Source organism: Bacillus thermozeamaize (assembly GCA_002159075.1).
Classification (GTDB): domain Bacteria; phylum Bacillota; class Bacilli; order ZCTH02-B2; family ZCTH02-B2; genus Bacillus_BB; species Bacillus_BB thermozeamaize.
The window spans coordinates 1-57,070 of record LZRT01000062.1; the positions used below are offsets into that span (position 1 = coordinate 1).

64 protein-coding genes and 2 other annotated features (1 of these 66 cut by a window edge) are annotated in these 57,070 nt (G+C 55.3%); of the genes, 63 read left to right on the plus strand and 1 reads right to left on the minus strand.

Annotation, left to right across the window (positions count from 1 at the left end; all coding sequences use genetic code 11):
- The first annotated feature begins 80 nt into the window (after nt 1-80).
- The 5 genes from BAA01_07960 (at nt 81) to BAA01_07980 (ending at nt 5,738) form a co-directional block, all read left to right on the plus strand.
- The gene (locus BAA01_07960) at nt 81-260 is read left to right on the plus strand and encodes a hypothetical protein (GenBank protein OUM88302.1); all 180 of its coding nucleotides are present in this window, start codon (nt 81-83) and stop codon (nt 258-260) included.
- Nucleotides 257-2,323, plus strand: a complete 2,067-nt coding sequence (locus BAA01_07965; GenBank protein OUM88399.1) for an ATP-dependent DNA helicase RecG — start codon at nt 257-259, stop codon at nt 2,321-2,323. The genes BAA01_07960 and BAA01_07965 overlap by 4 nt, the downstream gene beginning before the upstream one ends.
- Nucleotides 2,324-2,598: 275 nt before the next feature.
- Nucleotides 2,599-3,159: a 16S rRNA (guanine(966)-N(2))-methyltransferase RsmD gene (locus tag BAA01_07970; GenBank protein OUM88303.1), complete on the plus strand. Its 561-nt coding sequence runs from the start codon at nt 2,599-2,601 to the stop codon at nt 3,157-3,159.
- Nucleotides 3,160-3,223: 64 nt separating this feature from the next.
- Nucleotides 3,224-3,706 carry a pantetheine-phosphate adenylyltransferase gene (locus BAA01_07975; protein OUM88304.1) on the plus strand — a complete coding sequence of 161 codons (483 nt, stop codon included), beginning with the start codon at nt 3,224-3,226 and terminating at the stop codon, nt 3,704-3,706.
- A 46-nt stretch (nt 3,707-3,752) separates the two neighbouring features.
- Nucleotides 3,753-3,851: a binding site (cyclic di-GMP riboswitch class I), on the plus strand.
- Between the two features lie 75 nt (nt 3,852-3,926).
- Nucleotides 3,927-5,738: a hypothetical protein gene (locus tag BAA01_07980; protein ID OUM88305.1), complete on the plus strand. Its 1,812-nt coding sequence runs from the start codon at nt 3,927-3,929 to the stop codon at nt 5,736-5,738.
- Nucleotides 5,739-5,756: 18 nt separating this feature from the next.
- Here the strand turns inward: BAA01_07980 and BAA01_07985 are convergent, their stop codons facing one another.
- Entirely contained in the window at nt 5,757-6,953 is a 1,197-nt protein-coding gene (locus BAA01_07985; GenBank protein ID OUM88306.1) for a sporulation integral membrane protein YlbJ, read from the minus strand.
- 238 nt (nt 6,954-7,191) lie between these two features.
- Between BAA01_07985 and BAA01_07990 the strand changes: the two genes are divergently transcribed.
- The 58 genes from BAA01_07990 to BAA01_08275 all read left to right on the plus strand — a co-directional run.
- Nucleotides 7,192-7,980 carry an esterase gene (locus BAA01_07990; GenBank protein ID OUM88307.1) on the plus strand — a complete coding sequence of 263 codons (789 nt, stop codon included), beginning with the start codon at nt 7,192-7,194 and terminating at the stop codon, nt 7,978-7,980.
- Between the two features lie 62 nt (nt 7,981-8,042).
- Nucleotides 8,043-8,561: a hypothetical protein gene (locus tag BAA01_07995; protein OUM88308.1), complete on the plus strand. Its 519-nt coding sequence runs from the start codon at nt 8,043-8,045 to the stop codon at nt 8,559-8,561.
- Between the two features lie 30 nt (nt 8,562-8,591).
- Entirely contained in the window at nt 8,592-8,765 is a 174-nt protein-coding gene (locus BAA01_08000) for a 50S ribosomal protein L32 (GenBank protein OUM88309.1), read from the plus strand.
- Between the two features lie 122 nt (nt 8,766-8,887).
- Nucleotides 8,888-9,460 (plus strand): fatty acid biosynthesis transcriptional regulator, encoded by a 573-nt coding sequence (locus tag BAA01_08005; protein OUM88400.1) that lies wholly within the window; start codon nt 8,888-8,890, stop codon nt 9,458-9,460.
- Between the two features lie 18 nt (nt 9,461-9,478).
- A complete protein-coding gene (locus BAA01_08010) occupies nt 9,479-10,480 on the plus strand; it encodes a phosphate acyltransferase (GenBank protein OUM88310.1) in 1,002 nt (333 codons plus the stop codon).
- Nucleotides 10,473-11,465, plus strand: a complete 993-nt coding sequence (locus tag BAA01_08015; GenBank protein ID OUM88311.1) for a 3-oxoacyl-ACP synthase — start codon at nt 10,473-10,475, stop codon at nt 11,463-11,465. The genes BAA01_08010 and BAA01_08015 overlap by 8 nt, the downstream gene beginning before the upstream one ends.
- 13 nt (nt 11,466-11,478) lie before the next feature.
- Nucleotides 11,479-12,414, plus strand: a complete 936-nt coding sequence (locus BAA01_08020) for a malonyl CoA-acyl carrier protein transacylase (GenBank protein ID OUM88312.1) — start codon at nt 11,479-11,481, stop codon at nt 12,412-12,414.
- 18 nt (nt 12,415-12,432) lie between these two features.
- Nucleotides 12,433-13,173, plus strand: a complete 741-nt coding sequence (locus tag BAA01_08025; protein ID OUM88313.1) for a 3-oxoacyl-[acyl-carrier-protein] reductase — start codon at nt 12,433-12,435, stop codon at nt 13,171-13,173.
- Between the two features lie 91 nt (nt 13,174-13,264).
- The gene (locus BAA01_08030; GenBank protein OUM88314.1) at nt 13,265-13,504 is read left to right on the plus strand and encodes an acyl carrier protein; all 240 of its coding nucleotides are present in this window, start codon (nt 13,265-13,267) and stop codon (nt 13,502-13,504) included.
- 224 nt (nt 13,505-13,728) lie between these two features.
- On the plus strand, nt 13,729-14,973 hold the full coding sequence (locus tag BAA01_08035; protein OUM88315.1) for a beta-ketoacyl-[acyl-carrier-protein] synthase II: 1,245 nt from the start codon (nt 13,729-13,731) through the stop codon (nt 14,971-14,973).
- A gap of 10 nt (nt 14,974-14,983) precedes the next feature.
- Nucleotides 14,984-15,727, plus strand: coding sequence for a ribonuclease III (locus BAA01_08040; protein OUM88316.1), 744 nt, complete (start codon nt 14,984-14,986; stop codon nt 15,725-15,727).
- Between the two features lie 105 nt (nt 15,728-15,832).
- A complete protein-coding gene (locus BAA01_08045) occupies nt 15,833-19,447 on the plus strand; it encodes a chromosome segregation protein SMC (GenBank protein ID OUM88401.1) in 3,615 nt (1,204 codons plus the stop codon).
- A gap of 12 nt (nt 19,448-19,459) precedes the next feature.
- Nucleotides 19,460-20,404: a signal recognition particle-docking protein FtsY gene (locus BAA01_08050; protein ID OUM88317.1), complete on the plus strand. Its 945-nt coding sequence runs from the start codon at nt 19,460-19,462 to the stop codon at nt 20,402-20,404.
- 73 nt (nt 20,405-20,477) lie between these two features.
- Entirely contained in the window at nt 20,478-20,822 is a 345-nt protein-coding gene (locus BAA01_08055; protein OUM88318.1) for a hypothetical protein, read from the plus strand.
- A 17-nt stretch (nt 20,823-20,839) separates the two neighbouring features.
- A complete protein-coding gene (locus tag BAA01_08060) occupies nt 20,840-22,186 on the plus strand; it encodes a signal recognition particle protein (protein OUM88319.1) in 1,347 nt (448 codons plus the stop codon).
- Between the two features lie 22 nt (nt 22,187-22,208).
- A complete protein-coding gene (locus BAA01_08065) occupies nt 22,209-22,484 on the plus strand; it encodes a 30S ribosomal protein S16 (GenBank protein OUM88320.1) in 276 nt (91 codons plus the stop codon).
- 43 nt (nt 22,485-22,527) lie between these two features.
- Nucleotides 22,528-22,785 carry a hypothetical protein gene (locus tag BAA01_08070; GenBank protein ID OUM88402.1) on the plus strand — a complete coding sequence of 86 codons (258 nt, stop codon included), beginning with the start codon at nt 22,528-22,530 and terminating at the stop codon, nt 22,783-22,785.
- A gap of 45 nt (nt 22,786-22,830) precedes the next feature.
- Nucleotides 22,831-23,388 carry a hypothetical protein gene (locus BAA01_08075; protein ID OUM88321.1) on the plus strand — a complete coding sequence of 186 codons (558 nt, stop codon included), beginning with the start codon at nt 22,831-22,833 and terminating at the stop codon, nt 23,386-23,388.
- Entirely contained in the window at nt 23,385-24,158 is a 774-nt protein-coding gene (locus BAA01_08080) for a tRNA (guanosine(37)-N1)-methyltransferase TrmD (GenBank protein ID OUM88322.1), read from the plus strand. Before BAA01_08075 ends, BAA01_08080 begins: the two co-directional genes overlap by 4 nt.
- 103 nt (nt 24,159-24,261) lie before the next feature.
- Complete coding sequence (locus BAA01_08085; protein OUM88323.1) at nt 24,262-24,636, plus strand: 50S ribosomal protein L19; 375 nt, start codon at nt 24,262-24,264, stop codon at nt 24,634-24,636.
- A gap of 217 nt (nt 24,637-24,853) precedes the next feature.
- A complete protein-coding gene (locus tag BAA01_08090) occupies nt 24,854-25,414 on the plus strand; it encodes a signal peptidase I (GenBank protein OUM88403.1) in 561 nt (186 codons plus the stop codon).
- Between the two features lie 33 nt (nt 25,415-25,447).
- Nucleotides 25,448-26,320: a ribosome biogenesis GTPase YlqF gene (locus tag BAA01_08095; protein ID OUM88324.1), complete on the plus strand. Its 873-nt coding sequence runs from the start codon at nt 25,448-25,450 to the stop codon at nt 26,318-26,320.
- Between the two features lie 57 nt (nt 26,321-26,377).
- Nucleotides 26,378-26,992 (plus strand): ribonuclease HII, encoded by a 615-nt coding sequence (locus BAA01_08100; GenBank protein OUM88325.1) that lies wholly within the window; start codon nt 26,378-26,380, stop codon nt 26,990-26,992.
- Nucleotides 26,985-28,133: a hypothetical protein gene (locus tag BAA01_08105; protein ID OUM88326.1), complete on the plus strand. Its 1,149-nt coding sequence runs from the start codon at nt 26,985-26,987 to the stop codon at nt 28,131-28,133. Before BAA01_08100 ends, BAA01_08105 begins: the two co-directional genes overlap by 8 nt.
- Complete coding sequence (locus BAA01_08110; GenBank protein OUM88327.1) at nt 28,127-28,441, plus strand: hypothetical protein; 315 nt, start codon at nt 28,127-28,129, stop codon at nt 28,439-28,441. Before BAA01_08105 ends, BAA01_08110 begins: the two co-directional genes overlap by 7 nt.
- A complete protein-coding gene (locus tag BAA01_08115; GenBank protein ID OUM88328.1) occupies nt 28,386-28,766 on the plus strand; it encodes a hypothetical protein in 381 nt (126 codons plus the stop codon). The genes BAA01_08110 and BAA01_08115 overlap by 56 nt, the downstream gene beginning before the upstream one ends.
- A gap of 49 nt (nt 28,767-28,815) precedes the next feature.
- The gene (locus BAA01_08120; GenBank protein ID OUM88329.1) at nt 28,816-29,103 is read left to right on the plus strand and encodes a hypothetical protein; all 288 of its coding nucleotides are present in this window, start codon (nt 28,816-28,818) and stop codon (nt 29,101-29,103) included.
- Nucleotides 29,104-29,347: 244 nt separating this feature from the next.
- Nucleotides 29,348-30,511 carry a succinate--CoA ligase subunit beta gene (locus BAA01_08125; GenBank protein OUM88330.1) on the plus strand — a complete coding sequence of 388 codons (1,164 nt, stop codon included), beginning with the start codon at nt 29,348-29,350 and terminating at the stop codon, nt 30,509-30,511.
- Nucleotides 30,512-30,586: 75 nt separating this feature from the next.
- The gene (locus tag BAA01_08130; GenBank protein ID OUM88331.1) at nt 30,587-31,489 is read left to right on the plus strand and encodes a succinate--CoA ligase subunit alpha; all 903 of its coding nucleotides are present in this window, start codon (nt 30,587-30,589) and stop codon (nt 31,487-31,489) included.
- A gap of 132 nt (nt 31,490-31,621) precedes the next feature.
- Entirely contained in the window at nt 31,622-32,704 is a 1,083-nt protein-coding gene (locus BAA01_08135) for a DNA protecting protein DprA (protein ID OUM88404.1), read from the plus strand.
- A gap of 119 nt (nt 32,705-32,823) precedes the next feature.
- Nucleotides 32,824-34,914, plus strand: a complete 2,091-nt coding sequence (locus tag BAA01_08140; protein ID OUM88332.1) for a DNA topoisomerase I — start codon at nt 32,824-32,826, stop codon at nt 34,912-34,914.
- 108 nt (nt 34,915-35,022) lie between these two features.
- Nucleotides 35,023-35,946, plus strand: coding sequence for a tyrosine recombinase XerC (locus tag BAA01_08145; protein ID OUM88333.1), 924 nt, complete (start codon nt 35,023-35,025; stop codon nt 35,944-35,946).
- On the plus strand, nt 35,943-36,509 hold the full coding sequence (locus BAA01_08150; protein OUM88334.1) for an HslU--HslV peptidase proteolytic subunit: 567 nt from the start codon (nt 35,943-35,945) through the stop codon (nt 36,507-36,509). The genes BAA01_08145 and BAA01_08150 overlap by 4 nt, the downstream gene beginning before the upstream one ends.
- Entirely contained in the window at nt 36,506-37,891 is a 1,386-nt protein-coding gene (locus BAA01_08155) for an HslU--HslV peptidase ATPase subunit (GenBank protein ID OUM88335.1), read from the plus strand. The genes BAA01_08150 and BAA01_08155 overlap by 4 nt, the downstream gene beginning before the upstream one ends.
- A gap of 48 nt (nt 37,892-37,939) precedes the next feature.
- Entirely contained in the window at nt 37,940-38,722 is a 783-nt protein-coding gene (locus BAA01_08160; protein OUM88336.1) for a transcriptional repressor CodY, read from the plus strand.
- A gap of 179 nt (nt 38,723-38,901) precedes the next feature.
- Nucleotides 38,902-38,995 (plus strand) — a binding site (cyclic di-GMP riboswitch class I).
- A gap of 234 nt (nt 38,996-39,229) precedes the next feature.
- A complete protein-coding gene (locus tag BAA01_08165; protein ID OUM88337.1) occupies nt 39,230-39,616 on the plus strand; it encodes a flagellar basal-body rod protein FlgB in 387 nt (128 codons plus the stop codon).
- Between the two features lie 5 nt (nt 39,617-39,621).
- Nucleotides 39,622-40,074 (plus strand): flagellar basal body rod protein FlgC, encoded by a 453-nt coding sequence (locus BAA01_08170; GenBank protein ID OUM88338.1) that lies wholly within the window; start codon nt 39,622-39,624, stop codon nt 40,072-40,074.
- Between the two features lie 32 nt (nt 40,075-40,106).
- Nucleotides 40,107-40,394: a flagellar hook-basal body complex protein FliE gene (locus BAA01_08175; GenBank protein ID OUM88405.1), complete on the plus strand. Its 288-nt coding sequence runs from the start codon at nt 40,107-40,109 to the stop codon at nt 40,392-40,394.
- An 89-nt stretch (nt 40,395-40,483) separates the two neighbouring features.
- On the plus strand, nt 40,484-42,055 hold the full coding sequence (locus BAA01_08180) for a flagellar M-ring protein FliF (protein OUM88339.1): 1,572 nt from the start codon (nt 40,484-40,486) through the stop codon (nt 42,053-42,055).
- A gap of 44 nt (nt 42,056-42,099) precedes the next feature.
- The gene (locus BAA01_08185) at nt 42,100-43,107 is read left to right on the plus strand and encodes a flagellar motor switch protein FliG (GenBank protein OUM88340.1); all 1,008 of its coding nucleotides are present in this window, start codon (nt 42,100-42,102) and stop codon (nt 43,105-43,107) included.
- 1 nt (nt 43,108) lies between these two features.
- Nucleotides 43,109-43,930 carry a hypothetical protein gene (locus tag BAA01_08190; GenBank protein OUM88341.1) on the plus strand — a complete coding sequence of 274 codons (822 nt, stop codon included), beginning with the start codon at nt 43,109-43,111 and terminating at the stop codon, nt 43,928-43,930.
- On the plus strand, nt 43,902-45,260 hold the full coding sequence (locus BAA01_08195; GenBank protein ID OUM88342.1) for a flagellar protein export ATPase FliI: 1,359 nt from the start codon (nt 43,902-43,904) through the stop codon (nt 45,258-45,260). Before BAA01_08190 ends, BAA01_08195 begins: the two co-directional genes overlap by 29 nt.
- A 63-nt stretch (nt 45,261-45,323) precedes the next feature.
- The gene (locus BAA01_08200; GenBank protein ID OUM88343.1) at nt 45,324-45,770 is read left to right on the plus strand and encodes a hypothetical protein; all 447 of its coding nucleotides are present in this window, start codon (nt 45,324-45,326) and stop codon (nt 45,768-45,770) included.
- 12 nt (nt 45,771-45,782) lie between these two features.
- On the plus strand, nt 45,783-46,607 hold the full coding sequence (locus tag BAA01_08205; protein OUM88344.1) for a hypothetical protein: 825 nt from the start codon (nt 45,783-45,785) through the stop codon (nt 46,605-46,607).
- 26 nt (nt 46,608-46,633) lie between these two features.
- A complete protein-coding gene (locus tag BAA01_08210; protein ID OUM88345.1) occupies nt 46,634-48,082 on the plus strand; it encodes a hypothetical protein in 1,449 nt (482 codons plus the stop codon).
- 86 nt (nt 48,083-48,168) lie between these two features.
- The gene (locus tag BAA01_08215; GenBank protein ID OUM88346.1) at nt 48,169-48,486 is read left to right on the plus strand and encodes a hypothetical protein; all 318 of its coding nucleotides are present in this window, start codon (nt 48,169-48,171) and stop codon (nt 48,484-48,486) included.
- Between the two features lie 126 nt (nt 48,487-48,612).
- Nucleotides 48,613-49,698 carry a hypothetical protein gene (locus BAA01_08220; protein ID OUM88347.1) on the plus strand — a complete coding sequence of 362 codons (1,086 nt, stop codon included), beginning with the start codon at nt 48,613-48,615 and terminating at the stop codon, nt 49,696-49,698.
- Nucleotides 49,699-49,724: 26 nt separating this feature from the next.
- Nucleotides 49,725-49,949 carry a hypothetical protein gene (locus BAA01_08225; GenBank protein ID OUM88348.1) on the plus strand — a complete coding sequence of 75 codons (225 nt, stop codon included), beginning with the start codon at nt 49,725-49,727 and terminating at the stop codon, nt 49,947-49,949.
- Nucleotides 49,942-50,394 carry a hypothetical protein gene (locus BAA01_08230; protein ID OUM88349.1) on the plus strand — a complete coding sequence of 151 codons (453 nt, stop codon included), beginning with the start codon at nt 49,942-49,944 and terminating at the stop codon, nt 50,392-50,394. Before BAA01_08225 ends, BAA01_08230 begins: the two co-directional genes overlap by 8 nt.
- Before the next feature lie 17 nt (nt 50,395-50,411).
- Nucleotides 50,412-51,404: a flagellar motor switch protein FliM gene (locus tag BAA01_08235; protein ID OUM88350.1), complete on the plus strand. Its 993-nt coding sequence runs from the start codon at nt 50,412-50,414 to the stop codon at nt 51,402-51,404.
- Nucleotides 51,394-52,614 (plus strand): hypothetical protein, encoded by a 1,221-nt coding sequence (locus BAA01_08240; GenBank protein OUM88351.1) that lies wholly within the window; start codon nt 51,394-51,396, stop codon nt 52,612-52,614. The genes BAA01_08235 and BAA01_08240 overlap by 11 nt, the downstream gene beginning before the upstream one ends.
- A 33-nt stretch (nt 52,615-52,647) precedes the next feature.
- Entirely contained in the window at nt 52,648-53,019 is a 372-nt protein-coding gene (locus tag BAA01_08245) for a two-component system response regulator (GenBank protein ID OUM88352.1), read from the plus strand.
- A gap of 11 nt (nt 53,020-53,030) precedes the next feature.
- The gene (locus BAA01_08250; GenBank protein ID OUM88353.1) at nt 53,031-53,666 is read left to right on the plus strand and encodes a hypothetical protein; all 636 of its coding nucleotides are present in this window, start codon (nt 53,031-53,033) and stop codon (nt 53,664-53,666) included.
- A complete protein-coding gene (locus BAA01_08255; GenBank protein ID OUM88354.1) occupies nt 53,663-54,433 on the plus strand; it encodes a flagellar biosynthetic protein FliP in 771 nt (256 codons plus the stop codon). Before BAA01_08250 ends, BAA01_08255 begins: the two co-directional genes overlap by 4 nt.
- 15 nt (nt 54,434-54,448) lie before the next feature.
- On the plus strand, nt 54,449-54,718 hold the full coding sequence (locus BAA01_08260; GenBank protein ID OUM88355.1) for an EscS/YscS/HrcS family type III secretion system export apparatus protein: 270 nt from the start codon (nt 54,449-54,451) through the stop codon (nt 54,716-54,718).
- Between the two features lie 3 nt (nt 54,719-54,721).
- Nucleotides 54,722-55,498, plus strand: a complete 777-nt coding sequence (locus BAA01_08265) for a flagellar biosynthetic protein FliR (GenBank protein ID OUM88356.1) — start codon at nt 54,722-54,724, stop codon at nt 55,496-55,498.
- Between the two features lies 1 nt (nt 55,499).
- Nucleotides 55,500-56,555, plus strand: a complete 1,056-nt coding sequence (locus BAA01_08270) for a flagellar biosynthesis protein FlhB (protein OUM88357.1) — start codon at nt 55,500-55,502, stop codon at nt 56,553-56,555.
- Between the two features lie 69 nt (nt 56,556-56,624).
- On the plus strand, nt 56,625-57,070 hold the 5' end (the start) of the coding sequence (locus BAA01_08275; GenBank protein OUM88358.1) for a flagellar biosynthesis protein FlhA. Its footprint extends 1,588 nt past the window's final position; only the first 446 of its 2,034 coding nucleotides appear in the window; its start codon is at nt 56,625-56,627; its stop codon lies off the right edge, out of view.

The following is a 57,070-nucleotide window of genomic DNA, read 5'->3' on the forward strand; positions in this document are numbered from 1 at the left end:
AGAGGAAGGTCATGGTCAGTAAGGGCAAGCCACCCAAGTATACCTCTTTGAGGTGAATGTTGGGTTAGATTTTCAAATGAGTGATCTATTCCGTCTTCGGTAAGATTTTTATATGGGTTGACACGGAACATGCCCACCGCACCTCCGAAAAAGAGAGGATCTCGCAAAGGACGGCGGCATCCGTTGACCTGCCCGTTGACCTGCCTTATGATCAATCCAAGAAGAACAGATCGGGGGGAGAGGAGTGGAAGGCCAGATAGCGTCGCATCAAGAGTGGTCTCTCGACACTCCTGTAACCGTTTTGAAAGGATTGGGGTCCCATAAGGCGAAGGCCATGGAACGGCTGGGCATACGGACGCTGGGGGACTTGCTTTACCATTTTCCTTTCCGGCATAACTGGCGGGAGGTTCAGCCCATTCAGCATGCGCCGCATGGCGAGATCGTGACGTTGCGCGGCCAGATCACCGGGCGCCCGTTGAGCCGTTGGTACGGTCAAAAGAAATCGCGGCATGCCGTGACATGTATCGTGGATCATGTGCCGATTCAGTTGGTCTGGTTTAACCGCAATTATTTGTTGGACAAGCTGCGGCCCGGGGTATGGGTGCATGCGACGGGAAAATGGGACGGGCATCGCTTGCAGTTGACCATGGAGGAGTTGAGCTTTCCGGATGATGTCCGCCGCGAGCAGGAATTCCTTCCCTATCAGCCGGTGTATGCCACGGTCTCGCCCTTGACCAACAAGGGATTGCAAAAAATGATCTGGGATCTTCTGGAGCAAATGAAGGGGAAGATCGATGAGGTGTTGCCGCCGCAGATTCGGGAAAAATACAGGCTGGTTTCCCGCGAGGAGGCTATCCGGGCCATCCATTTTCCCGCAGACAAGGAGGCGCTGCGCCAGGCCCGCCGGCGCCTGGCGTATGAAGAGGCGCTGTTCTACCAATTGGGGTTGCAGCTGCGGCGGAAACAGATCGCCAACTCCTTTCAACGTCCGCCCCGCAAGATACCGCACCCGGAGGTGGAACGGTTCATTCAAAAGCTCCCCTTCACCTTGACGGCCGATCAGCGAAAAGCAGTGGATGAGATCCTGGCAGACCTTGAAAGACCACAGCCGATGAACCGACTCTTGTTGGGGGATGTCGGTTCCGGTAAAACGGTGGTAGCGGCCACCGCCATGCTGGCGATGGTCAAGGCCGGTTACCAGTGCGCGCTGATGGCTCCCACTGAGATCCTGGCTGAACAGCACAGCAAGACGTTGCAAGAGCTCTTTCGGGAGGAAAGGGTAAGTATCGGCGTGCTGACGGGCAGCACCCCTTCGCGGCAGCGGCAGGAGCTGTTGGCGCAACTGCGGATGGGCTTGCTGGACATTCTGGTGGGAACACACACACTGATCCAGGAAGAAATCCAGTTTCGCCAGCTGGGACTGGTGGTTACGGACGAACAACACCGCTTTGGCGTCAAGCAGCGGGAAAGCCTGCGCAACAAAGGGGTTTATCCGGACGCGCTGTTCATGACAGCAACGCCCATTCCTCGCACCCTGGCCATTACCATGTACGGGGATATGGATCTGTCGGTGATTCGGCAGTTGCCTGCTGGCCGCAGGCCGGTTCGAACCCAATGGATCCGGCCGAAACAGTTTCCCCAAGTGGTCGCTTGGATCCAGCAGCAAGTGGATCAGGGCTTTCAGGCCTATGTCATTTGTCCGCTCATTGAAGAATCAGAGAAAATCGATGTACAAAATGCGGTCGACCTGCACGCGCAACTATCGGGTCAGTTGAAAGCCCGCGTAGCTCTTTTGCATGGGAGGATGCCAGTCAAGGAGAAGGAACAGGTGATGGAGGCTTTCTACTGTGGCAAGGTGGATGTGCTGGTATCCACGTCCGTGGTCGAGGTGGGGGTCAACGTGCCGCGGGCAACCGTCATGGTGATATACGATGCGGAGCGGTTTGGACTGGCGCAGCTGCATCAGCTTCGGGGCAGGGTGGGACGGGGCTCTGCGCAAGCCTACTGTTTTCTCGTTGCGGATCCCAAATCGGCCATCGGCAAGGAAAGAATGAAAACGGTCGTCCAGATGCAGGACGGTTTCGCGATTGCGGAACAAGACTTGCGCCTGCGGGGACCAGGCGATGTGTTGGGTGTCCGCCAGAGCGGTGAGGTCGACTTTCGTCTGGTCGATTTGGTTCACGATCAGGTGATGATCGAATACGCAAGACGCGACGCACGTTGGATTGTCGAAGAAAGCCCTGGCTTGCTGCAGGAGAAGACGTCTCCCCTTTACCAGGAATTGGTGCGCCGGGGATATGGTGAAGCGAAGCCTTTTGATTAAATTTTTTCCTGGAGTGTATATTTTTTCTCGCGCCGGGGCATCATGATCCTAGCGACGCCAATCAGGCGTACGCGACAACCGCGGAGAAGGCTTACGTTTCCCCATAAGCTCTTCCTCCGGTTTCTCCTCTCCCATTTCGCCACCTGTATTTCCGTACAGGTGGCATTTTCTATATTTCTTTCGATCTGATTCTATCTTTTTCGACCTTTTTTTGCTAAAATAAAGAAAGATTTCCGGTGTCTGCCTGAACCGAAACTGCTGAGTAGGTGAATGGGATGCGTGTCATTGCAGGGGAATTCCGGGGGCGCAACTTGAAATCGGTTCCGGGACGACATGTCCGCCCCACCTCAGACAAGGTAAAAGGGGCCATGTTCAATATGATCGGTCCGTTTTTTGAAGGAGGGAGAGGACTCGATTTATTTGCGGGGACGGGGGCGCTCGGGATTGAGGCGTTGAGCCGCGGTCTTGAGCAGGTGGTTTTTGTTGATCACAGCCGTCAGTCGATTCGCGTGATTCAGACCAACCTTCGGATGCTGGGATTGGAAGGACAAGCCGAGGTGTATCAGATGGGGGCAGAAGAGGCGGTGTCCTTCTTGGCGGAGAGAAACCGGCGGTTTGATCTGGTGTTTCTGGATCCGCCTTATATGAGCACGAGGGAATCGCTGGCCCCCGCCTGGTTGACGCAACTGGCGCAAGGAAGGCTCTTGGCGCAGGCAGCCAAGGTGGTCTTGGAACATGATGCCAGGGTCAGCTTTCCGGATAGGCTGGGAGTGCTTGAGAAGGTCAAGGAGCGAAGGTACGGGAATACCACGCTCACGATCTTCGAACATACATAGGCGTGTTTGATGTACAAGCCGTTTTGCCGGGATCAGTTCATGTTCTACAAAGGGAGAGATGTGGATGAAAGTGGCGGTTTACCCGGGAAGTTTTGATCCGGTTACCTATGGTCACCTGGATATCATTCAACGTGGCGCCAAAGTGTTTGATCAAGTGGTTGTGGCCGTGCTGAACAATCAGAGCAAAACACCGCTCTTTTCCGTTGAAGAGCGTGTGGCCATGCTAAAGGAAGTGACACGGGACATTCCGAACCTGGTCGTGGACCATTTTGCCGGCTTGCTGGTGGATTTCGTCAAACAAAAGAATGCCCGGGTGATCATCAGAGGGTTGCGAGCCGTGTCAGATTTTGAATATGAGCTGCAGAACGCGTCGATGAACCGGGAATTGAACAACGAGATTGAAACTTTTTTCATGATGACCAACAACAAGTACTCTTTTTTGAGTTCCAGTATCGTCAAAGAAGCCGCCAAGTACGGTGCATCCGTGTCAGATTTTGTGCCGCCGGTGGTGGAGCAGGCATTGCGCGAAAAATTCCGCTCGGGTTGAAACGGCGGCCGGTTGAAGTCCATATGTCCAACGTGATAACGTTTGATGATTGTCAGGGCAAACCATGCGAAAGCATGGGACGCAAAGCTACGGGTCTAAAGGGCGCCAGTTCATGTTGCTGCCTCATGATCGCCGGGCTGCAGGCAACACTCCGCCCATGACTCGGCGGATTTTTTTTGCGTTACTTCCTGGGAAAAAAATGGAAAGGAGTTTGTGTACAGTGAAAAACGTGTTCAATACTTTGCAATCGTTTTTCCGTTCTCTTTTTTCATCCCTGTCTCGCGTGGCTTCATCAATCCGTCTTTTTTCCAATCTTAAGGTGCTGTTTAAATTGTATATTTCTTATGCGGTCATTCTTTTGATTCTCTTGATGGTCGGTGGCACTGGCCTGATTGCTTTTAAACAATTGACGGCGGCTACGAAAGAGATTTATGAAGAACGGCTGATGGCCGTTTCCGAGATGACCCAGCTTTCCGCACAGTTTGAGAGGCTGAATTCGTCCGTGGCCGGGGCCTTGATGGCCAGCAGAAATCTGACCGACGGGCAAGTGGATTCGCTCTTGAAGTTGAAAGAGGACATTCAAGGGAAGGTAGACACGCTCAACAAGCAATTTGAGCAGTTTGGCATTCAGGAAAAAGATCTGAAAACCTTTACGATCATCTGGAATGGGTACGTGCAGGAACTGGAGGAAATTATCGGCTTGCTGACCCAATCAGACCAATCGGTGGGCCGGACCACGGGATTGAGCCTGGCTGTCAGCAACTACAACCAGCAAATGACGACCAAAATCATGGGTTTGAACAAATTTCTGGATGAATGGGTGGACCATGAGAATCAGCTGGCGCAGGCCAGTTACGAGCGAGCCGTCCAGGTGGAGAAACGGGTGGCTTTCCTGCAATACACGTTGATTTTCCTGGCCGTTGCGGTAGCGGCATTGGTGGGGTGGCTGGTCGCCCAATCGATTGTCCGGCCTTTGAACGCAGTGGTGAAAGCGGCGGAAGCGATGGCCCAGGGTCAACTGAATCAACGTGTCGAACTCAATCAAAAGGACGAACTGGGAGAGCTTGCGGCATCTTTTAACCAGATGGCAAGCCAGATTCATGCCTTGCTGTCCAAGCTGGAGCAGACGGTTGTCCAATTGCGGGAGTATACGGACCAGTTGCAGGAAAGTTCGTCCGTCACCTTGCGGGCGACCGAGCAGATTGCAGCTAGTTCGACGGAAATTTCCAGATCATCTGATGAGCAGATGGCACAGGCCAAGACGATGACCCAGACGATTGACGAAATGGCCCGTGGTCTGGAACATATTGTCGAGAACGTCGAAGAGGTGCTCCGCTATTCCAGTGAAACGACCCATGAGGTGACCAAAGGCAGGGGCAGTGTGGAGCGGGCGGTTTCCGAGATGAGAGCGATTGGCGACAGCTCACGGGAAACGGTCCAGCTGATGGCCAACTTGGAAGCCTATTCGCGAAATATCTCGCAGATCACCGAAATGATTCAGAACGTGGCGAGTCAGACAAACCTCTTGTCCCTCAATGCAGCCATTGAGGCGGCCCGTGTCGGTGAAGCCGGCCGCGGATTTGCCGTGGTTGCGCAGGAGATCCGCAAACTCTCGGATGAAGCGAGCGCCGCTGCCAAGGAGATTGATCAGCAGTTGCAGCAAATTCAGAAAGAAATCAGCCGGGCGGCCGCGCAGATCGACAGCAATGAGAAACAGGTGCTGAAGGGGATGGACACCATTCAGGAAGTGGAACGCGTCTTCAACAATATTCAGGAGGCGATGCATCTGCTCTCGGGCCGCATCGAGGAGGTATCCGGGACGATTGAAGAAATGGCGGCCGGCAGTGAAGAGATCAGCAGCGGGATGAACCAGTTGACCGAAAACATCGAAACCCACTTGCGCTCGGTCAAGGAAACCTCCAGCAGTTTGGAAACGCAAACCGCCTCGATGCAGCAAGTCGGTGCCGTCAGCCATTCCCTGCAAGCCGTGGCCAAGGAACTGGACAAGCAGCTGCAATCCTTTCAGCTGTAAATGCGCACGGTCCTCGTTTCATGGCTTTGCGCGGCGAAACCAATGGATTAAAAAGCTGCAGCATCCCATCACGAGCAAGCTGATGAAAGCCAGCCAACCGAGTCCGATCAGGTACATCCACCATAGCCCCCAGCCGCTTTGCGGTGAGAGGTGCAAAAAGGCGGGAATGATCAACATCCGGGACAGTTGTTTTTCCAAGGGATCCCATAGCGCCAACGTCAGAAGAAAAGCGAGCATGCCATGGAGCACCCGGGCCAAGAGGTACGGCAGATACCGGATATCTGTTCTGCTCAGCAGGCTGGCCACCTGGGCGTGAATCGACAGGCCGCTCCAGGCGATGATCGCGTTGCATGCCGCAAGCTGGTAGCGGAGCGGGACATGAGATGGCATGACGCTGATGGCTTGCGCGCCCAGCGTGATTTCCAGCAAACCCGGAACAATGCCCTGCCCCAGGATGGCCGGCAAGCCGATGAGATGGAGCAAGGCAGCCATGAAAGAGGCAAGCCAGTCGGTCAGGTGTATGATGGTCAGCATCGAGATCATGACAGAAAAAAAGACGAGGAATCCGCCGATCATCAGACAGGTGTTCACCGATGAGACGACAGCGTCCGACAACAACTGTCCGAGCGTGCGCCCGTCTCCAATCCGGGCACGATGCATGGCACGCAATGCCCGCACAAGGATGAACCCCTTTCCCGATTGGATGGCTGGCGTCGTTGGCCCGTCCGGTTCATGGAAGCGCATGAGAAAGCCGACCAGGAAATTGGACAGATAGTGGACGGAAGCAAGAATAATACCTACCTTTGCGTCATGGAAAAAGCCGACGGCTACCGTACCGAACATGAAAAGCGGACCGGCAGTACTGGTAAATGAAACCAGACGCTCCCCTTCGGTACGGGAGATCAGCCCCTGTTCTCTCAACCGGGAGGTCAATTTGGCACCGATCGGGTTTCCCGATGTCAATCCGACGGCCATGACGAAGGAACCGCTGCCGGGAACGCGGAAAATGGGCCGCATAAAGGGTTCAAGCAACACGCCGAGAAAATGAACCACGCCAAAGCCGATCAGCAATTCGGCGATGATGAAAAAGGGCAACTGCGCCGGGAGCAGTACCTCCCACCAGATGGACAACCCCTTCAGCGACGCTTTGAACGCTTCCTCCGGGTATACGATCACGGATGCGACGAGAAACATGGCGCAGCCGCTGAACAGCATCGTGGTCGTATGGCTGCGATTGATTCGCTTCCTCAGGTTTGTTAGACTCATTTTGCCAGTTCACTCCGGAATTAGGATGGATCCTTCAGCATAAGGCAGGATCTGGGCGCTTGTGTTCATTTGGCGATGGTCCAAGCCATTGGATACCACATATCTACGTGCAGGAAGCGGTATTTATACCTGATGCGGGAAGTTTGGCCGGGTGCGTGACAGGGGTGCCGGCAGGGAGGGTGGTCAGATGGAACCAAAGGTCGGTCTGGCTCTCGGTTCAGGCGGTGCAAGAGGATTTGCGCATATCGGCGTCCTCAAGGTGTTGAAAGAGGAAGCCATTCCGATTCATTGCATCGCGGGCAGCAGCATGGGTTCACTGGTCGGCGCGATTTTTGCGGTCCACCAAAATCCGCACATGATGGAAAAAGTGGCGACCCACCTCAAGCCCAAGCATTGGGTGGATTTTACCGTGCCGAAGATGGGCCTGGTGGCAGGGGAAAAGGTCCGCGAGTTAATCCGGTTGCTCACGCATGGAAAGCGGCTTGAGGAGTTATCTCTACCTGTGGCCATCGTAGCCACCGATCTGGAAACGGGAAAGGAAGTGATCTTTACCGAAGGCCCGATAGACAAAGCGGTGCGAGCCAGCATAGCCATTCCTGGGATCTTCAACCCGGTGGTGGAGAACGGGCGTGTCTTGGTGGATGGCGGCGTCGTGACGCGCGTTCCGATTACGACGCTCAAGGCAATGGGCGCCGATCTGGTGATTGCGGTGGACGTGGTTGCCGAGGTACCGAAAATCGAGATTCAGTCCCTCTTTGATGTCATCTCGCAGACAATCGACGTGATGGAACGGCAGCTGTACAAAACCCAGGCGGAACACGCCGACGTGTTTATTCAGCCCAAAGTGGGACATATCAGTTCCACCGACTTCACAAAGGCGGCCGAATGCATTGCCGCTGGAGAGAAGGCGGCAAGAGACAAGCTCGCGGAGATTCGCCGGTTGCTCCAGTCGTGGCCTGCAAAGCCAAGGGAATGAGAATTGACAAACCATTGTTCGATGGTATAATGAACCTGTTGCAACATAAGGTGGGTGAAGTCATGCGCATTCCTTTAAACGACATTCTCCACGCGCCGGAACAAAAAATCTGGATTCAGACCACGCTGGATTACTCCTATCTGGTCGGTGAAGTGGAACAGCTGGTGGATCTGGCGCCAGTGGAAGTTGAGGTAGAGGTGGCTCAGCTCGGCGACGTTTTTTACTTGCAAGGCGAGGGAAACACCATCGCGCAGTTGAGTTGTTCCCGTTGCCTGGAACCTTATACGGCCAAAATGCGCTTCCAGCTGGAGGAGACGCTGGTGGAACGGCCGCTGACAGCCGAGGAGGAAGAGGCCGATCTCATTCAGATACGGGATCACGTCATAGAGCTGGCACCGATTGTCGAATCGGCGCTGATTCTTTCATTGCCGTACACCCCCCTCTGTCGTGACGAATGCCGAGGCATTTGCCCACAATGCGGAACTGACCGGAATGCACGTGCCTGTTCCTGTCAGGAAGAAACCATCGACCCTCGATGGAGCAAATTACAAGCATTGTTAAACAATGATTTGCGCAATTGAGAGAAACCATGGTGAAGAGGAGGTAGGAAGATGGCAGTACCTTTTCGAAGGACATCCAAGACGAGGAAGAACAAGCGTCGCACGCACTACAAGCTGGAGGTTCCCGGGATGACCCAGTGCCCGCAGTGCGGCGAATACAAGTTGTCGCATCATGTCTGCAAACATTGCGGCTATTACAAAGGACGGGAAATCATCACAAAATGAGAGAAAAAATTACCCCAAAGCTTATTGCGACGGGGTAATTCTTTTTATATACTACTTTTAGCACCTCGTGATAAATGTTATTAAAATTATAATATTTTTCTTTTGTCGATTTACTCTTGAAGGTGGTGTCCAGAATCTCCCGTCGTGCAAAAGAACAGCGCCAACGCCAAGTGTCTGAGATTATCAAGCAAAACCCTTTTGTGACCGACAAGCTGCTGGCCCGCATGCTGGGTGTCAGCGTCCAGACGATTCGTCTGGACCGGGCCGCGTTGAAGATCCCTGAGCTGCGCGAGCGGATGAAACAGCTGGCCCGCGGTGATGACAAAGTCAGAAGCATGGAGACGCAGGAGGTCATCGGCCAGATTGTGGACTTGCAATTGGACCGGGGCGGCATCTCCCTCCTGGACGTGGAGGAGCACCACGTGTTTAAAAAGACGAAAATCGCCCGCGGCCACCATATCTTTGCGCAAGCCAATTCGCTGGCGATTGCCGTGATTGATGCAGAGCTGGCGCTGACGGCAACGGCCAAATTGCGTTTTGTTCGTCCTGTAAGGAAAGGGGAGCGTTTGGTCGCAAAGGCGCAAGTGGTTCAATCGACAGGCTCACGCAGTAAGGTGAAGGTTGAGACCTATTCCGGAGAAGATCTGGTTTTTGAAGGAGAATTTTGGGTCTACAGAGGAACTCAGCCGTCATGATATGAAAGGGGAAAGAGGATGCGTCTGGCTATTGATGCAATGGGAGGGGATCACGCTCCAGGAGAGATTGTCCGCGGTGTGCTTTTGGCGTTGGAGGAAGGGTTGGACATTGAGGTGGTGCTGGTCGGTGATGAAGCACAGATCCGGCAGCATCTTCCCAAACCAGACCCACGCCTTCGCATCCGCCATACGGAATCGGTGATAACGGCTGAAGAAGAGCCGGTTCGGGCCATTCGCCGAAAAAAAGATTCCTCTCTCGTCGTGGCCTGTCAGATGGTCAAGGAAAAAGAGGTGGACGCCATGATCACCGCTGGCAATACGGGAGCTTTTATGGCAGCGGGGTTGTTGGTCGTCGGGAGAATTCCCGGTGTCGACAGGCCAGCCTTGGCGCCGATTTTGCCGACCGTTGACAATCGTGGCGTGTTGCTGCTGGATGGCGGTGCCAACATGGACGCTAAGCCGGAGCATCTGGTGCAATATGCGCTGATGGGAGATGTGTATGCCCGGGGAGCTTTGAATCAGGAGCAGGTCCGGATTGGCCTGCTCAACGTGGGGACGGAGGCGGCCAAAGGAAATGAACTGACCAAGATGGTATACGCCGAGTTGCAAAAGCTCCCACTTCATTTTGTCGGAAATGTGGAGGCACGGGATGTGCCATTTGGGGTTTGCGATGTCATTGTTTGCGACGGTTTTGCAGGCAACATCCTGCTGAAGACGATGGAAGGAACGGGGTTGTTGTTTGCCCGCATGTTGCGAGAGATGTTTGGGGCCGGTCTTCTGAGCAGGTTGAGTGCTTTAATGATTTCGCGCCAGCTGCAAGCGCTGCGGAAGAAGATGGATTATACCGAGTACGGCGGGGCGCCGCTTCTCGGAGTTGACGGGCTCCTTATCAAAAGCCACGGTTCGTCCGAGGCGCGTGCCATTCAGCAGACCATTCACCAGACGGCCAAGGCAGTGAAATATGGCGTCATCCAACGGATTACCGAAAACATTGGTAAAGGGGAGCAATTCAATGGCTGAATATGTCGGGATTCTCGGGACCGGTTCTTATGTTCCGGAACGAGTGCTGACCAATGCGGATTTGGAAAAGATGGTGGACACGAGCGATGAATGGATCGTCACGCGGACCGGGATCCGGGAACGACGGATCGCGGCTGCGGATCAGGCGGCCTCCGACCTGGCCCTGGAGGCGGCGAGAAAAGCGTTGCAAGCATCTGGAATCGGCGCCGAAGATCTGGATCTGATCATTGTCGCCACGATCACGCCGGATTCGTTTTTTCCCTCGACGGCCAACATTCTCCAGGACAGGCTGGGGGCCAGCAAGGCGGCCGCCTTTGATCTCGCTGCAGCCTGCTCCGGATTTCTCTACGGCGTGGTGACAGCGACACAGTTTATCCGTACCGGGGCATACCGGTATGCCTTGGTGGTTGGCGTTGACACCCTGTCAAAGATTACCAACTACGAAGATCGCAATACCTGTGTCTTGTTTGGTGACGGGGCGGGAGCAGTGGTCGTCGGCCCCGTGCCAGAAGGGTATGGCCTGTTGTCTTTTGAGCTGGGTTCCGAAGGGGCGGGAGGAGAATATCTCTGCTTGCCCGCAGGGGGTTCACGGATGCCTGCCAGTCTGGAGACCGTGGAAAAAAAGCTGCATACCATTCACATGAACGGTCCGGAAGTTTTCAAGTTTGCCGTACGGATCATGCAGACCGCTTCCCTCCGGGTGATTGAGAAGGCGGGCCTGCAGCCGTCCGAGATCGATTTTCTCATCCCGCACCAGGCCAATTACCGGATTATTGAGGCGGCGATGCGGCGTCTGGAGCTGGATGAAGGACATGTCGTGATCAATCTGGATCGTTATGGAAACATGTCCTCGGCGTCGATTCCGGTGGCGCTGGACGAGGCGCTGAAACAAAACCGGATCAAGGATGGAGATCGCTTGGTTCTGGTGGGTTTTGGCGGCGGGCTGACATGGGGCGCGGCGGTTGTCAAATGGTATGCGGGATGAGGAGGGATGTGCAATGGGAAAAATCGCTTGGGTCTTTCCCGGACAGGGCTCCCAATATGTGGGCATGGGGCAAGAGGTGACAGAGGCCTACCCGGAGGCGAGGGAAGTCTTTGAAAAGGCCGATGAGGTCTTGGGCTTTTCGTTGACGCAGTTGTGCATGCATGGGGAAGAAGCGGAGCTGCGCAAGACGGAAAATACGCAACCCGCCATTCTCACCACCAGCATCGCCCTTTTGCGCGTTCTGCGAAGGAAGGAAGTTCCTGTCGATTTTGTGGCGGGACACAGCCTCGGCGAGTTTTCTGCCCTTGTGGCGGCGGGCGCGCTCCAGTTTGAGGATGCTGTCCGGCTGGTACGGATAAGAGGGAAGCTGATGGAAGAGGCGGTGCCCGCAGGCAAGGGAGCGATGGCTGCTGTTCTCGGCATGGATCAACCCGTGTTGGCGGAGATTTGTGAACAGGTTTCCGCGGCTGGCCAGCCCGTCGATTTGGCCAACCTGAATTGTCCGGGCCAGATTGTGATCTCCGGCACCCGTCAAGGCGTGGAGGATGCTTGCAGGCGGGCGCGGGAAGCGGGGGCCAGACGGACGATGATGCTGGAGGTCAGCGGCCCGTTCCATTCGCGTCTGATGCAACCGGCAGCGGACAAGTTCAGGAAGGTGCTGGACGAAGTGAACCTTTCCGAGGCACAGGTGCCGGTGGTGGCCAACGTGACCGCGCTGCCCGTGCAGGATCCGGGCGAGATCAGGGAATTGTTGTACCGCCAGGTTGCCTCGCCGGTGCGTTGGGAAGAAAGTATCCGCTGGCTCTTGTCGCAGGGGGTGGAAACCTTCGTCGAGATCGGGCCGGGAAGCGTACTCAGCGGATTAATCCGAAAAGTGGATCGCAAGGTACAGACCTTTCAGGTGGAAAAGCCTTCCGACCTGGAAAAGGTCTGGGATCATTTCGCGTGAGAAGCGGAGGTAGGAAGGATGCTGTCTGGAAAAGTGGCACTGGTCACCGGTGCATCGCGCGGGATTGGCAGGGCCATCGCCCTGGAATTGGCCCGGTCTGGAGCTGATGTGGCGGTCAACTTTGCCGGCAGCCGCCAGGCGGCCGAAGAAGTGGCCGCGCAAATCCAGGAGATGGGCCGGAAAAGCATGGCCATACAGGCGAATGTATCTGAACCGGCCAGCGTCGAAGCGATGTTCCGGGAAGTGGAAGAGCAATTGGGCCCGGTGCAGATCCTTGTAAACAACGCAGGCATCACCCGTGACAATTTGTTGTTGCGGATGAAAGAAGCGGAATGGGACGAGGTGCTCTCCACCAACCTCAAGGGCGTTTTTTTGTGCACCAAGCAGGCGTTGCGGCCCATGCTGAAAGGGCGGTGGGGGCGAATCATCAACATCACGTCCGTTTCAGGTGTGATGGGGAATGCGGGACAAGCCAACTATGCCGCCGCCAAGGCGGGCGTGATCGGGCTGACGAAAACCACTGCCCGGGAAGTGGCAAGCCGGGGGATTACGGTCAATGCGATCGCTCCTGGGTTTATCGAAACAGATATGACGGCCGCCCTCGGAGAGGAAGTGAGCAGGCAACTTCTCGGGCAGATTCCCCTGGGCCGTTTTGGACAGGCGGAAGAAGTGGCCCGTGTCGCGCGCTTTTTGGCGTCTGATGACAGCTCCTATATCACGGGACAGGTGATTCACGTCGACGGAGGCATGGTGATGTAGGGCTGCCGGATAATGGATGTGGGTGGTTAGAATTGGCTTCTGGTTTTTCTGAAACAGTTCTCGTATAATACCTGAGAGGGAGGTGAAAAAAATGGAAGAAAAGGAGATTTTTGAACGCGTCAAGAAAATTATCGTCGACAGGCTGGGTGTGGATGAGTCGGAAGTGACGCCGGAAGCATCCTTCAAGGATGATCTGGGTGCCGATTCATTGGATGTCGTGGAACTGGTGATGGAACTGGAAGACGAATTTGAACTGGAAATTTCCGATGAGGAAGCAGAAAAGATCAACACCGTTGGTGAAGTGGTGGAATACATCAAAGCTCATCAGTGAACTCTTCGCTCACCCGTCTTTCACTGAGCATACATCTACGAAGGAGGTCCCGGCATACGGGGCTTTCTTCACTCGTGTTCCACACCCAACCGATTGGTCATGATTCCATTGACCAGCCGATATGTTGCCATCACCTGCCCTTCATTCGTGTGATCGATTTGTCTGGGCCAATTTGCTGGCCGTTGCGATAGACAGCCACCCTGGGATGATAAAGAGGTGAAAATATGGAAGGCAGACGGGTTGTGATTACCGGCCTGGGATTGATCACTCCCTTGGGAAATACCGTAGAGCAATTCTGGTCCAATCTCCTGGCCGGAAAATCAGGTATTGACCGGATTCAGGCGTTTGATGTCAGTGACTACCCGACGCAAATCGCGGCCGAGGTGCGCGATTTCGATCCGTTGGAAGTATTGGACCGGAAAGAGGCCAGGCACATGGACCGTTTTACGCAATTTGCCGTTGTTGCGGCGCAAAAGGCCGTCGAGGATGCCGGGTTAAAGATTGAGGAAGAGGATCCGGATGAAGTGGGCGTTTACATCGGTTCCGGAATCGGCGGAATCGCCACCTTTGAGGAACAGCATCGCGTGTTGTTGGAACGGGGACCGAGACGCGTGAGTCCGCATTTTATCCCGATGATGATCGCAAACATGGCTTCCGGTCAGGTTTCGATCCGCTTTGGCGTGCGTGGGCCGAACAGTGCGCCGGTCACTGCCTGTGCCAGCAGTTCGCATGCGATCGGTGACGCGATGCGGCTGATTCAGCGCGGTGAGGCGGAAGTGATGATTGCGGGCGGTTCGGAGGCGACCATCACTCCGCTGGCGCTGGCTTCCTTTTGTTCCGCAAGAGCGATGAGCACCCGCAATGACGACCCGGCACGGGCCAGCCGCCCGTTTGACAAGGAACGGGACGGGTTTGTCATGGGGGAGGGCGCCGGCATTCTCATTCTGGAATCGCTGGAACACGCACAGCGCAGGGGGGCCAGAATCTACGCGGAATTGGTCGGTTACGGGATGTCCGGAGACGCCTATCACGTCACCGCCCCGCATCCGGAAGCGGAAGGCGCGAGCCTGTCGATGAAGCGGGCATTGAAAGATGCCGGGATGCGTCCGGAAGAGATCGACTACATCAACGCGCACGGCACGTCGACACCGATGAACGATAAAACGGAAACCCTGGCCATCAAGAAAGTGTTTGGTGAACATGCCTATCAGTTGGCCATCAGTTCCACCAAGTCGATGACCGGCCATTTGCTCGGGGCAGCGGGAGCTGTTGAGGCGATTTCCTGTGCCCTGGCGTTGCGCGAGCAGGTGATCCCGCCGACAATCAATTACGAAGTGCCGGATCCGGAATGTGATTTGGATTATGTGCCCAATCAGGCGCGGCCGGCCGAGATTCAGACGGCCATGTCCAACTCCTTCGGATTTGGCGGCCATAACGCCACGATTATCCTCAAGCGGTGGTCGGAGTAGGAATGAGGCGGTGGTGATTCTGAAGTCGCTTGAGCCATTAGAAAATAGCTTGGGAATCCAATTCCGTGACCAGAACTTGCTCCGTCAGGCTTTGACGCACTCCTCCTATGTCAATGAGATGCGTTCCCGCGGGAAGGAGATTCCAGATAACGAGCGGCTGGAATTTCTTGGCGATGCCGTTTTGGAACTGTCTGTTTCGGAATTCCTTTACCGCAACTTCACTCAGATGAGCGAGGGTGAAATGACCAAACTGCGCGCGGCGATCGTCTGTGAATCCACACTGGTCTCATTGGCCGAATCGCTTCGCTTTGGCGATTATATTCTTCTGGGAAAAGGGGAGGAGATGACGGGAGGCCGGGCGCGCCCCTCCGTATTAGCAGATGCGTTTGAAGCCTTTATCGGCGCCCTCTATCTGGATCAGGGATATGAAGCTGTGGTCTCTGTACTGGCGCGCCTCATCTTTCCGCGCGTTTTGAACGGGGAATTTTTCCAGCTCAACGACTTTAAAAGCCGGCTGCAGGAAGAGATCCAGCGGCGAAATCTCGGTACACTTAGATATACAATCGTCGAAGAACGCGGGCCGGCTCATCACCGTGAATTTGTTTCGGAAGTGTTCCTGGGCCACAGGTTGATGGGCGTCGGGCAGGGACGCTCCAAAAAAGAAGCGGAACAACATGCGGCGGCCCAGGCGTTGGAAAAGCTTGCCAAAGAAAACCGCATCATTGCGACTGAAACGGGGGATGGAACAACCTAGTTGTTTCCTCCTCATTTTTTGTATAATCTTCTTGCATTGCTGCAAGTGCGTCGGGGGAAGACGCATGCGGCAGAAAATGGCCTGCCTGAGACGGGGAGGTTGTCAGTGAACCTGAAACGGATCGAAATTTACGGATTTAAATCGTTCGCCCAAGCCACCGAACTGGAAATTTCGCCGGGGATCACAGCGGTCGTGGGACCAAACGGCAGCGGCAAAAGCAACATCGCCGATGCCATTCGCTGGGTGTTGGGGGAACAGAGCACAAAAGCGTTGCGCGGCTCGAAAATGGAGGATGTGATTTTTGCGGGAAGCCAGACGCGCAAGCCGCTGAATTACAGCGAAGTTTCCCTGACCCTTGATAATCAGGATCAGACATTGCCGCTGGATTTTGCAGAGGTGACCATTACACGGCGATTGTACCGAACCGGCGAGAGTCAGTACTTTATCAATCGCGAGCCATGCCGGTTGAAAGACATTCACGATTTGTTGATGGATACCGGTCTGGGCAAAGAGGCCTACTCGATTATCGGTCAAGGACGGATTGACGAGATCCTGAGCAACAAACCAGAGGACAGAAGAGGGATCTTCGAAGAGACGGCTGGTATCGTTCGCTATCGGGTACGGCGGCGGGAAGCGGAAAAGCATCTGGCCGAAACAGAGCAAAACCTGCAACGGATTCGCGACGTGCTGCACGAGCTGGATCGCCAGCTGGTTCCCCTGAAGCAGCAAGCGGAGGTTGCCAAACAATACAAACAATACCGCGAGCAGCTGGAAAAGCTCGAGGTTTCCCTGTACCTGTCGCAAATTCAGCAGGCTCACGACGAATGGCAGGCTGCCCAGCAGGCCATGCAGGCGTTGCGACAAAAAATGGAAGAAAAGCGTCGGCAAGCGGAAGAGGAAGAGACCAACCTGGCCTTTTGGCGAAAGCGGCTGGAGCAGGTGGAACGTGGCATTGAACAACTGCACCATGATCAGTTGCACGCGAGCGGAGAACTGGAAAAGCTGGAGGGACTGCGGGAGGTATTGCGGGAAAGGCAGCGTCAGCTGACTGCCCAAAAACAGCAAACGCTCCAGGATCGGGAGAAAGTGGAGCAGCAACTGCTTCTGCTCAGCCAGCGCCTCGCCCAACACCGCCACATGTGTCAGCAGAAAGAGGAAGAATTATCAGCCGCCTTGCGCAAGCTGCGTGATCTGGAAGAGCGGCTCCGGGGCGCCAATCAGGAATGGGCCGACCGGAAAGAACAGGTGGAACGGTTGAAAAATGAGTATTTTGATCAATCCAATCACTTGTCGACCTTGCGGAACGAGGAACGCCATCTGAAAAACACCCTGGAAGCTTCCGCGCAGCGGAGAGGGCGGCTGAAGCGTGAACTGGACGAGCTCAAGGTTCATCTGCAGCAACTGGAGTCGGAAAGACAGAGGCTGTTGGAAGAAGAGCAGGCATTGCAGGCCGAGTTAACACAAAATCAGCTCACATTTGCGCGGAACCGGGAACAAGAGGAACGCTTGCAAGAGGCGGCGGATGAGAGCAGGAGACTCCTGGAACAGTTGCAGTACAGGGAATCGCAGTTGCGCTCCAGGCATGAGGTGCTGCACGAAATGCAGCAGGAATTTGCCGGGTACGGACAGGGCGTGAAGGCGATTTTACAGGCACGGGACAAAGGCGTGATCACCGGCGTACACGGTGCCGTCGCCGAACTGATTCGTGTCCCGCAGGAGCTGGAAGCCGCGATTGAAGCGGCTCTGGGAGGCGCATTGCAACACCTGATCGTGGAGAACGAGGCCACCGGGCGGCGTTGCATCGCCTTTCTCAAGGAGAGGCGGGCAGGACGGGCCACATTCCTGCCGCTGGATGTCGTCGGCAAGCACCGGCCTGACAGCGGCAGGGAACTTCACCTTTCCAAGGAGATGCCCGGATTGATAGGGGTGGCCGCCCATCTGGTTCAAACGGAAAGCCGGTATCAGCCGTTGTTGCGCTCCCTTCTGGGGCAGGTATTGGTTGCCCGTGATTTGGAATCGGCCAACAAAATTGCCCGTGAGACAGGATACCGGGTCCGGGTCGTCACATTGGAAGGCGACCTGGTGCATACAGGGGGTTCGATGACGGGCGGAAGCAATCCTGCCCGGAAGACCTCATTGCTCGGCCGGCAGCGTGAACTGGAAGAACTGCGGGGAAAACTGGCAGACCTGGCCGGGCAGCAGCGGCAGATCAAGCAACAGCTGGAACGGCTCCTTGTGGAACAAAACGATCTGAAGCAAGAACGCCTTGCGCTGGAAGAAGCGCAGACGGATCTGGTTCGCCGGCTTCAGCGGTTGGAACTGGCACGGGAGCGCAATGAAGGGGAAAAGAAGCGGTGCCAGGAACGGCTTGACCTCCTGCAGGAGGAAATGCAACTTCTTGCCCAGGAAGAACGGCAGACCCTTCAGCGGTTAAAGGAGCTGGAGCAACAGATTTCGGCCTGCAGCGAACAGTCATCCGGCATCCGTCAACAGATCGAAACGTTGCAAGGCGTGGAGCAACAGTGGTTATCCGAGATGGAAAACATGAACCTGGATGTGACCAACTTGCGCGCCGAAGTGGCCAGACTGGAACAACAGCGCCAGCACCTGGAAGAACAGCTTCGTGAATGGACCGCCCAAGAAGCGGCGCACAAACAGGAGCTGGACAATTTGGCCCTGCGCATCCAACAGCTGGAGCAAGCGATGAGCGAAACCGAACTGGAAGCGAACCAGGCTGGACAAGCCAGGGAAGAATGGTCCGAGCGGATCCGTTCTATCCAGAATGAATTGGCGCAGTTCCGGGAGGAAAAGAGGCGTCATGACCAATCTCTCCGGGAAGCGGAGAACCGGTCAAAGCTGGAGAAAGCGCAATTGCAGCAGGTAGAGGAGGAATACCATCAGCTGGAGGTCAAGACGAACCGCCTGGAGGTTCGCCTGGATCATTTGCTGACTTCGCTCTCACGGGATTACGGGATCGGGTACGAATGGGCAAAGGCGCATTTTTCGTTGCCTGAGGATACAGCAGCTGTGGAAAAAGAGGTGGCCCGGCTGAAAAACGAGATCCAGCGTCTTGGAGAGGTCAACCTGGGAGCCATTGACGAGTATGAGCGGATTTTTGAGCGGCATGCCTTTTTGACCCGACAGCAGGAGGATCTTCTCACCGCCAAGAAGACGCTTCATGAGGCGATTCAGGAGATGGACGCGAAAATCGCCTCCCGTTTCCAATCTACGTTTCAGACGATCCGGACGCACTTTCAGGAGCTGTTTGTCGAGATGTTTGGCGGCGGGAAAGCGGATCTTCTCTTGACCGAACCTGACGATCTGTTGAATACCGGTGTGGACATTCTCGTCCAACCTCCGGGCAAGCGGATGCAAAACCTGAATTTGCTGTCGGGAGGAGAGCGCGCCCTGACGGCCATTGTGCTGCTGTTTGCCATGTTGCGGACCAGGCCGGTCCCGTTTTGTATCCTGGACGAGGTGGATGCGGCGTTGGACGAATCCAATGTTTCCCGGTTTGCGCAGCAGCTGCGGCACTTCTCCCGCGAATCGCAATTTCTGGTGATTACCCATCGGCAAGGCACCATGGAAGAGGCGGACGTGTTATATGGCGTGGCGATGCAAGAAGCAGGGGTGTCGGAGGTCTTTTCGTTGTCGTTGTCAGAAGCGGCGGCAGCTCAAGTGGCGGCCGGGCAAGATCGGGAAATGCAAAGAGGCAGTTGAGGAGGGGTGGACTTGAGCTTTTTTAAGAAGATTGCGGACAAATTCAAGGAAGGTTTGACCAAATCCCGCGAGACAGTCATGGGAAAAATGGGTCAGTTGTTTCTCCGCGGAAAGATTGACGAAACGTTTTATGAAGAACTGGAGGAGATCCTGATCGCTTCTGACATTGGCGTACCCACCACGATGCAGCTGATGGATGAACTCCGGGAGGAGGTCAAACGGCGCAAGATCAAGCAGGCGGAGGAGCTGGCGCCGCTGTTGTCCGAAAAATTGCTGGAGCTGATGAAAGACGAGGATGGCGAGACAGAACTTCGCTTAAACCCGGATGGGCTGAGCGTGATTCTGTTTGTCGGGGTCAACGGCGTCGGCAAGACGACCACGATCGGCAAGCTGGCATACCAGTTGAAAAATCAGGGTAAAAAGGTGCTGCTCGCTGCCGGGGACACCTTCCGCGCCGGCGCGATCGAACAACTGCAAACCTGGGGACAGAGGCTGGGCGTGGATGTCATCCACCACCAGGCTGGCGCCGATCCGGCGGCCGTGGTGTATGATGCCCTTTCGGCCGCGCGTTCGCGCAAGGCGGATGTCCTGCTCTGTGATACGGCCGGGCGCCTGCACAATAACATCAATTTGATGCAGGAGTTGAGCAAGATCCACCGCGTGATCCGCAGGGAGATGCCGGAAGCGCCCCATGAAGTGTTGCTGGTACTGGATGCCACAACGGGTCAGAATGCGTTGAACCAGGCCAAGCTATTCCGCCAGGCCGTTGACGTCTCCGGGATCATCCTGACCAAGTTGGATGGCACCGCAAAAGGTGGGATTGTCGTGGCAATCCGGCGGGAGCTGGACATCCCCGTGAAATTTGTCGGCTTAGGGGAGAAGCCGGAAGACCTGCAAGCCTTCGACGCGGAAGCGTTCGTCCGGGCCATGTTTCCGGCTGCCGAGCGACAAGGCTGACAAGATAAAAACCTTGACACCCGACCGCTGATGGATTACACTGTTTCAGGAAGATGTGGGAAGAGGCCAAAACATGGAACGTTTTCCAGTGGAAAAATGGGATGAGTGGAACCGCCTCTACGATTTGTATGGCAGCCTTTTAACCGAGAAGCAGCGGAACGTGTTTGAAATGTACTACCAGGAAGATTTGTCATTGGGCGAAATCGCCGAGTTGACCGGGATCAGCCGCCAGGGTGTCCATGAGCACTTGCGGCGGGCGGAAGAAGGGCTTTTGGAGTTTGAACGGCAACTGTCCCTCATGCGGCGGCAGACCGAACGCAGGCGGCTGTTGCAGGAGGCGATGGAGCATTGCAACAAAGCGGACTGGGATGCGTTGCAGGCTGTGCTCCGTCAGTTGTGGGAGATGGAAGACGCGTAAAAGGAGGCTAGCACTTCGTGGCATTCGAGGGTTTGGCCGAACGATTGCAGGCGGCGTTTAAAAAATTGCGAGGCAAAGGTGTCGTCACGGAGACCGATGTCAATGAAGCGATGCGTGAAGTGCGTCTTGCGCTGTTGGAAGCGGACGTCAATTTCAAGGTTGTCAAGGATTTTGTCGCCAAGGTGAAAGAGCGGGCCCTGGGCCAGGAAGTGCTGAAAAGCCTCACACCTGGTCAACAGGTGATTAAGGTGGTGCATGATGAACTCACGGCGTTGATGGGCAGCAGCGTCTCCAAAATCCATATGGCGGAGCGGGGCCCCACCGTGATCATGATGGTCGGTCTGCAGGGCGCCGGGAAGACCACGACGGCAGGGAAACTGGCCCGGTACTTGACAAAGCAGAACCGGCGCCCGCTTTTGGTGGCGGCCGACGTCTACCGCCCCGCGGCGATTCGCCAGCTCCAGGTACTGGGCGAGCAGCTGGACCTGCCTGTTTTCACGCTTGGGCAGCAGGCCGATCCGGTGAATATTGCCAAAGCGGCTCTGGCACACGCCAAAGAAACGGGGCGGGACACCGTTATTATCGACACGGCAGGACGGCTGCATGTGGATGATTCCCTGATGGAGGAACTGACAGCGATGAAGGGGGCGGTCGAGCCCCAGGAAATCCTGCTGGTTGTCGATGCGATGACGGGTCAGGATGCGGTAAACGTAGCGGAAGTTTTCCATCAGAAACTCTCGCTGACCGGTGTGATCCTGACCAAGCTGGATGGGGATACCCGCGGGGGAGCTGCACTGTCCGTAAAAGCCGTCACCGGTTGCCCGATTAAGTTTGTCGGGATGGGGGAGCGCCTGGATGCACTGGAGCCGTTTCACCCTGACCGGATGGCCTCGCGCATTTTGGGCATGGGTGACGTGCTGACCCTGATCGAAAAAGCCCAACAAGCGGTAGATGCGGAAAAAGCGGCTGAACTGGAAAAAAAGCTGCGCAAGGCGGAGTTCACTTTTGATGACTTTCTGGAGCAACTGCAACAAATTAAGTCGATGGGGCCGCTGGATGAGCTGCTGCACATGCTGCCGGGATTTGACCGCATGAAAGGTGCGCAAAACCTGACGGTTGATGAAAAGCAGCTCAAGCGGGTCGAGGCGATCATCCAGTCCATGACGGTGGAGGAGCGGCGCAACCCCCAGATCCTCAACGCCAGCCGTCGTCGCCGCATCGCGGCCGGTTCGGGAAACAGTGTGCAGGATGTCAACCGGTTGATCAAGCAGTTTGAGGATATGAAAAAAATGATGAAGCAGATGAGCAATCTGACCCGTAAAAAAGGGAAAAAGAAACGCATGTTCAAGGGATTTCCATTTTGACTTTGGCAAGGAGGTGAACAGCATGGCAGTACGCATCCGTCTGAAGCGGATGGGCGCGAAAAAGCGGCCTTTTTACCGTGTCGTCGTTGCCGATTCCCGGTCTCCGCGTGACGGCCGTTTTATCGAGGAAATCGGCTACTACGATCCGCTTCGGCAACCGGCCGAGATCAAGATTGACGAGGAAAAGGCGCTGCAATGGCTGCAAAGAGGCGCCCAACCATCCGATACAGCGCGCAGTCTGTTGAGCAAAGCCGGCGTTTTGCAAAAGTTTCATGAAGCCAAGTACAAAAAGGCGTAATCCTCTCCCATGAGGAGGAATTGTCGTGACGGAGACGGTCGGGATGGGCCAAACGATCGAATTGGTCAAAACCCTTGTGAAAGCGCTGGTGGAACACCCGGAAGAGGTGCATGTGACGGAACAGGTGCAGGAGCGGGAGGTCCGCTTCCGGCTGACGGTCCACCCTGAGGATATCCGGCATGTGATTGGGCGGCGAGGCAGGACGATTCAGGCGATTCGCACTGTCGTGGCCGCTGCGATGGCCTCCCCAGGAATGCGGATTCATCTGGAAGTTCACCAGCGTGAAGGTGTGGAAGAGTGAGCGCATCCCGCCTGACAAAAGGCGGCAGATAGGGGGCGCATGTGGATGACGGATCAACCACAAACTGGACAAGCCGCCACGCTCGTGCGCGTTGCCCAAGTGGTCAATACCCACGGCGTACGGGGCGAGGTGCGGGTGCGGTTGTTGACCGATTTTCCGGAGGTTCGGTTTGCGCCTGGCAAGCAGCTGTATCTCGAAATGAAAGGCGCCCAGCGAACCGCTTTCCGGCCTTTGACGGTTGAACGATCGCGTCCGCACAAAAAAGGATGGCTTCTGAAGTTCGCCGATTATGACTCGATTAACGAGGTGGAAGGGTGGAAAGGCGCGATTCTTAAGGCGCCTGAGGGTGACGAGCTGCCGCTTGCGGAAGGGGAGTACCTGTTCCGCGATATCATTGGGTGTCAGGTTTTTACCCTCGATGACCGCCACCTCGGCGAGGTTCGGGAAATTCTCCGGCCAGGAGCCAATGATGTCTGGGTGATCCGCTCAGGAAAGAAGGAAATACTCATCCCCTACATCGAAGACGTGGTCAAGCAGATCGATGTTTCAAACCGGCGGATTGTGATCGATCCGTTGCCTGGGCTGCTGGAGGATGAGGAATGAGAGTGGATGTGCTGACCCTGTTTCCCGAAATGTTTCAAGGGTTTCTTCACAGCAGTATCCTGGGTAAAGCCATCCAGCGCGGCCTGGTGGAGATCAACCTGGTCAATTTCCGGCAGTTTGCCACGGACAAGCACGGCACGGTGGATGACACGCCGTATGGCGGAGGGCAGGGGATGGTCCTGAAGGTGGAACCGATCTACTTGGCGCTCCGCGAAATTCTGGGATTTGAGCCGGACAGGCAGTCCTTGATGGAGCTGGCCCCTTCCACCCGCGTGATTCTCCTCTGCCCCCAGGGCAAAACCTATACGCAGAAGATGGCCGAGGAGCTCTCATCCTCTTCTCATCTCGTGCTGATCTGCGGCCACTATGAAGGGTTTGACGAACGCATCCGTCAGCACCTCATCACCGACGAAATCTCCCTGGGGGATTTTCTCCTCACTGGCGGGGAGATTCCGGCGATGGCACTCATCGACAGCGTGGTCCGTCTCCGTCCCGGCGTGTTGGGGAATCCGGAGTCTCTCCAGGAAGAGTCGTTTGTTTCGGGACTGCTGGAATACCCACAATACACAAGACCGGCCGAATTTCACGGCTGGTCGGTTCCCGAGGTGCTCTTGTCGGGAAATCATCGCCAGATTGACCGCTGGCGGCTGAAAGAGGCGTTGCGTCGCACTTGGGAGCGGCGGCCGGACTTGCTTGCTCAACGCGACCTGTCGCCGCTGGAACGCGAGCTGCTGGCAGAGATACGCCACGAATCGCAAACCCGGACGTAAGGTTATCCGGAGTAGCTTTTCGCTTTCTTGTGTTTTACAGGTGATTTGTGGTAAGATACACGTTGTTGTCTGAATACGCGTTCCGCTGTCATAGGGATATGATATGAACGTTGTGCGGGAAGGAGGGTGTCCAGTGGATGTCATCCGGGAAGTGACACAGAACCAATTGCGAACGGATCTCCCGGAATTTCGCCCAGGTGATACCTTGCGTGTACACGTCAAGGTGATTGAGGGACAACGGGAACGGATTCAGGTGTTTGAAGGGGTTGTCATCAAGAAACGGGGCAGCGGCATCAGTGAATCTTTTACTGTCCGGAAGGTTTCTTATGGCGTGGGTGTGGAACGCACCTTCCCCCTTCACTCGCCCAAGATTGACAAGATTGAAGTGGTACGTCGCGGCAAGGTTCGCCGTGCCAAGCTGTACTACTTGCGTCAACTGCGCGGCAAGGCGGCCCGCATCAAGGAGAAACGCAAGTAAATTTCCAGCAATGGTCAAGGAAGAGGGCTTGCAAAGCAAGTCCTCTTTTGCTCTTTGACGCATGGAAAGACCGGGCGCCGGAGATTTGCCGTTTCTTGCATTTTTTTGATATGATCGGAAGGGATTCTATTCAGGAGGAAAATGAATGGACGAGCGGTACGTGGGCGATCAGACGACCGAACAGCAGAACGATGAGACGCGCGAGCGTCAGGCCACATTGGTTGAAGGGCGTGGCGGTCTGTGGCGGGAATCCAAGGAGTGGCTGCGTGCCTTCATCCTTGCCATTGTGCTGTTTATTTTGATTCGCACCTTTTTGTTTGCGCCGTTTATTGTGGATGGAGAGTCGATGGCGCCCACTCTTCACAGCGGTGAGCGGCTGATCGTAACCAAAGCGGTTTACCTGTGGGGCGAGCCAAAGCGGGGAGATATCGTGGTTTTTCATGCCACGCAGACGCGTGATTACATCAAGCGGGTCATCGGCCTGCCGGGAGATACGGTGGAAGTCCGCGATGACCGGCTGTATATCAACGGAAAGGAAGTGGCCGAGCCTTACCTCGAAGAGTACCGGCGCAAAACGCATCAGGCTGGACTGGTTTTGACGGAAGACTTTGGACCGCAGCAGGTGCCTGAAGGGTCATATTTTGTCATGGGAGACAACCGGAGGAACAGTCAGGACAGCCGGATGATCGGGGCGATTCCCAAGGAACAAATCGTCGGCCGGGCTGATGTGGTGTTTTGGCCGCTACCTTCGTTTCGGATCCTCAAAGGCGGGGAATAACAACCTGTCACGCGTGAAACGGGGTGTTTTTCGATGGTGCACTGGTATCCCGGGCACATGGCAAAGGCGACACGCCAGATACGGGAACGCCTGAAACAGGTGGAGGTTGTGCTGGAACTGCTCGACGCACGCCTGCCGTTGTCCAGCCGGAATCCGCAGATCGACCAGCTGGTGCAGGGAAAACCGCGCCTGGTTCTCTTCAACAAAGCTGACCTGGCGGATCCACAGGCGACGGAGCAATGGATTGCCTGGTTTGCCGCTTTAGAGCAACCTGTGTTGCCTGTGAATTCCTTGACAGGGCAGGGAGTGGAACAGATTATCCCGAAGTGTGAGCAGCTGTTGAGAGAAAAGCGCCTGGCCCTGGAAAAAAAGGGGGTCAAGCCGCCACCCATTCGGGCCATGATTCTCGGCATACCCAATGTGGGAAAGTCCACCCTGATCAACCGGTTGCTTTCACGCAAGGCGGCCCAGACAGGAAATCGCCCCGGTGTGACACAGCAACAGCAATGGTATACCATCCGGGGAAAATTTCAATTGCTGGATACCCCTGGGGTATTATGGCCGAAGCTGGGAGATGAGGGAGTGGGGTATCGCTTGGCGGCCAGCGGTGCCGTCAAGGATGAGATCCTGGATATCGTGGAGGTGGCCCTCTTCGCTCTCCGTCTTTTGCGGGAGCGTTACCTGGCCCTGTTGCTGCAACGGTACAACCTGCCTTCACTCCAGGGTGAACCGTGGGAATGGCTGGCGGCGATCGGCAAAAGGAGAGGATGCTTGATTGCGGGGGGTGAAGTTGATCTGGAAAAGGCTGCGAACCTGTTTTTGCAGGAGCTTCGTACGGGTAAAATCGGCCGGATTTCGTTGGAGTGGCCACCGCTTCCGGAATCTTCAAAACAAGATGTCGAGTGAACCAGCATATGGAGCAAGCAGTCTGTTGAGCATCTGTTGAGCAAGGGGAGAGCCGATGTGTTGAGTTACGAGAAACGGTTGTGGGAAGAGGGGCTGACCTATGTTGCCGGTGTCGATGAGGCGGGCAGAGGATCGCTTTACGGTGATGTCGTGGCAGCCTGTGTGATTTTTCCTCCACATAGCGTCGTGAAGGGCGTAAACGATTCAAAGAAACTGTCTCCGAAGCAGCGGGAAGAGTTGTACGAAGTGATCCTCCGAAAGGCGGTGGCGGTCGGCATCGGGCGGGCGGATGCTGCCCAGATCGATCGCTGGAATATCCGGCAGGCGACGCGCATGGCCATGCGGCAGGCGGTGGAACAGCTTTCCATCCGGCCGGAGTACATACTTGTCGATGCAGAACAGATTGAGTGCCCGATTCCGCAACTGGCGATTGTCCGCGGTGATCAGCAAAGCCAGACGATCGCAGCAGCGTCGATTGTGGCCAAGGTCACCCGCGATCGCCTCTGCCAGCAGTGGGAAGCGCGGGATCCGGGATACGGCATTGCGCAACATAAAGGGTATGCCACTGCCTATCATCGGGAACGGATTCTTCAGCTTGGTCCCAGTCCTCACCATCGTCGCAGTTTTCTTGGCAAGTTGTTGCAAGTGTTGGGGGAAGAAAGACATGCTTGATGGCTTGTTGTCACTGCTTTCGGCAACATACCGTCAGATGCTGAACACGGAGCGTTCCGACGGGAAAAGTGCAGAGGGCCTGCTCCGCCTTTTTCCCGGCCAAGTGATACGCGGTCTGGTGCTTGAGACAGACAACGGACGGGCGCTTGTCCAGCTGGGCGACCATCGACTCTGGGCCCATCTGAAAACCCCCTTGACCGTGGGAAAAGCGGTTTGGCTGGTTGTGGAGCAACTTGCGCCCGCTCTCCACCTCAGGCTGCTGGCGGAGGTTGATCCGTCCGTGGACGAATGGAGGAGCATGTTGTCCGCGCTGAAGTTGCCGGACGCCCCGGCCATGCGGGCAGCGGTGCAGTATCTCGCTGAGCACCGCCTGCCCTTTGATGCCGGCCTGTTGAACCGTCTCCACCAGTGGCAACAGGGCCGTTTTTTAAACCCTCAGGGATTGTGGGCCGCCATTCACTTGAGGATGCGAGGCCTTCCTCTGGAATTTCCCCTGTTTTCGGCAGTATATCGGGCCCTGTCTGTCCCTCAGTCCCAACAGGCGAAGCTGTTTTTTCAATCATTCCATTTCTCTGAAGCATTCTCTGAAGCGCCATCCGCCTTTCCGGACCGTCTGACGGACCTTTCCCCCTTTCGCCTCGATCACTGGCGCGAGAAGATTTACCAATTTCTGCAGCAGTCTGCCAAGTCATCTTTTCGTCACGCCAACCCGGAAGGCCAGAGTGTCCATTCCTCCTGGCTGGGTCACCTGATCTTGCAGTGGCCTGTTTCCCATGGCGATGCATGGTGCTTTCTTTCCCACCCGCTTCCACCCTGGGTGCCGATGAAAGGCTGGCTGCAGCTTGCCTATCAGGATGAAGGAGCCCACGCATGGCCATCTACGGGCCATCTTCAGATCCAATTGGACATGCCTCATCTCAAACAGTTAAACGTACAACTGTTCTGGCGCGAAAACGTGCTGTCGATGACCGTTTCCTCACAGCATCCCATTCCTGAATCGGAACGCCGGGTTGAAGAGGAACGACTGCTTGAAAGGCTGAGCGCGATGGGATTCCGGGTTCGCGGCATCCATTGGCAAGTGACAGACAGGCCGCGGTCTGGACCGCCATGGTTGCCAGGCGGGGTTGATGTACGGTGCTGAAGCCGAGCAAAAAAGTGGTTGCCTTGCGCTACCAGCAAGGAAAAGACAAAGCTCCCCGGATGACGGCAAAGGGGCAAGGCTGGTTAGCGGAAAAAATTCTGGAACGGGTGGGTGAGAAGACGGCCATCTGGGAGGATCCGGCGTTGGTGGAGGTATTGTATCAGCTTGATCTGGAACAGGAGATTCCGGAACATTTGTACCAGGCGGTGGCAGAAATTCTTTCCTTTGTTTATCGCTTGGACCAGAAGCGGGGTGAAAAGCGTGACCCGAAAAACCTCGGGGCGACAGCAAACGGGGAAGGACGGTGAGGAACTGGCACGGCGTTACTTGCTGGAACAAGGTTACGCTATACGGGATGTCAATTGGCGGGGACGCAGGGGAGAGCTGGATGTGGTCGCGGAACGGGACGGGATGCTGATCATTGTCGAAGTGCGTACCCGGCGGACGCATGGTTTCGGTACCGCCCGGGAGGCGGTGGATCGCCGGAAACTGTTGCAGGTTAGGCGTGTCGCTGAGGAGTATGTGGCCCGGCAGCGATTGTTTTCCATGCCCTTGCGTCTCGACGTGATTGCGATCGAGTGGCAAGGAAAAAAGCCGTTTCTTCAGCACTTGCAAGGCGTCGATTTCGCCTGATTTTGAAGGATATTTTTCGCCGGGGGTGCACATCCTATCAGGAGATCTGATGGAAAAAGACAGCAAGGTGCTGGAGGGTTTCACGATGGACGAGAAAGATGTGCAAGCAAAAAAGAGGATTAAAACGAAAGACGATGGATCTGCGGGAATTCCGGAGGATCCCTTGAAAAATTGGACAGTCGATACCGACCCGGCGGTGATGTCGGATGACCGTTGGGTGGACGAGCATAATGACCTGGGGCATACCTCTGTCGAGAATAAAGAGATGGAAGAAGGGATTCTCCCTGGGGCGCGCTTTATGCACCCCATGCATGATGTCAGCTATCGCAAGGATTGATGCGCCGCCTGTTTGCTGACAAGACGCAAGACGCTGGGCCACGTGATGGACGGGGCCCGGGGCCCGTGTTTGTCCGTTCCTCGTTCGGGACAAAACGGGCTTTTGTATTTCCTGTCTTCTGACAGAGACAGGTGAATGGATTTCGAGTCCCAATTGATCTAAAATATAAGATGTTGGTTTCCAGTAGATTCCTCGCCGGTTTGCTTGAAAAATGCCGGAAACGCTTTTAAAGAGGAGGATGTCGATGAATATTCACGAGTATCAGGCAAAGGAAATTCTCAGGTCTTATGGTGTAGCCGTGCCGGAAGGCATCGTCGCCTTTACGGTGGAGGAAGCGGTTGAGGCAGCCAAAAAACTGGGGACAGACGTCTGTGTCGTCAAAGCCCAGATCCATGCCGGGGGACGGGGAAAAGCGGGCGGCGTAAAGGTGGCCAAAAGCCTGGATGAAGTTCGCCAATACGCCTCAGAGCTCCTTGGAAAGGTTCTGGTGACCCACCAAACCGGTCCGGAAGGAAAGGAAGTCAAGCGTCTGTTAATCGAACAGGGATGCGACATTCGGAAAGAGTACTATCTGGGACTGGTACTTAACCGGGAGACCGGACGTGTCGTGATGATGGCGTCGGAGGAAGGCGGAACCGAAATTGAAGAGGTGGCTGCCCGGACACCGGAAAAGATCTTCCGTGAAGAGATCGATCCGGCGGTTGGTCTGATGCCGTATCAGGCGAGGAAATTGGCCTTTGCCATACACATTCCGGATGCGCTCGTCAACAAGGCAGTGCAGTTCATGCTGGGATTGTACCGGGTATTTGTCGAAAAGGACTGTTCTATCGCTGAGATCAACCCCTTGGTTGTGACCGGCGACGGACAAGTGATGGCCCTGGACGCCAAGTTGAATTTTGACGCCAACGCGTTGTACCGTCATCCTGAATTGCTGGAGCTCAGAGACCTGGATGAAGAGGATCCGCGTGAAATCGAGGCGTCCAAGCACGGATTGAGTTACATTGCATTGGATGGCAACATCGGTTGTATGGTCAATGGCGCCGGTCTGGCGATGGCGACGATGGACATCATTAAGTATTACGGCGGTGAACCGGCAAATTTCCTGGATGTCGGCGGCGGCGCGTCCAAGGAAAAAGTGACCGAAGCATTTAAGATTATCTTACAGGATGAGAAGGTCAAAGGCATCTTTGTCAACATTTTCGGCGGGATCATGCGTTGTGACGTGATCGCCGAAGGAGTTGTGGCGGCAGCCCAGGAACTGGGACTGAACAGGCCGCTGGTCGTGCGGCTGGAGGGAACCAACGTGGAGCTCGGCAAAAAGATCCTCGAGCAATCGGGCCTGAACATCATTCCCGCCGATTCAATGGCCGACGGGGCGCAAAAAATTGTTTCCCTGGTCAAGGAATAAGCCGTGCGCAAGTGAAGGGACGTTCTGGGTTTCAATTCAAGAAAAGTTTGATCAAAAAGGCAGGTGTTTGGGACGATGAGCATTCTCGTCAATCGCGAAACACGGGTCATCACACAAGGGATTACCGGTGCGACCGGTCTGTTTCACACCAAGCAGGCGATTGAATACGGTACCAAGATCGTGGGCGGTGTCACTCCCGGCAAAGGAGGCACGACGGTAGAAGGGGTTCCCGTGTTTAACACGGTGCATGAGGCGGTATCCAAAACGGGAGCCAACGCTTCCGTGATTTATGTTCCTCCCGCTTTTGCCGCCGATGCGATCATGGAGGCTGTCGACGCTGGCGTGGAACTGGTGGTTTGCATTACCGAAGGGATTCCTGTCTTGGACATGGTGAAGGTCAAACGGTTTATGGAAGGGAAAAAGACGCGCCTCATCGGGCCGAACTGCCCTGGCGTCATCACCCCTGGGGAATGTAAAATCGGGATAATGCCCGGATACATCCATCTGCCAGGGAAAGTGGGTGTCGTATCGCGCAGCGGGACGCTCACTTACGAGGCGGTTCATCAGCTGACCACGCGCGGGATTGGGCAATCGACCGCTGTCGGCATTGGCGGCGATCCGGTGAATGGCACCAGCTTCATTGACGTCCTGAAGCTGTTTAATGAAGATCCGGATACGGAAGCCGTGATCATGATCGGCGAAATTGGCGGGACAGCGGAAGAACGGGCCGCAGAATGGATCAAGGCGAACATGAAAAAGCCGGTCGTCGGGTTTATCGGCGGCCAGACGGCGCCTCCAGGAAAGCGGATGGGCCATGCCGGAGCGATTATCTCCGGTGGCCAAGGTACGGCAAAAGAAAAAATCGCCAAACTGGAAGAAGCAGGGGTCCGGGTAGCTCCCACGCCTGCCGAGATGGGTTCGACATTGGTGGCCGTGCTGGAGGAGCGGAATCTCCTGGATCGCGTCAAGGTGAGGTAAAGTCAAGGAATGGCATGCCTTTCGGGCATGCCGTTTTTTTGTCGAAATCAACTGAAGAGATTGAAGAGATTGGTAAATCGTGCAGGATTTTTGCGGCGGGCGTCGAATCATGGCAAGAAAGGGGTGATTCTGATGCAACTTGAGGAACGGGATTGGCTGATCGCGCTGGATGCGGTAAAGGGAGTGGGCTGGCAGACGATTCACCGTCTCGTTCAGGCCACGGCTTCGTTAAAAGAGTTGAGCGAATGGCCGGTTGAGCAATTCCAGTCCATCGGCATCCGCCGGCGAACAGCGGAGGCGCTGCAGCGGGCCATGGCCGGATCGTGGGTCCTGCTGCAGAAAAAGCGGCGGGCGTCGTGGCCTTACCGCGTGCTCACCATTTTTGATGCGCATTATCCCGAGATCCTGCGACAGATCCACCAACCTCCCTGGGTCTTGTATGCGCTCGGCAAGCTTGATTTGTTGCAGGGTCCTGCCATCAGCATGGTAGGAACACGGACCCCTACCTCCTATGGGCGGATGGTCGCTTACAAATTGGCCAGGGAGCTTGCGGAACACGGCTGGGTCGTCGTCAGTGGATTGGCCCGCGGGATTGACAGTGAGGCGCACAAGGGCGCACTGCAGTCCCAGGGAGGCACGATCGCAGTGCTTGGTTGCGGCATTGACCAGATATACCCGCCGGAAAACAAGTGGCTTTATGAGGAAATTGCCCAAAAGGGGTTGGTCCTCTCTGAATATCCGCCGGGCACGCCGGTTCATGCCGGATTGTTTCCGCAGCGCAACCGGTTGATCAGCGGATTGTCTCTTGGTACCGTTGTAGTCGAGGCTGCCAGTCGCAGCGGCGCCCTGATCACTGCCGACTTCGCGCTGGAGCAGTCACGGGAGGTATTCGCCGTGCCAGGTCCCATTTACAACGTGCAAAGCAGCGGCACCAACCAGCTGATCAAGGAAGGGGCAAAAATGGTCACGGGCGTCCATGACATCCTGGAAGAGTATGCTTTTGCGGGCAAACCTTCCAGTGCTTCTCATGCTGTCCGTCTGACCGCCGAAGAGAACCGGCTTCTGTCGCACATCGGGTATGCAGGGGTCCACATCGACGAACTGAAAAAGATCACCGGGCAGGAATGGGCAACACTTTATCCGATGCTGATGCAGTTGCAAATGAAAAAGGTGATCCGGCAATTGCCGGGATCTTACTACATCCGCTGCGACTAGTCGGCCCTCTCACATTGCTTCCAGACAAAGCATAGTTTGACAAAGAAAGGTTTATGATTTAATAATAGAAAAAGTTTTGTTTTCATTTCACGGGTAGGTTTGGACAGGAGGAGCATTGCATGTCGCAGCTTGAAGCGTTAGTGATTGTGGAATCACCTGCGAAAGCGAGGACGATCAGCAAATACCTTGGAAAAAAATACATGGTCAAGGCTTCCATGGGCCATGTCCGTGATCTCCCCAAAAGCCAGATGGGGGTAGACGTGGAACATGGATTCCAACCGAAATACATCACGATCCGCGGGAAGGGCGATGTCCTGAAAGAACTCAGGGACAGCACGAAAAAAGTGAAACGGGTCTTTCTGGCTGCCGACCCGGACCGGGAAGGAGAGGCGATTGCCTGGCACCTTGCTCACATTTTAAACCTTCCGGAAGAAGAGCCCTGCCGGGTCGTCTTTCACGAAATCACAAAAGAGGCCGTCAAGGAGGCCTTTAAACAACCCCGGCCCATCGACATGAATCTGGTCAATGCCCAGCAGACCAGGCGCATTCTGGACCGGCTTGTCGGATATAACATCAGTCCCCTGTTGTGGAAAAAGGTTCGCAAGGGCTTGAGTGCAGGGCGTGTCCAGTCCGTTGCGGTCAAGTTGATCATCGATCGGGAACGGGAAATCCGTCAATTTGTCCCGCAGGAGTACTGGACGGTGACGGCCCATCTGATAAAAGACGGGCAACCCTTTACGGCAAAATTCTACGGGCGTGGCGGAACAAAGGAAGAACTGCGGCGGGAAGAAGAGGTGCAGGCCTTACTGAAAGAAATCGAGGGCCAGCCGCTGGTGGTCCAATCCGTCAAGGAGTCGGAACGCCGCCGCAATCCGGCGCCGCCTTTTACCACCAGCTCGCTGCAACAGGAAGCGGCTCGGAAACTGAATTTCCGGGCATCCCGGACGATGTCGGTGGCGCAGCAATTGTACGAAGGGATTGAACTCGGAAAAGAAGGTTCGGTAGGTTTGATTACCTATATGCGCACCGATTCGACGCGGGTTTCCGAGACGGCCCGCCAGGAGGCCAGCCTCTTTATCCGGGAACAGTACGGTGAATCGTTTCTTCCGGAGCGTCCGCGTCAATTCGCGCAAAAGGAAGGGGCGCAGGATGCCCACGAGGCGATTCGTCCCACATCCGTTTTCCGTACCCCTGATGCCGTCAAGGCGTATCTTACCCGCGATCAGTACCGCCTCTATAAACTGATCTGGGAACGCTTCGTCGCCAGTCAAATGGCCTCCGCTATCCTGGATACCGTCTCTGCGGAACTGGTGGCTGGCCAGGCGGTGTTTCGGGCCAGCGGTTCGAAACTGAAATTTCCTGGCTTTATGAAAGTTTACATTGAGGGAACGGATGACCAGGTTGAAGAAGAAGGCTTTCTCCCGCCGCTCGCTGAAGGGGATCGGCCCATGCTGGAAAAGATTTCACCGGAACAGCACTTTACACAACCGCCTCCCCGCTACACGGAAGCGCGTCTTGTAAAGACGATGGAGGAGCTCGGCATCGGCCGGCCAAGCACCTATGCCCCGACGCTGGAGACAATCCAAAAACGCGGTTACGTCAGCCTGGAGGACAAGCGGTTTGTCCCGACGGAGCTGGGTGAGCTCGTCATCCAGCTGATGGAGGAATTTTTCCCCGACATTTTGAACGTGGAATTTACGGCGCAAATGGAAGAGAACCTGGACCTGGTAGAGGAAGGGCGGATCCAATGGGTTAAACTCCTGGATGATTTTTACAAGGAATTCCAGCAAAAACTGAAACGGGCCCATGAGGAGATGCAGCGTGTCGAGATCCAGGACGAGGTGGCCGATGAAACCTGCGAAAAGTGCGGCCGTCCGATGCTCTTCAAGTACGGGCGTTTTGGCAAGTTTCTCGCCTGTTCCGGTTTTCCGGAATGCCGCAACACCAAGCCCATTGTAAAATCCACTGGCATCCAATGTCCGAAGTGCGGCGGCCAAATCGTGGAACGCAAAACCAAACGGCGTCGTACCTTTTACGGATGCGATCGCTATCCGGAATGTGATTACGTGTCATGGGATAAGCCGGTGGAAAAGGCCTGTCCGCAGTGCCAGTCGCTCATGGTGGAGAAAAAGGGCAAAAAACAGGAGAAATCCGTTGTATGTACCGTATGTGGCTACCATGAGGCGGAACCGGCCACGTCGCAAGGCTAGACTGAACGGGCGTTCAGAATTTTTCACGTGAAATACACAATTTATCTTGCCAGGCTCTTTTCAATTGTGCTATTATGTTATATGTTTGTTTTGAATGGAGTGAAAAAGATGTCTACTCTTGTAGAAGAATGTCGAGATTTCATCGACATGCTCCATGCAAAACACCATTTCTCTACTCATACTCTCCGCCAGTACCAGCAGGATGTCCGGCAGTTTGCCGAATTTCTGGAAGAGCGTTCCCGCACCAGTTTTGCGGAGGTGGATGTGTATACGGTGAGGGCCTACCTGAGTCATCTGTATGACAAAGGGTATGCCCGCCGCACCATCGCCCGCAAGCTGGCCACCCTGCGCAGTCTTTTCAAGCATTTGATCCAACGGGGACGGCTGACAGATAACCCGCTGATGCTGGTGGCTACACCAAAAACGGAGGCACGTCTGCCTCGATTTCTATACCCGCGGGAGGTGGAACAACTCCTGGCAGTCATTGACACCGGGACACCACTCGGCTTACGGGATCGTGCGATTGTCGAAACGCTTTATGCATCTGGGATGCGTGTCAGTGAGTTGGTGGGCCTGGATTTGGAAGATGTGGATTTGGCGACTGGCCAGGCCCGGGTGTGGGGGAAAGGAAGAAAAGAGCGAATCGTCTTGCTGGGAAGTTATGCAATTATGGCGATTGGGAAATACTTGAAATCAGGAAGGCCTCAGCTTGCGGCCAAATGTAAGGATGGGCTCGATCAGGGGGCGCTGTTTCTGAATCACCGGGGAACCCGTCTGAGTGACCGCAGCATTCGCCGTCTCCTGGACAAGTATGCAAGGCAGCTCGCCAATCTGATCAACCTGTCCCCACACGTGCTTCGGCATACGTTTGCCACACATCTGCTAAACGGCGGCGCCGACATCCGGGTGGTGCAGGAACTGTTGGGACATGCGCACATCTCTACTACCCAGATCTACACACATACGACCCGGGAGGCGTTGCGCCAGGTTTATGTGGATGCACACCCGCGAGCGAAAGGGGCAAAACCATGAGGGGGATGTTTCACGCCACCACGATCTTTGCCGTACATCACCAAGGACAGGCGGCGATGGCCGGCGACGGGCAGGTCACTTTTGGTGAGGCCACGATCATGAAACATCAGGCGAAAAAGGTGCGCCGCCTGTATCATGGCCAGGTATTGGCCGGTTTTGCCGGCTCCGTGGCCGATGCACTGACCTTGTTTGAACGCTTTGAGGAAAACCTCGAAGAGTTTGGCGGGAACCTGCTGCGCGCGGCGGTGGAACTGGCCAAGGAGTGGCGGACGGATAAACTGATGCGCCACTTGGAAGCCCTCCTCCTGGTCATGAATCAGGATCGCCTCCTCCTTGTTTCAGGCAGTGGAGAGGTGATTGAACCGGATGACGGGATGATGGCCATCGGATCCGGTGGCAATTACGCCTTGGCTGCCGGCAGGGCGCTGAAGCGACATGCTCCTCACCTGAGCGCCGAGGAGATGGCCAGAACGGCGTTGTCCATTGCTGCCGACATTTGCGTCTACACGAATCACCAGATTGTCGTGGAGACGTTGGCGGGAGAGGGAGGCGGGAATGGATGAACCAGACGCTGACGCCCAAGCAGATTGTCGCCGAGCTGGACAAATACATCGTCGGTCAGCAACAAGCCAAAAAGGCCGTCGCGGTTGCCCTTCGCAATCGCTATCGGCGGAGCCTGCTGCCGCCGGAAATGCGGGATGAGATTGTGCCGAAAAACATCTTGATGATCGGCCCGACTGGTGTCGGAAAGACAGAAATTGCCCGCCGTTTGGCCAAGCTGGTGGGGGCGCCGTTCATCAAGGTGGAGGCGACAAAGTACACCGAGGTAGGGTATGTGGGTCGCGATGTGGAATCGATGATCCGCGATTTGACCGAAATCGCCGTTCGCATGGTCAAGCAGGAGAAAATTGAACAGGTCCAGGATCGGGCCGAACAGATGGCCAATGAACGGATTATTTCCATCCTTGTTCCTGGCCAGCGCAAAACGAGGCCGTTTAAAAACCCCTTGGAACTGCTCTTTAACCCTGATGATGGCAAAGAGCCGGAGGATGCTTTCCATGACCAGCAACTGGAGCAACAACGCCGGGAGATTCGAGAACGGCTGAACAGCGGACAGCTGGAAGATGAGCTCATCGAAATCGAGGTTGAAGACAATATTCCAAACATGTTTGAGATCATTTCCAATACCGGCGTTGAACAGATGGGCATTAACATGCAGGAGTTGTTTGGCAGTTTCCTGCCGAAAAAGACAAAAAAGCGCCGCCTTCCCATCCGGGAAGCCCGGAAGATCCTGACTCAGCAGGAAGCGATGAAACTGATCGACATGGAAGAGGTGATCCGGGAGTCGATCCAGCGAGTGGAACAATCCGGCATCGTGTTCATCGATGAGATCGACAAGATCGCCAGCAAGGAGCATGGCCCGGATGTCTCCCGTGAGGGGGTACAGCGGGACATCTTGCCGATCATCGAAGGTTCTACCGTGATGACAAAATACGGTCCGGTGAAGACCGATTATATTCTGTTCATCGCTGCGGGAGCTTTTCACATCGCGAAACCGTCAGACTTGATTCCTGAGCTGCAGGGCCGGCTGCCGATTCGCGTCGAACTGGATAACCTGACCGAAGAGGACTTTGTCCGGATCCTCAAGGAACCGAAAAACGCCTTGTTGAGACAGTACAGTGCGTTGCTGGAAACGGAAGGTATCCAGGTTCACTTTACGGAAGAAGCGATCCGCGAAATCGCCAGATTGGCCACCAGAGTCAACCAGCAGACAGACAACATTGGCGCCCGCAGACTGCACACGCTGCTGGAGAAATTGCTGGAGGATCTTTCGTTTGAGGCGCCGGACATCAATCTGGAAAAAGTGGAAATCACCCCTGAGTATGTCAGGGAAAAATTGGGACCGATTGTGGAAGATGAGGATTTAAGTCAATATATTTTATAAATGTTAAAATAGAAAAAAAGAAGCCTTGAGAAGGAGGATGTTGTAACGATGAATCTGCTAGCCAAAACACGTCGAATCAACCGTCTTTTGCAAAGAACGGCAGGACATGCTGTCAATTTCAATGAGATGGCTGAAGTGTTGAGCGATGTCATTGAAGCGAATACCTTTGTCGTCAGCCGGAAAGGAAAAATGCTGGGCGTCTCGATTTACACGCCGATCGAAAATGATCGCCTGAACAAGATGATCGAGGACCGCCGTTTTCCCCAGGAGTACAACAACCTGCTGTTGAAGGAAGATGAGACGAAGGCGAACATCACGCTGGACAGCCCGCTCACCGTTTTTCCGGTAGAAATGCGCGGCATTTTGGACAAGGCCTACACGACCCTCGTTCCGGTGGTTGCCGGCGGGGAGCGTCTCGGCACGTTGCTTTTGGCGCGACTGAACAAGGAATTTGTGGATGATGACCTGATTCTGGGCGAATACGGCGCGACGGTTGTCGGCATGGAGATCTTGCGTGAGCGTTCGGAGGCGGTCGAACAGGAGGCCCGCAGCAAGGCGGTCGTCCAAATGGCCATCGGTTCCCTTTCCTACAGCGAAATGGAAGCAGTTGAACATATTTTCGAAGAGCTCAACGGCAAGGAAGGGCTCTTGGTCGCCAGCAAGATTGCGGATCGGGTGGGGATTACCCGTTCTGTCATCGTCAATGCGCTGCGGAAGCTGGAAAGTGCCGGGGTGATTGAATCCCGTTCGCTCGGTATGAAGGGAACCTACATCAAGGTGTTGAATGAAAAGCTGCTGACCGAACTGGAAAAACTGAAGGCAGAATCCTGATGGCAGGGCGCGTGTCATATTGAAACGTTTCGCCAATCCTTCCTCTTCGGTGATCTGTGGCCGCAAGAGGAGGGATTTTTTGTTTTTCTATGTTTATTTATGTATCTTATTGTCGTCCTATGAAATTTGTGGTATGGTAAAACTGACCAATTAATAGATAAATATTTCCAATGTGATTTCCCAGGACAGGGCAAACCCAGCGAAAGCTGGCGGCGCAAAGCAATGGGTCTAAAGCGCGGCGAGATGCCGCGCCATGACTGCCATGCTGCACTTGGGGTGCCTTGTCGTTTTGCGACAAGGCTTATTTATTTCGCTTCTGAGATCTAAGTATGTGCACGAAAATCGTTTTATGAGGCGGTATCTTCATTCAGTGAAATTTTAGCGAAAAGAGGTGAAAGGTGCAGGAAAAGGATTTCTTATGTCGAATAAGACAAATATTGAATAAAATTGCAGCAAATGGTATACGACTGACATCCAATCCATCGTATGAGGCAAGGAAGTGAGAAAATGACCATTCTCCCTCCTGAGTTGAACCTTGCGCTGGATGCCGCCGCACTCCGGCAGCGGGTGTTGGCCGACAATGTGGCCAATGCGGAGACACCTTATTTTCGCCGTTCAGATGTGCGTTTTGCGCAGGTTTTGAAAGATGCGTATGACCGGCACGCGTTCATCGGGAAGAAAACGGATCCCCGCCATCTGCAGATCGGCAAAAGTCCCGTGCCGGAGATTCAGGTGGTTCAGGAAGGGCGCCTGACCAACTCCAATGCCCAGAGCAATGTGGATCTGGATTACGAGATGGCGTCCATGGCGCAGAATGCCCTCTGGTATCAGGCGCTGGTTCAACAGACCTCACATGTCCTGGCGCAATACCGACGTGTCCTTGAAGGGAGATAAGCGTGATGCAGATGTTTGACGGACTGGCAATCAGCGCATCCGGTTTGACGGCCCAGCGTTTCCGCATGGATGTGGTGGCTTCCAACATCGCCAATGCCCAGACGACGCGGAGCCAATACGTGGACGGCCAGTGGCTGCCGTACCGGCGGAAGATGGTTCAGTTTGCCCCGTTGGGGGGCGGATTTGCCAGCCATTTGCAGAAAGCGATGGGCAGGATCGGGCCTGGCCAGGGCGTGGTGGTCAGGCGCATCGTGGAGGACCCGACACCCTTTCAGCAAGTATACATGCCGGAGCACCCGGATGCCAACGCTGAAGGATATGTCCTTTTGCCAAATGTGGACATATTGAAGGAACAAGTGGACATGCTGACCGCCACCCGGATGTATGAGGCCAATGTGACCGCTTTTCAGGCAAGCAAGACCATGCTGGCCAAAGCGCTTGAAATTGGAAGGGGTTGATCCGCTTGCTCAGTTCTGTGATGAATCAGCTGATGGCACCGGGCATTGACGGAGGTCAGGGTGTCCATTCCCCGCAGCAAACCGTCTCGCGCGAAATCACGGACAGCTTTAAGACGTTTTTGGCAGAAGCGCTACAAAAGGTAAACCAACAACAGATCCGCGCCGAACAGATGACACAGCAGCTGGTCAGCGGGCAGGCCGAGAACCTGCACGATGTGATGATTGCCGCCGAAGAGGCCGCCATCAGCCTGCAGATGGCTGTTCAAATCCGCAACAAAGTGGTGGAAGCGTATCAGGAGATCATGCGGATGCAAATCTAACCGGCCGTCTCACGTGGCCAGAGGATGGCTGGCAGGCTATCCTGCCATGAAATTTTGCAATGAAAGCGGAAGAGTGAGCACGAGGTGACATGGTGAACGAAACCCTGAAGCAGTATTGGTCACGTCTTACTGAGTGGTGGGGAACATTTTCCAGGAGGCAGAAAATTTTTTATCTCGCAGCTGTTCTTGCGGCAATCATTCTGCTGGTTTCCCTTGTCGTCTGGTTGACGCGGCCGGAATATGAAGTCGTCTTTTACGATTTGGAACCGAAGGACGCCCAGACGGTGACCCAGCAACTGACGGAAATGGGAATACCTTACCGCCTGTCGCAAGACGGAACGATGGTTTCGGTGCCCAAGTCGGAGGCGGCGAATGTCAAAGTACAGCTGGCGGATAAAATTCAGAGCGGTTCCATCGGTTATGAAGTGTTCATGCAAAACCTGGGTTTGGGCATGACGCAGGAACAGTTCAAAGTGCTGGAAAAGGGCGTCATCGAAGGGGAACTGGAGCGGTTGATCAAGCAACTGGACGGCGTCAAGGATGCCGATGTGATGATCACGATGCCGCAGCGGAGCGTTTGGCTGACCGATGAGCAAAACCCGGCCACCGCTTCGGTCGTCCTGGAGCTGGAACCGGGCACCCGCCTGGAACCCCAACAGATTAACAGCCTGTACCAGCTCATTTCGAAAAGCGTGCCCAATCTGCCCGTTGAAAACATTTCGCTCGTCGATCAAAACGGCATGCTGCTTTCGACCACCCAAACGGGACAATCTGATACCATTTTGGGTTCGGCCTACGAGCAGCAAGAAAAAATCAGGGTCAATTTCCAACAGCGCCTGCAGCAGGAGATTCAACGGACGCTGGGGGCCATTTTCGGTCCTGATCGGGTGATCGTCCAGGTTTTCGCCAACCTGAACTTTGATCAGGAGAAGCGGCAGGAAAACCTGGTGGAGCCGGTCGTCGACGACCGGGGGTTGCCCATCAGTGAGGAGAACATTCAGGAACAATCGACCGGTGGCGGTCTGGGAGCCGGTGGAGTGGTCGGCACAGGCAGCGGCGAGGTGCCCCGGTACGTCAGTGAGGGTGAGGCCGAGGGCGGCAACTACGAACGCCTGGAAGAACGCATCAATTATGAGGTGAACCGGATCAGAAAGGAAGTAGTCGCCAGTCCCTACCGGGTGGAAGATCTCTCGGTGGCGGTCTGGTTTGAACCCCGGGATCCGAACGATTTGGCGGCTGCTGAGCAGGACCGGGAGCGCATCCAAAACATGCTCACAGGCATCGTCAGCGCTTCCTTGAGCGGCAGCGGGCAAAACTGGACGCCTGCCGACATCCAGAACAAGATCGCGGTCGATTACCGGATATTTGAAGGACATGCCCAAACGGAGGAACCGTGGTACAATTCCTGGCAACTCTGGGCTTCTGTTGCTGGAGGCATCCTGTTGCTGGGCGGGCTTCTCTTCTGGTGGTTCCGCCGTCGCCGGAAGGCGGAAGAGCTCGGGGAGACGGCAAAATTGACAACTGTTTATCCTCCCGAGGAGTTGCCCGTGTTGCTTGAAGAATCAGATGAAAGCAAGATGAGAAAGAAATTGCAAGAGGCCATGCGCAAAGAACCGAAAGAATTTGTCCAGCTCTTGCGCACCTGGATGCAGGAAGATTGAAGGTATGACCGGAGGGGTGAACCCATGGGTAAGGAGGGGTTGATGTGGCAACCCGCAAGCTGACAGGGAAGCAAAAAGCGGCCGTCCTGTTGATTTCCATGGGGCCGGAGTTTTCCGCCGAAGTGTTCAAGCATCTCAATGAGGAAGAAATTGAGGAGCTGACACTGGAGATTGCGGCGTTTCGAAAGGTGACACCGGAGATGACCTCCAGTGTGTTGAAGGAGTTTCAGGAAATTTGGGTGGCGCATGAATACATATCGCAAGGCGGGATTCAATATGCCAAGGATGTCTTGGAGAAAGCGCTGGGGGAACAGCGGGCAAGGGAAATCATCAACCGCCTGACGGCCAGCCTCCAGGTTCGCCCCTTTGAATTTGCCCGCAAGGCGGATCCGATGCAGATTTTCAACTTCATCCAGAATGAACATCCGCAGACCATCGCGCTTGTCCTTTCCTATCTTGAACCGGAACAGGCGGCGATGATCCTGAGTTCCCTGCCGAGCGAGCAACAAGTGGATGTGGCACGCCGGATCGCGAAGATGGAAAGCACCTCACCTGATGTGATTCATTCGGTCGAGCGTGTCCTGGAACAGCGGCTGTCGACGATGGCCAACCTGGATTATGAAGAGGTAGGGGGCATTCAAAGTGTCGTCTCCATCCTCAATGGGGTCGACCGCTCGACGGAAAAGGCCATTCTGGAAGGACTGGAGCTCACTGAGCCGGAGCTGGCAGAGGAGATCAAAAAACGGATGTTTGTCTTTGAGGACATCGTCACGCTGGATGATCGTTCCATCCAGCGGGTGATCCGGGATGTGGACAACACCGATCTGCAACTGGCCCTGAAAGTGGCCAGCGACGAGGTGAAGGAGGCCATTTTCCGGAACATGTCCTCGCGGATGCGGGAGATGATCCAGGAAGAGATGTCCTATATGGGTCCTGTGCGCATCCGTGATGTGGAAGAAGCGCAGATGCGTATCGTCTCGGTGGTTCGCCGTCTGGAGGAGATGGGCGAGATCATCATTTCTCGCGGCGGAGGAGATGAGATCGTTGTCTAACTTGCAAAAAACCGGACGGATTATTCGTCTCGCTGGTCAGGCCCCATTGTCTGGCCCCGTGACGATTGGCCCCAGGCATCTCACCCACGGTGATGGAAAAGCGGAACCTGCCGGCAAGACGCCCATGGAGTTGACCGAGCCGGTACGGCGGCTGGCCGATTCCATCTTGGCAGAAGCCCGCCAAAAGGCGCGGCGCCTGGAAGAAGAAAGCCGCCAACAACTGGCGCGGTGGCGGGAACAGGAGGAGGCAGTACTGGCACGCCTGCGGGAGGAAGCCAGAGAGCAAGGATACCAGACAGGCTGGGAACAGGGGCTGGCAGAAGGGTACCGGGCAGGAGCTGCCCGGGCGGAAGAAGAGTGGCAGGGTCGCTTGCGGGAGATCAATGAACTCCTGTGGCATGCCACACAGATCAAGGAACAGATGATACAGGAGGCGGAACACGATGTCCTCCTGCTGTGCCTGGCCATCGTGCGCAAGGTTCTCGGACAACTGGCGGAACAGCAGGAAGAGACCGCCCGGCAATTGATTCGTCAGGCGTTCCGGGAAAACCGGCTGCAAGGCAGGGTGCGCCTGGTCGTTCATCCGTCTGACTTGCCGGCCGTCGAAACACTCCGCCATGACTTGTCCGCCCTGCTGGAAGGAGAACGGCTGATTGAGATCGCTGTCGATCCGGAAGTGGCAAGCCCGGGCTGCGTCATTCACACCGAGCATGGAACGATTGAGGCGACACTGGACGCTCAGTTGGCCACGATCCGGGAGCAGCTGATGGCGTTGCGGGAGAAGAGGATATCCCATGAATATTCACCTGTCGAAGTATATTGAGGCGCTGCCGCAACTGAATCCTTATCGGCGGATCGGACGGGTGGTGGAAGTGATTGGCCTGACCGTCGTGGCGATGGGCCTTGAGGCCAATATCGGCGAACTTTGCCAGATATTTCCCCGACCGCAGGACGAACCGGTGCTGGCCGAAGTGGTGGGCTTTCGTGAAGGCCGCCTGCTTTTGATGCCGCTGGGTGAAATCAGCAGCGTCGGCCCGGGAAGCCGGGTGGTCAGCACCCACTCGCCGTTTGCGATCCAGGTTGGCGAAGAGCTGCTGGGCCGGGTGCTGAACGGGCTTGGTCAGCCCCTGGATGGGCGACCTCTTCCTGCCATGACCCCTTTTTCTACGGCCAGGCAGGTGGAAAATCCCCTCTGCAGGCAGCCGATCCGCCAGCCGTTGGGCACCGGTATACGGGCCATTGACTGCCTGTTGACCGTCGGCAGGGGCCAGCGGATGGGCATCTTCGCAGGCAGCGGCGTGGGAAAAAGCACCTTGCTGGGGATGATTGCCCGCAACACCAATGCCGACGTGAACGTCATCGCCCTGATCGGCGAACGGGGCAGAGAGGTGCGCGACTTTCTTGACAAAAACCTCGGCCCGGAAGGACTGGCACGTTCTGTCGTCGTGGTGGCCACCTCTGATCAACCGGCCCTTGTTCGGATGAAGGGGGCTGTCGTGGCCACTGCCATCGCCGAGTTTTTCCGCGAGCAAGGCCGGGATGTCCTCCTGATGATGGATTCGGTGACCCGTTTTGCGATGGCCGCCCGGGAGGTCGGGCTGGCCAGCGGCGAGCCACCCGCCACCCGCGGCTATCCGCCGTCCGTGTTTGCGCACCTTCCGAAGCTGTTGGAACGGACGGGCACCGGGACAAAAGGTTCGATCACCGCTTTTTACACGGTACTGGTGGACGGAGATGACATGAATGAACCGGTCTCGGATGCCGTTCGCGGCATTCTGGATGGCCACATCGTGCTGGAACGCCAACTGGCGCAGCAGGGACACTTTCCGGCGATTGACGTCCTGCAGAGCGTCAGCCGGGTGATGGATGAAGTGATACCGGAGACGCAGCGGCAGGCAGCCAACCGGGTGAAAGAATTGCTGTCCATTTATCGCCAACATGAGGATTTGATCACCATCGGGGCCTATCAGGCAGGTCACCAGCCGAAAGTGGACCAGGCGGTCAGGGCCTTTCCGATGATTCAAGCCTTTCTCAAGCAGGATGTGGATGAAGCGAGCAGCTTCGAGGCCAATATGCAGGCGTTGTTCGACCTTTACGAGCAACTGGAAGGCAAGCGTTCCGGGCAATCGACGCCTCCGCATGGGGAGGATTGACAGACTGAAGGCGGCCGGCTGTCGATTTCCTGGCGCCAATGAGAAGGAGGACGGGAGATTCGGATGATCAGACCAGAGATGGCGAAACGGATCGCCCATTTGAAGGAGCTTGCGCGGCAGCAGAGCCAGCAGCATCTGGTACAGGCCATCGACCACAAGCAACAGGAGGATCACAGGCTGCAAGAAATGCTCCGCTTCCAGCTGCAACAGGAAAAAATGCTGGAACAGTTCCTTGAAGGAGCCAGACCTCTTCCTGCCGGATTCTGGTCGCAATGGGATCTTTATCAGCAACGGATGAAGGAACAGATCCATTTCCAGCGGCAAAAGGTCGAACAGGCTGTCCACCGGATGGAAGAGAAGCGCCAGGAGGTCATCTCTCGTTCCGTGGATGAAAAAATGTGGTTCAAGCTGAATCAGATGATTTTGCTGAAGCAACTTGCCGAAGCACAGAGGCGTGAACAAAAGGAGCTGGATGAGCTGGCCAGCCACCGTCATGCGTATCGTTCGTAGGGGGGGACAGGGATGGCCAAAGGCAACCATGAAGGAAAGCAAGCGAAAAATAGCCGGCTGAAGGTCATATTGCCTGTGTTCTTCCTCTTGTTGATCGCCGCGGGAGTTCTCTGGTATCTGTTTGCTCCTCCTGGCTGGCCGCTGTCGGCAAACCGCCAGGAAGGCGAAAAAAGCATGCAAGCGCTGGAAAAGGAGACGGATGCTTTGCGCCAAGAAGTTGCCAGGCTGCAGGATGCCAACCGCCAGCTGGAGAATCAGGTGGAGCAGCTCAACCGGCAACTGAGCGAACAGCAGGAGAAGGGGCAGCAGGATGAACAGCAGGCGGCGCCGGAAGAACAGTACCGGCAGCTGAAAGCGACAGCCAACCTTTACAGCAAGATGTCCCCGAGCAAGGCAGCCGCCATTCTCCAGGCGATGCCCCGGGCAGAGGCGGCGCTGATCCTCAAAGCGATGAGCGACAGGGAACGCAGCCGCATCCTTCCACGCTTTGACCCGCAGACGGCAGCGCAGTTTACACTGGCGATACAGGAAATACCTCCGCTGGACGAAAAGACCGACTTGGATCTGGTGCGAACTCGGCTGGCGCAAGCATTGCCGGCGTCATCCTCCGTACCGGCGGCGCAGCCGGTCACGGCAGCCGACATGGCCCAGACTCTTGCCGCCATGGAACCTGAACCGGCCGCGGACATTTTGCAGCAGTGGTGGAACCGCGATCGGACCGGAACGCTGGAGATTCTGCGCTCCATGAATCCCGGCTCGAGGGCCCGGATCATGGCTGCCCTGGATGCGGATGTTGCCACGGATATCGGCCGGCAATTGGTCAGGGGATCGTCATAAAGTATAGGTCAAAGGAGGTGAGCAACATGTGGTTTCAAGGAATGTCAGCCGGTTCAACAGTCCCTGTCGGCAAAGGAAGCCAGGGAGCTTCGCTGAACAGCGCTTCTTCAGGCAACAGACCCGTCACCCCTTTTGCGGAATGGCTGCAAGCCTCCCTGCTTTCTGAAGTTCCTTCCGGAGGGCTGTCCGGCGTCCATTCAAGCCAACCCGGAAATGAGGGGCTGCAGCCTGTACCGGATGTGCCGTCCCAGGGCACGTTGGATACGCTGCTCCAATCCTGGCTGGCCGCGCTCTTTCAACCTTTTCTGCTTCAAGCCGAGGCCCTGTCCGGTATGGCGAAACAGGGTGACGCACCAAACTCTGGCGGCAAAACAGGTGGAGAAGACCCGCTAAGCCGATTGAACCAAAATTCACTGATGGCCTTGAATGGCATCGATCAGACCATCTTGCGGCAATGGCTCCAAAAAATAGCGATGGCAGGGCACATCCAACTTCCGCACAGTGTCGGCAACCTTCCTGCCGGAGTGGTTGGAGAACAGGAACTGTTGAATTGGCTGCAGATGTTGATGCAGCAGCAAGGCAATCCGCCAGAGCAGTCGTTCTTGGCCCGCGTGACACCCGATACACTTCAAATGATCCTTGCTCATTATCAAGGACATGGAGGACAAGCATTTTCAGGCCAGGATTTGCAATCCGTCATTCAGGAAGTTATTCAGGAAGTTGGATTGCAGCGTCAAGGGGCCAATGGACGGTTGAACGTTGGATGGAATGAACAAGGCGAGCTGGCTGTCAATCTGGCGAGGGAATCCCTGATGCAGGGCGCTTTCGCTCGTGCAGGGTCTGGTCGGGATGGCTCATCCGGCCAAGCTCAGAATGAGCTGTACGGCAACATACAATCCTCCTCCTTCCAGACGGGTTCAACACAGGCGACAGCGCCGGCGGATCGTTCCTTTCTCCAGTGGCTTACTCAAACCGAGGCGAGTCAGAACCCGGTCCGTGACGCAGCGCAGCCCATTCCCTCTGTCCGGTTGCTTCTCTCCCGCTTTGACACGCTGGAGGGAAGGGGTTACGAAGCCCGTTTTCAGCTATACCCGGAACAGCTCGGAACGGTTCATGTCAAGCTGATCCTCCATCAGGGGACGCTCCAGGCACATCTTTATGTCGACAACCGGTTGGCCAGGGATGTACTGGAAAGCCAGCTCCAGTCCCTTCAGCAGGCATTTGCGCAACAAGGGCTGCAAGTGGACAAAATCACCGTAGCTGTGGGAGAGGATTCGCCCTTCCACTGGCATGAACAGGGTGCTTCGTTTTATCAGGAACAAAGAAACAGCGCAGGCCAGCAGCACGGGGATGGAAATACAGCTTTCGCAGCCAGCCGTTACCAGGCAATAGAAGGTGAGGAATTTAGGGGACAAGGATTGTACCGCGGCGGTCCTGTTTCCACATCGCATGAGGGAATTGATTTAAGCGTTTAAGGCGTGTTGCATTCGGAATAGATGAAATGGATGAGTGGACCATGAGGTCCTTGGCAGATGGCCTTGGAACAAAAGGGGGGAGTTGAATGCCGGCGTTTGCCGTGGGCAGCACCGCCAGCGTGATGAACAGCCAAAACACGCAACCGTCCAACGAGCGGGAAGCTAAACAAATCCTTGGCAAGGATGACTTTCTCAAGCTCCTCGTCACGCAGCTGAAATACCAGGATCCGCTGGCGCCGATGGAGGACCGTGAATTCATCGTCCAGCTGGCGCAGTTCAGCGCCCTGGAGCAGATGATTGCCGTGGCACAGGGGCAGGAAAAAATGTTGAAGGTGTTGGAAGAAATCCAGCAGACCTTGCGGGAGATCAAAGGCGCGCTGGAATACAAGCCTCCGGCAGAGTAATTTCCAACAGCGATGCCGTACGTTGAAAACATGCTGAGGGAACGTCAGGCGGGAAAACCGCAAAAAGGGACAATCCAATTCAACCCTGCTCTATGGTGAACCTATTCCGAAAAGGAGGTTGAACCGATGCTTCGCTCATTTTACTCCGGAATTTCCGGCTTGAGGAACTTCCAGACCAAACTGGACGTGGTTTCCAACAACATCTCCAATGTCAATACCGTCGGCTTTAAAAGTTCCCGGGTGATGTTCCAGGACATCATGAGCCAGACGCTTCAGGGCGCCACCGCTCCGGCAGCTCCAAGAGGAGGCGTTAACCCGAAGCAGGTAGGTTTGGGTGCGACGATTTCTTCCATTGATACCAAGTTTATGAATGGCAGCCCGCAGACCACCAACTATCCGACGGACTTTTTCATTGACGGGGATGGATTCTTCCTGGTCACTGGAGATGGAGGAAATGTGAAATATTTGACACGGGCGGGTAATTTCAAACTGGATGCCAACGGTGATTTGGTGGATACCCGTGGGATGAAAGTGGTGGGAGTCGAGTTGGTTATAGGTAATCCTAGTAACACGTTAGTTCCAAGAATCCAAGCGGGTACGCCGGTTACAGTTCCTAATAACAATCCGGGAACCCCAGCTCAAAATTATTTAGCTATCAATTTGAAGTATGTCCCGGCAGGTGCATATTATTTTGACGCTCAAGCTACACCTCCAGCATATGTACAGGCTTCTGGAAGGACTGGATATGGTATAGCTGTAAAACCATCAGATTTTAAAGGAACGAATGATATCTTGGGACATGACCCAGATGGTGATGGCACTGCAAATACGCCAGTCGAAATCGTTGATTACTCCATTGGTTCAGATGGAACGATTGAGGTTCTAGGTAGTGATGGGGAAAAGTACATTCTTCCATATAAAATTGCAATGGCTGTGGTGCAAAACCCTGAAGGACTACTGAAAGTAGGAAATTCTTTATATCAATATACAGGGAATGCAGATATTGGTAATTTGGAAGATCACATCACGACACCCAATGATCCAAAAACTGGCAGCGGCGCCATCTACAGTGGCTTCCTCGAAATGTCCAACGTGGACCTGTCGGAGGAGTTCACCGAAATGATCATCGCGCAGCGGGGTTTCCAGGCCAACTCCCGGATCATCACCACTTCGGACGAGGTGCTCCAGGAGCTGGTTAACCTCAAGCGTTAAAGCGTGAAGGGAAAGGGTGACGGCGGTTGATTCGCTTGACCAAGCTCAACGGCGCGCCTGTGGGCGTCAACGCCTTGTTCATTGAAACGGTGGAGATGGTTCCCGACACGGTGATCACCCTGACCACCGGCAAAAAAATGATTGTACGCGAAACCATGGAGGAAGTGGCGGAGCGGGTCACGGCGTTTTACCGCCAGGTGGGGCTCGCCGCCGTCACCGTCAGACAGAGTACGGAGGTTGCCGATGACTAAGTTTCGCATGGTATTACTTGTCCTGATTACCGTTTTGCTGCTCATTATTGCCGCCGGGATCTTCCTGCTCTTTGCTTACGGACTGCCAAATGAAGGAGAGTCGCGTCTGGGGGGCAGCGCATCGGCGAAAGGGCCCGATGCCGTGCAGGTGAGGGAGCTGACCTGGACATCGCCCGAGATCAAGACCAATCTCCAGTCGGGGAATCTGGTCCTGGTACAGTATGCCTTTCAGGTGGAAAACAAAAAGGCGGTCGAAGAGTTGGAACTTCGCTCCCATCAGGTAAATGATGCGATCATCTCGCTTCTGCAGGACCAGACGAAAGAGGACTTGCTCAAGTCGGATGGTTCCCAGAAGCTGCGGACGCAGCTTCAGAACAGGCTCAACCAGTTCATGCAGGAAGGAAAAGTGGTTGAGGTGTACACGGTCCAGCAGATTGTGCAGTAGGAAGGGGCGGTATCACCTTGGCGGAAGTACTTTCCCAGGCAGAAATCGATAAACTGCTGGCTGCCTTGACTTCCGGAGAGATGGATGCGGATGAGCTGAAGGAAGAGACGGCGCGCATCCGTCCCTATGATTTCAAACGGGCGCTGCGGATGTCCAAAGAACAAATCCGTTCCCTGACACGGATCAACGAAGGGTATGCCCGTTTGCTGAGTTCCTTTTTTTCCGCACGCTTGCGGGCTTTTGTGGATGTCAAGCTGGAGACGGTGGAACAGTTGCCGTATGAAGAATTTGTCCGTTCCATCCCGAGCCAGACGCTGCTTTTTGTCTTTCAGGCCGAACCGTTGCAGGGGCGGATGGTGCTGGAGGTGCCTCCCAACATCTCCTACGCGATGCTGGATCGGGTATTGGGCGGTCAAGGGTTTGGCAAATACGTACCTTCCAATTATACGGAGATTGACCGCTTGCTCTTGGAGCGGCTGTTTACCAAATCCTTTGAGCATTTTCGCGAGGCATGGACGAATGTGGCCCAACTTTCGCCGCGTGTGGAGACGGTGGAATACAATCCGCAATTTCTGCAGCTGGTATCGGCGAATGAAACGGTGGTGGTCAGCTCTTTCAGCGTGACCATTGGCGACACCAAAGGGTTTATCAATCTGTGCATTCCACACATCGCCCTGGAACCGGTCATCCAGCGCCTTTCCTCGCATTATTTTATGGCCAACCAACAGCGCTTTCGTAAGGAGGGCGACAGCGAACCGATCCGGCTCCAGTTGTTGAACACGACGGTGCAGGTTGTCGTTGAGCTTGGAAGGGCTTCGCTGACTGTCAAGGAACTGCTGGGGATCGAGCCCGGGGATGTGATCACGCTGGATCAATCGATACACCGGCCGTTGCGGGTAAAGGTGGATGGCGAGGTGAAGTTTCTGGGGATCCCCGGGTTAGTCAATCAACGGATGGGCGTGCAAATCGAGGAGTTATTGCGGTCAGGAGGAAAAGAGCATGAGTCATGACGGGATTTTATCGCAGGAAGAAATTGATGCCTTGTTGAACCAGTCGGGCGAGACATCCGATTCTGAAACGCTCGCCTCGGAAGCCCAGCTGACGGAAGTGGAAATCGATGCATTGGGTGAGATCGGAAACATTTCCTACGGTTCATCCGCCACGGCCTTGTCCACCATTCTCTCGCAACGAGTGGAAATCACCACGCCCCAGGTACAGGTAATCAGCAAAGAAAGGCTGCTCGAAGAATTCAATACACCCTATGTGATCCTGCAAGTGGAGTTCACCGAAGGGCTGTTGGGAAAAAACCTGATGGTCCTCAAGATTCGTGACGCTCTCGTGATTGCGAATATCATGATGGGCGGGGATGGTCAGGTGAATGAGGAGGATGAGCTGACCGAGCTTCATCTGAGTGCGGTGCAGGAGGCGATGAACCAGATGATGGGTTCATCGGCCACAGCCATGGCTTCCTTGTACCAGCGGGTCGTCAATATCTCTCCGCCTCAGGCACGGGTTGTGAACATGCAGCAGGAGAGCGATCAACTGGATCTGGAAGATTGGCTGGTCCGCATCGGCTTCAGATTGCGGGTGGGCACACTGATCGACTCCACGATCATGCTCTTGATTCCCCTGAGTTTTGCCAAGGAGATGGTTTCGCTCCTCATATCTCCATCGTCCGCTTCCACTGTTTCCGAGGTGACTGCTGCGACAGAAGTCCCGGCAGCTCCTGCAGGAGCACAGGCAGAACCCGCCTCCAGCGCATCGATGCACGCGGAGGCGTCGGTCCGTCAAAAGGCAACAGCTGTGTCCAGCGAGGCTGGGTATTCGACCAACCATTCACCGGGTGAACTTCGGGCATCGGCTTCCGGTTCGCCGTCGCATCAGTCTCAGGGCGAAACACAACAGATCCCGGTACAAAAACCGGAGTTTACGCCGCTATTTGAACAAAAATCCCAGGTTGAAACGCAAAACCTCGATATATTGATGGACATTCCGCTGCATATCTCCGTGGAGTTGGGCCGGACGAAAAAAATGATCAAGGAAATTTTGGAACTGGCTCCCGGCTCGGTCATTGAACTGGACAAGCTGGCTGGTGAACCGGTGGACATCTATGTCAACCAAAAATTGATCGCCCGCGGTGAAGTTGTGGTCATTGATGAGAATTTCGGCGTTCGGATCACGAACATTCTCGATCCGCGTGAACGACTTCGCAACATTTAATGAAACAAAACGGATTCAACAGGAGGGATTTCCATGTCCGGTCGCATCATGATTGTGGACGATGCAGCATTTATGCGAATGATGCTCAAAGATATCCTCACACGCCACGGGTTCGAAGTGGTCGCGGAAGCTGAAAATGGCTCAGTGGCTGTCGAGATGTATAAAGAGAAGAGACCAGATCTGGTGACGATGGATATTACCATGCCGGAGATGGATGGCGTGACAGCATTGAAGGAGATTCGAAAAATTGATCCGAATGCCCAGGTCGTCATGTGTTCGGCAATGGGACAGCAGGGAATGGTGATAGAAGCGATTCAAAGCGGTGCCAAGGATTTCATTGTCAAGCCCTTTCAGGAGGAAAGGGTGGTTGAAGCGGTGAAAAAAATCCTCGGTAAGGTCAGCTAGAAAGGATTCCCATGAAACGGTCACCTTTGTTCATCCTCTACATCTTTCTGTACATCTTTGCATTGCTCTGGCTGTGGCCACAATGGGGTGTCGCTTCGGCCGACAACCCCTTTGGCGAACGGACGGTGAAGGAGGCGCTGGAGGCTTCCGAGACGACGTCTTCCCAGTCATCGCCTTCCCGGGGCGAAACCGGGCCACAACATGAGCCGTCGCGTCCTGCCGGAGGAATCGGGTATGCCCTTGTCAACATGGTGGCTGCCTTATCCCTGGTTTTGGCGCTGATTTACATATTTTACAGGCTTTTTCTCAGGCGCCAGCGGTTCTTGCGGGAGATCGGAGGCGTGCGGTACCTGGGCGGATTTCCCCTCGGTCCGCAAAAATCACTGCAGATGGTGGAAATTGCGGGAAAAGTGTATGTCCTGGGCGTGGCTGAACAGGTGCACTTGCTGCGCCTGATTGACGATCCGGATGAGAAGGAAACCTTGTTGGCGCAAATCGCCCCGCCAGAGCTTTCTGACCTTCCTTCCACGGAGATCACCAGGCGCTTTTCGGCGAAGCTGGAACGATTGAAGGAGCAGCGGCGCAAGTGGCTGGATCGATTCCTTTCCCGGCAGGCATCTTCCAGGGACGGTGAGGGACGTCCATGAAAAAAATCTGGTGTGTCGGCTTCTTTGTCACCGTCGCCTTTTTCCTCCTGGCTGCGCCGGTATCAGCTGAGCCTCAGGAAGGACAGCAGCTGGCCTTTCCCGGTGTCCAGATCACGGTGGGGAGCGGGGAAGGAACGCCCGACTTGGTGCCGACTTTGCAATTGCTTCTGTTTTTGACCGTCCTCAGCCTGGCGCCGGCGTTTTTGATCCTGATGACCAGTTTTACCCGGATCGTGATTGTTCTCTCCTTTGTCCGCAGCGCCCTCTCGACCCAGATGATTCCACCCAACCAGGTGCTGATCGGCCTGGCGCTGTTTTTGACACTGTTTGTGATGGCGCCGGTGGCGGATGAAATCAACCGCACAGCGTGGCAGCCCTACCAGGCGGGAGAAATATCCCAGCAAGAAGCATTCGAGAAAGCCATCGTGCCGCTGAAGAAATTTATGGCCGCCCATACCCGGGAAAAGGACTTGCTTCTCTTTCTGGATTACACCAATGCGCCGCGGCCCAAGTCGGTAGAGGAAATATCCCTGACCACGCTGATACCGGCGTTCGCCATCAGTGAACTGAAAACCGCCTTTCAAATCGGCTTTATGTTGTTTATTCCGTTTCTGGTGATCGATATGGTGGTGGCCAGTGTCCTGATGGCGATGGGAATGATGATGTTGCCGCCTGTGATGATTTCGTTGCCTTTTAAAATCCTGCTCTTTGTGCTCGTGGATGGCTGGTATCTGGTCGTTGAATCGTTGCTTGTCAGTTTTCGATAGAAGGGATGAGGCACGATGACGAGCGAACTGGTGATGCAATTGGCGAAAAATGCCATTTTCCATGTCTTGATTCTGGCCACTCCGCTGCTCGGGGCTGGCTTGCTCGTCGGGCTGCTTGTCAGTATTTTGCAGGCGACAACGCAAATTCAGGAACAGACACTGGCCTTTATTCCCAAGATCGTCGCCATCCTTCTGTCGCTGCTCTTGTTTGGGCCCTGGATGCTGACGACGATGGTGGATTACACAAAGGAGATGTTTCAACAAATGATCTATTGGATTGGATAAGCGATGGCAGCATGGACCGAGTCCTGGTTTTTATCGATGCTTCTGGTTCTGACGCGGATGACTACCTTTTTTGTCATCTCGCCGCTTTTTGCATACCGGAACGTACCCGTGACGTTCCGGTTGGGGTTGAGCGTGGCGATGGGCTTTTTGGTCATCTCGCAGGTTGACGCAGACCCCGGTCTGGTTCTTGACGGAACCTACCTGGGCTTGATTGTAAAGGAAGCGATGGTCGGGCTGATTCTCGGCTTTACGGCTTCCATGATCTTTGCAGCCATCCAGACGGCAGGCGCGATCGTCGACTTGCAGATGGGTTTTGCCCTGGCCAACCTGGTGGATCCCCAGTCCGGCGTGCCGATGCCCGTGACAGCCAACCTGAAGTTGATCCTGGCGATGCTGTTTTTTCTGGCGATCGATGGGCATCATCAGCTCATCCGCGGCATCATGGCCAGTTTCAAACTGATCCCACTCGGTCAGGCGGGACTGGAGAGCTTTACCATGGATGTGGAATGGCTGGCCCGCTTTTTTGCACAGAGTTTTCTGATCGCGTTGCAAATCGCGGCACCGATGGCGGCGGCCCTGTTTCTTGTCGATCTGGCGATGGGCATCATCGCCCGCACCGTGCCGCAGATGAACTTTTTTGTCATCGGCTTTCCGTTAAAAATGCTGTTTGGCATTCTCGTCTTGTTCCTGGTGATACCCGGATTTTTTGTCGTTTTGACCTGGTTGTACCAGCAGATGTTTGAAGCGATGAGTCAAGTGATGCAACGGTTGGGGATCTGAGATGGCCATGGAAAAAACGGAAAAAGCCACGCCGAGGCGCAGGCAGGAGGCAAGGGAGAAAGGCCAGGTCGCCCGCAGCGGCGACGTGGCGCCGGCCATGATCATCCTGGGCGTGTTTGCGCTGCTCGGGATCATGGGAAGTTTTTTGATGGAAGTGGTAACCGGCCTGTTTCACAGGGATTTGACGGAGTATTTTCACTGGCAGGTTACAGACCGAAGCGTTCAATTGATCCTAACAGAAATGCTCTGGGAGATGGCCAAGATTTTGCTTCCCTTGTTCGGGCTGGTGCTGTTTCTCGGAGTGGCTGGCAACCTGTTGCAGGTGGGCGTGCTTTTTACAACCCAGCCATTGAAAATGGATGTGAACCGCCTGAATCCCGTCGAAGGGATGAAACGAATTTTTTCCTTGCGTGCGTTGGTGGAATTTGTCAAGTCGCTGCTGAAATTCATCGTCATCACGGTGGCGGTGGGCTGGGTGATCTGGCTGGAGCGGGAGGAGTTGATTCTCCTGGCACAGTGGCCGCTCATCGGGACGCTGAAGTATGTCGGCGCCATGGTCGTCAAGACCGGATTGACCGCAGGCGCGCTGCTATTGGTATTGGCGGTGTTTGATTACTTCTACCAAAGGTATGATTATGAGAAAAAACTCCGGATGTCCAAGCAGGAGGTCAAGGATGAGCTGAAACGGACAGAAGGAGATCCGCTGATTCGCAGCCGGATCAAGGAACGCCAGCGGGCTTTGGCGATGCGGCGGATGATGCAGGAAGTGCCACACGCCGATGTAGTCATCACCAACCCGACCCACTATGCGGTGGCGCTCAAATACGACATGGACAAGATGCCTTCGCCGCAAGTGGTGGCCAAGGGGAAAGGCCATGTGGCCCTGCGGATCAGGGAGATTGCCCAAGAACACAACGTCGTGATCGTGGAAAATCCCCCCTTGGCCCGGTTGCTGTATTCCAGTACCGAAGTGGGCGATTGGATTCCTCCCGAGATGTTCCAGGCGGTGGCGGAGGTGCTGGCTTACGTGTATCAAGTGACCGGCAGAACGATTTGAGCTTGCGGGAGTATGTGACGGGGGATAGGGAATGAGAGGAAGGGACGCAAGAAGGCAGGAGGGAGCGCGGTGAAGTTTAAAGATTCGGCCGTTCTGGTGTTTATCGTGTTGATCGTGATCATGCTGGTGATTCCGCTTCCCACCCTGCTGCTGGATTTCCTGATTATCATCAACATGACGCTGGCCCTGGCCATCCTGATGGTGGCGATGAACACCCGGGAGGCGCTGCAGTTTTCGATTTTTCCGACCTTGCTCCTGGTCGCCACGCTGTTCCGGCTGGCGCTCAACGTTTCGACGACACGCGCCATCTTGAGTCAGGGGTATGGCGGGCGCGTCATTGAAGCGTTCGGACATTTTGTCATCGGGGGTAACCCGGTGGTCGGATTCATCATTTTCCTCATTTTGGTATTGATCCAGTTTATCGTCATTACCAAGGGCGCCGAACGCGTGTCGGAGGTGGCGGCTCGCTTCACCCTGGATGCCATGCCGGGAAAACAGATGAGCATTGACGCCGA

Bases quoted from the DNA above. Each gene is read 5' to 3' on its own strand.
- BAA01_08250 (OUM88353.1), top strand. From the start codon at position 53,031: ATGAAACGGTCACCTTTGTTCATCCTCTACATCTTTCTGTACATCTTT.
- BAA01_08085 (OUM88323.1), top strand. From the start codon at position 24,262: ATGAACGTTGTGCGGGAAGGAGGGTGTCCAGTGGATGTCATCCGGGAA.
- BAA01_07985 (OUM88306.1), bottom strand. From the start codon at position 6,953: ATGCTGTTCAGCGGCTGCGCCATGTTTCTCGTCGCATCCGTGATCGTA.
- BAA01_08195 (OUM88342.1), top strand. From the start codon at position 43,902: ATGAATATTCACCTGTCGAAGTATATTGAGGCGCTGCCGCAACTGAAT.
- BAA01_08155 (OUM88335.1), top strand. From the start codon at position 36,506: ATGAACCAGACGCTGACGCCCAAGCAGATTGTCGCCGAGCTGGACAAA.
- BAA01_08240 (OUM88351.1), top strand. From the start codon at position 51,394: ATGAGTCATGACGGGATTTTATCGCAGGAAGAAATTGATGCCTTGTTG.
- BAA01_08255 (OUM88354.1), top strand. From the start codon at position 53,663: ATGAAAAAAATCTGGTGTGTCGGCTTCTTTGTCACCGTCGCCTTTTTC.
- BAA01_08170 (OUM88338.1), top strand. From the start codon at position 39,622: ATGCAGATGTTTGACGGACTGGCAATCAGCGCATCCGGTTTGACGGCC.
- BAA01_08130 (OUM88331.1), top strand. From the start codon at position 30,587: ATGAGCATTCTCGTCAATCGCGAAACACGGGTCATCACACAAGGGATT.
- BAA01_08015 (OUM88311.1), top strand. From the start codon at position 10,473: ATGGCTGAATATGTCGGGATTCTCGGGACCGGTTCTTATGTTCCGGAA.
- BAA01_08020 (OUM88312.1), top strand. From the start codon at position 11,479: ATGGGAAAAATCGCTTGGGTCTTTCCCGGACAGGGCTCCCAATATGTG.
- BAA01_08165 (OUM88337.1), top strand. From the start codon at position 39,230: ATGACCATTCTCCCTCCTGAGTTGAACCTTGCGCTGGATGCCGCCGCA.
- BAA01_08000 (OUM88309.1), top strand. From the start codon at position 8,592: ATGGCAGTACCTTTTCGAAGGACATCCAAGACGAGGAAGAACAAGCGT.
- BAA01_08150 (OUM88334.1), top strand. From the start codon at position 35,943: ATGAGGGGGATGTTTCACGCCACCACGATCTTTGCCGTACATCACCAA.
- BAA01_08270 (OUM88357.1), top strand. From the start codon at position 55,500: ATGGCCATGGAAAAAACGGAAAAAGCCACGCCGAGGCGCAGGCAGGAG.
- BAA01_08245 (OUM88352.1), top strand. From the start codon at position 52,648: ATGTCCGGTCGCATCATGATTGTGGACGATGCAGCATTTATGCGAATG.
- BAA01_08220 (OUM88347.1), top strand. From the start codon at position 48,613: ATGCTTCGCTCATTTTACTCCGGAATTTCCGGCTTGAGGAACTTCCAG.
- BAA01_08035 (OUM88315.1), top strand. From the start codon at position 13,729: ATGGAAGGCAGACGGGTTGTGATTACCGGCCTGGGATTGATCACTCCC.
- BAA01_08265 (OUM88356.1), top strand. From the start codon at position 54,722: ATGGCAGCATGGACCGAGTCCTGGTTTTTATCGATGCTTCTGGTTCTG.
- BAA01_08070 (OUM88402.1), top strand. From the start codon at position 22,528: ATGGGCCAAACGATCGAATTGGTCAAAACCCTTGTGAAAGCGCTGGTG.
- BAA01_08200 (OUM88343.1), top strand. From the start codon at position 45,324: ATGATCAGACCAGAGATGGCGAAACGGATCGCCCATTTGAAGGAGCTT.
- BAA01_08055 (OUM88318.1), top strand. From the start codon at position 20,478: ATGGAACGTTTTCCAGTGGAAAAATGGGATGAGTGGAACCGCCTCTAC.
- BAA01_08260 (OUM88355.1), top strand. From the start codon at position 54,449: ATGACGAGCGAACTGGTGATGCAATTGGCGAAAAATGCCATTTTCCAT.
- BAA01_08025 (OUM88313.1), top strand. From the start codon at position 12,433: ATGCTGTCTGGAAAAGTGGCACTGGTCACCGGTGCATCGCGCGGGATT.
- BAA01_08065 (OUM88320.1), top strand. From the start codon at position 22,209: ATGGCAGTACGCATCCGTCTGAAGCGGATGGGCGCGAAAAAGCGGCCT.
- BAA01_08230 (OUM88349.1), top strand. From the start codon at position 49,942: ATGACTAAGTTTCGCATGGTATTACTTGTCCTGATTACCGTTTTGCTG.
- BAA01_08205 (OUM88344.1), top strand. From the start codon at position 45,783: ATGGCCAAAGGCAACCATGAAGGAAAGCAAGCGAAAAATAGCCGGCTG.
- BAA01_07990 (OUM88307.1), top strand. From the start codon at position 7,192: ATGGAACCAAAGGTCGGTCTGGCTCTCGGTTCAGGCGGTGCAAGAGGA.
- BAA01_08080 (OUM88322.1), top strand. From the start codon at position 23,385: ATGAGAGTGGATGTGCTGACCCTGTTTCCCGAAATGTTTCAAGGGTTT.
- BAA01_08210 (OUM88345.1), top strand. From the start codon at position 46,634: ATGTGGTTTCAAGGAATGTCAGCCGGTTCAACAGTCCCTGTCGGCAAA.
- BAA01_08175 (OUM88405.1), top strand. From the start codon at position 40,107: ATGGCACCGGGCATTGACGGAGGTCAGGGTGTCCATTCCCCGCAGCAA.
- BAA01_08095 (OUM88324.1), top strand. From the start codon at position 25,448: ATGGTGCACTGGTATCCCGGGCACATGGCAAAGGCGACACGCCAGATA.
- BAA01_08120 (OUM88329.1), top strand. From the start codon at position 28,816: ATGGAAAAAGACAGCAAGGTGCTGGAGGGTTTCACGATGGACGAGAAA.
- BAA01_08215 (OUM88346.1), top strand. From the start codon at position 48,169: ATGCCGGCGTTTGCCGTGGGCAGCACCGCCAGCGTGATGAACAGCCAA.
- BAA01_08030 (OUM88314.1), top strand. From the start codon at position 13,265: ATGGAAGAAAAGGAGATTTTTGAACGCGTCAAGAAAATTATCGTCGAC.
- BAA01_08180 (OUM88339.1), top strand. From the start codon at position 40,484: ATGGTGAACGAAACCCTGAAGCAGTATTGGTCACGTCTTACTGAGTGG.
- BAA01_08010 (OUM88310.1), top strand. From the start codon at position 9,479: ATGCGTCTGGCTATTGATGCAATGGGAGGGGATCACGCTCCAGGAGAG.
- BAA01_08125 (OUM88330.1), top strand. From the start codon at position 29,348: ATGAATATTCACGAGTATCAGGCAAAGGAAATTCTCAGGTCTTATGGT.
- BAA01_07995 (OUM88308.1), top strand. From the start codon at position 8,043: ATGCGCATTCCTTTAAACGACATTCTCCACGCGCCGGAACAAAAAATC.
- BAA01_08145 (OUM88333.1), top strand. From the start codon at position 35,023: ATGTCTACTCTTGTAGAAGAATGTCGAGATTTCATCGACATGCTCCAT.
- BAA01_08140 (OUM88332.1), top strand. From the start codon at position 32,824: ATGTCGCAGCTTGAAGCGTTAGTGATTGTGGAATCACCTGCGAAAGCG.
- BAA01_08160 (OUM88336.1), top strand. From the start codon at position 37,940: ATGAATCTGCTAGCCAAAACACGTCGAATCAACCGTCTTTTGCAAAGA.
- BAA01_08075 (OUM88321.1), top strand. From the start codon at position 22,831: ATGACGGATCAACCACAAACTGGACAAGCCGCCACGCTCGTGCGCGTT.
- BAA01_07975 (OUM88304.1), top strand. From the start codon at position 3,224: ATGAAAGTGGCGGTTTACCCGGGAAGTTTTGATCCGGTTACCTATGGT.
- BAA01_08105 (OUM88326.1), top strand. From the start codon at position 26,985: ATGCTTGATGGCTTGTTGTCACTGCTTTCGGCAACATACCGTCAGATG.
- BAA01_08135 (OUM88404.1), top strand. From the start codon at position 31,622: ATGCAACTTGAGGAACGGGATTGGCTGATCGCGCTGGATGCGGTAAAG.
- BAA01_07970 (OUM88303.1), top strand. From the start codon at position 2,599: ATGCGTGTCATTGCAGGGGAATTCCGGGGGCGCAACTTGAAATCGGTT.